Raw genomic sequence first — 56,013 nt, forward strand, 5'->3', positions numbered from 1 at the left:
CGCCGGACCTCGCCCGGCGACACGACTCCGACGAGGGCGGACAGCACCGCGGTGAGGACGTGGCTGATGCGCGCGTACGTGGTCACGGACCCGGCTTACCCGCCCGCGCCGGACGCCGATCGCCGGACCGGGGCGGACCACCCGCCCGGCGGGGCGCATCACCCGGGCAGGTGAGAGGAGCCCCGGCGGGCGGGACGGGCCAGGCAAAACGGGTTCTGACAGGCGGGACGAGCCCGACGCGCCGCCGTGGGCGGGCACCGGACCGGTGGGGAGGGGAGGGCGCCGGCGGACGCCGGACAGGGGGTCAGCGTCCGAGGGCGGCGACGAGCCGGACCGCTTCGTCGTAGGTGCCCGGCAACCGCTCCAGCCACACCTTCGCCGGGCCGGTGGGGGCGACGTGCGGGTCCACGGCCAACCTGTCCGCGGTGAGCAGGCGCAGGTTGGCCACGGTTCTCGCCAGCCGACCACCGCGCCGGACCAGCACGCACGCGGTGGACGGGCCGACCGACGCCAGCGTCTCGCCGGAGTCGAACACCTCCTTCAGCGCGTCCGCCAGCAGCGTCATCGCCACCACCCGCGACCAGCCCGCCACCCGGTTCAGGTCGATCGACACGAGCACCAGCACGTGCTCCTGGCACCCCGCCACGCGCGCCTCGGCGTACACCTCGCGCAGCCGCGTGCGCAGGTAGGCCGAGGTGGCGAGGCCGGTGAGCGGGTTGTCCGCGGCGCAGTCCCCGGCCCGCTTGCTCATCACGTCGCCCCAGCCCAGCGCGGTGACGCGCAGCATCCTGGCCGGGATGGCGTCCACGTTCGGCGAGACGATCCCGGTCGAGCCGGGCGGTTCGGCGAGCACCGCGTGCAGCGCCGCGAGGTCCAGCAGCGTCTCGGCCAGGCCCGCGCCCGCCTCCGCCCGCGCGGCGCCCAGCCGGTACAGCTCGCCGTCGGGGTCGTCCCGGCCGAGCACGGCCCGGCAGACGTCGTCGACCTCGTCCAGCGGCCAGTCGGCCGGGAACGCCCAGCCCGCGGCCATCGTGGCCGTGCGCCACCTCGACCGCAGCGCGCGTGAACCGTCAGCACCGGAACGCCGTGCCACCGCTTCCCGAACACCCACCCGGATGCCTCCTCGCCGTCGTCGTTACGGCCACGAGACGTCGCCGGCGTTCGTCCATGACGGCAGAACCAGGACACAGTTGGGTAGTCGTGCGTGACGTCGCACTTCCCGGTGCGTCAGACTGGCGCCGCGCGAGGAGGGGAATCACAGGTGGCGGCAGTTCCTGCGGACGTCCACGGACCGAGTGACGCGGAGCTGATCGACTCCGTCCGGGGCGGGGCGATCGACGCCTACGGGCAGCTCTACGAACGGCACGTGGGCGCCGCGTACAACCTGGCCCGCCAGCTCGCCAGGTCCTCGGCCGAGGCCGACGACCTGGTGTCCGACGCGTTCGCGAAGGTGCTGGACACCCTGCGCGCGGGCCGCGGGCCGGACACGGCGTTCCGCGCCTACCTGCTCACCGCGCTGCGGCACACCGCCTACGACAAGACTCGCCGGGACCGCAAGGTCGAGCTGTCCGACGACGTGGCCGAGGCCGCGCCCGAGGCCACCAGCGTGCCGTTCAAGGACACCGCCGTCGCCGGCCTGGAGCGGTCGCTGGCCGCGAAGGCGTTCGCCCGGCTGCCCGAGCGCTGGCAGACCGTGCTGTGGCACACCGAGATCGAGGGCCAGTCGCCCGCCGAGGTCGCCCCGCTGCTGGGCTTGACCGCGAACGGCGTGTCGGCGCTGGCCTACCGGGCCCGCGAGGGCCTCAAGCAGGCCTATTTGCAGGTGCACCTGGCCGAGACGCAGGCCGAGCGGTGCCGCGCGACCGTGGACAAGCTCGGCGCGTGGACCCGGGGCGGGCTGTCGAAGCGGGAGACCACGCAGGTCGAGGCGCACCTGGACGAGTGCGTGGACTGCCGGGCGCTGGCCGCCGAGCTGGCCGACGTCAACGGCGCGCTGCGCGGGATCATCGCGCCCCTGGTGCTGGGCGTCGGCGCGACCGGCTACCTCGCGGCGGCCGGCGCGGGCACGGCGAAGGCGGCCACCGCGGCGGCGGCCGGTGCGGCGGCGGGCGCTGCGGCCGGCACGAGCGGCGGCGGCACGGGCAACGCGCTCGGCTCGGTGCCCCGCCAGCTCCTCGGCACGGCGGCCTCGATCGCCGCGCTCGTGGTGGCGGTGGCGATCGGCCTGGCCTCCGGCGGCGAGCAGCAAGAGGTGCCCGCCGCGCAGACCTCCCCCGTGCCGACCGCGCCCACGCGCACCGCGCCGCAGGTCCCGCCGGCCACGCAGGCGCCGACCGGCACGTCGTCGACCACGACCACCACCGCGCCCACGACCACCGAACCCACGACGACGGCGCCCACGACCACCGCGCCGTCCACGGAGCCGGTCGTGCCCGCGCCGCCCGCGCCCGCCCCCGAACCGGCACCCGAACCCCAGCCCGAACCCGAACCGGAGCCCGAGCCCGAGCCCGAGCCCGAACCGGAGCCGACGCCGCCGAACCTGGTGCCGATGGTGCCCAGCGGTTTCACGCTCACGCCCGGCGCGGAACCGGTGGCGATGCCGGTCGTCGTGCGCAACACCGGCGAGACGACCTCGCAGCCGGCGAGCGCGGCCCTCACCCTGCCGCCCGGCGTGCGGTCGGTGGGCGGGCCGGCGTCGTTCGCGGGCCGGCGGCTGGTGCAGCTGAACGGGCTGCCCGAGCAGACCGTCGACTGCCCGGCGGCGGTGGGCGCGGTCACGTGCGCCACCACCCAGGGCATCGCACCGGGCGGCACGGCGACGTTCGTCTTCCGCCTCCAGGCCGACTGGGAGGCGGTGAACAGCCGCATCACCGGCACCGTCACCGCGGGCACGTCGCTGAGCGTGGCCATCGAGGTCGACGTGGCGGTCACCCCGGTCGAGGACGCCCTCGACCTGGACGTCGACGTCACCAAGTGGCACCACGAGCACTGGAGCTCGCGCGTGGACGTGGCGGTCACCAACACCGGTGGCCGGGCGGGCGACCTGGTGCTCGCGGTGTCGTCCGAGGACGTCTTCCTGGTCAGCCTGGCGCCGGGCTGCACGAAGTCGGACCGGCGGATCACCTGCGAGGTGCCGCTCGGGCGGGGCGAGGCGTACCGGCTGTCGGTGTGGGCGCTGCGCGGGTCCTGGCACGACGACCACGACGAGCGCGGGAAGTCCCGCGAGGTGACGGTCACCGCGACCCTCGGCACCGCCGCGGCGAGCGAGACGGTGACCGTTTTCACCCGTCCGGGTGATCATCCCGGGCACCCGCCGACGGGCGACCCGACCCCGACGACCACGCCGACGACCACGGGCACCACCGCGCCGACGACGACCACCACGACACCCCGCCCGACCTCGTCGTCGCCGACCGGGCAGCCGCCCGCGACCGCACCGACGAAGACCGGCGCGGAGCCCCCGCCGGTGGTCACCACACCCCCGGGCGTGCCCGCGGCGGAGCCCCCGGTCGTGCCCCCCGTCGTGCCGCCGAACGGGCCGCCGTCGAGCGGGCCGACCCCCACTGACCGGCTCGAACCGTGCGAACCGGTCATACCGCTGTGGCCCCCGCTGCTGGGGGACCTGCTGCCCGGGCTGTGCCGCACCCCTTCGTGATCGACCCGTCACGGGGTCGGTAGCCTGCCCCGGTGCTGCCACTAGTGCGCAGGGTGCTGGGACGCCTCCCGGAACCGCTCCGCTTCCTGATCGTCAAGCACCGCGAGCTGATCCGCTTCGCCGCCGTGGGCGGCACGACGTTCGTGATCGACAACGGTGTCTGGTACGCGCTGAAGCTGACGTTCCTGCAGGACAAGGTCGTCACCGCGAAGGCCATCGCCGTGCTGGTGGCGGTCATCTCGTCCTACGTGCTGAGCCGCGAGTGGTCCTTCGACACCCGCGGCGGGCGTGAGCGCCACCACGAGGCCGCGTTGTTCTTCCTGGTCAGCGGCATCGGCATCGGCGTGAACCTGCTGCCGCTGTACGTGTCGCGGCACGTGTTCGACCTGCACTCGGAGGTCGCCGACTTCATCACCGGGTCGGTGATCGGCATGCTGCTCGCGACCGGGTTCAAGTTCTGGGCGATGAGGAAGTTCGTGTTCCCCCAGGCCGACGCGCGGCCGTCGGTGCGGCCGCTGCACGTCGTCGCGGAGCAGCGCGAAGTAGCCTGACCGGGTGTCCGTAGTCGAGAACGTGGTCCTCCGCCTGCCCGAACCGCTGCGCTCGCTCGCCCTGAAGCACAGAGAGCTGCTCAAGTTCGCCGTGGTCGGCGGCACGTGCTTCGTGATCGACACGGCCATCTTCTTCGGCCTGAAGTCGATCGTCCTGACCGACCACCCGGTGACGGCGAAGATCGTCGCCACCCTGGTCGCCACGATCGTGTCGTACATCCTGAACCGCGAGTGGTCGTTCAAGACCCGCGGCGGGCGTGAGCGGCGGCACGAGGCGGCGTTGTTCTTCCTCGTCAACGGCATCGGCATCGTGCTCAACTCGGCGCCGCTGTGGGTGTCGCGCTACCTGCTGGACCTCCAGGAGCCGAACATCAGCCGGGTCGGCGAGGAGGTCGCCGACTTCGTCAGCGCCCAGGTCATCGGCACCCTGATCGGCATGGCGTTCCGCTGGTACGGCTACAAGAAGTGGGTGTTCCCCGACCCCGACGCCCGCCCGCGCCGCGTGACCAGGGCCTACGACCTCCCCGAAGAGGACGAACAAGCCCTGGGCCACTCCTGACCCACCCGAGAGTCCAACCTCCAGGCCCCGAGAGTCCAACGCCCGGGTCCCGAGAGTCCAACGTCCAGGACCCCTGAGTTCTCCGTTCCGCATACCGACCGGTCGGCTCGAACGCAGAACTCAGGGGTCGCGAGCGTTGGACTCACGAGACCTGAGCGTTGGACTCTCGGGGCCTGAGCGTTGGACTCTCGGGGGTGGTCAGGCGGGGGTGGCGAGGATGGCGAGGGCGGCGGCGTGGAGGTGGCCGTTGCTGGACAGGACGTTGCCGCCGTCGAAGCGCTCGACGCCGTCCAGGTCGCTGAACCGGCCACCGGCCTCGCGGACCAGCACCTGGAACGGCGCGACGTCCCACGGGTTCACGATCGGCTCGGCGGCCACGTCGATCGCGCCCTCGGCGACCAGGCAGTGCTGCCAGAAGTCGCCGAACGCCCGGTTCTCCCAGCACGCGTCGACCAGCGCCAGGTACGCCTCCCGCGAGTGGTGCTCGGTCCACGTGCCCAGGTGCGTGGTCGACAGGTAGGCGTCGGTGAGGTCCCGCACGCCGGACACGGTGATCGGCCGGGTGCCGGTGGCGTCCGACGTGAACGCGCCCCCACCTGCCGAGGCCCACCAGCGACGCCCCAGGGCGGGGGCCGAGACGACGCCCACCACGGGCGTGCCGTCGACGACGAGGGCGATCAGCGTGGCCCACACCGGCACGCCGCGCAGGAAGTTCTTCGTCCCGTCGATCGGGTCCACGACCCACGCGCGCCCCGCGCCCGCCGTGCCGCCCCGCTCCTCGCCCGCCACCTGGTCGCCCGGCGCGTCGACCGCGAGCACGGCGCGGATGGCGTCCTCCACGGCCACGTCCGCGTCCGTCACCGGCGTCCGGTCGGGCTTGCGCTCCACGACGAGGTCGCGGGCGCGGAACCGGGACGTGGTGATCGCGTCGGCCTCGTCGGCCAACCGGAGGGCCAGGGACAGGTCTGCACGAAGGTCTGACACGCACGGGATGGTGCCACGCCTACGCTGGGTGCCGTGAGCGTGGTCTTGTTGGCCGAGGACGACCCGGCGATCGCCGATCCCCTCTCCCGGGCACTCCAGCGGGAGGGGTACCAGGTGCAGGTCGTGGGTGACGGTCCGGGCGCGCTGGACGTCGCCGCGCACGGCGGCATCGACCTGCTCGTCCTCGACCTGGGCCTGCCCGGCATGGACGGCCTGGAGGTGTGCCGCCGGCTGCGCGCGGGCGGGCGCGGCATCCCCGTGCTGATGCTCACCGCGCGGTCCGACGAGGTGGACTTCGTGGTGGGGCTGGACGCCGGCGCGGACGACTACGTGGCCAAGCCGTTCCGGCTCGCGGAGCTGATGGCCCGCATCCGGGCCCTGCTGCGCAGGCGCGCGCCCGGCACGCTGGAGGTCAACGGCGTGCGCCTGGACCTGGCGGCCCGCCGCGTCACGGTGGACGGCCAGGAGGTGCAGCTGGCGAACAAGGAGTTCGAGCTGCTGCGCGTGCTGATCCAGCGCGCGGGCCAGGTCGTGCACCGCGACGAGATCCTCTCGGAGGTGTGGAACGACCCGGAGCTGAAGTCCAGCAAGACCCTCGACATGCACATGTCGTGGCTGCGCCGGAAGCTCGGTGACACCCGCACGGTGGAGCGCCGCATCGCGACCGTGCGCGGGGTCGGCTTCCGCTTCAACACCGCCGACTGATGCGCAGCCGCATCCTGCGGGCGATCCTGCTGGCCGTCGCGGTCACCGGGTTCGCCCTGGGCATCCCCCTGGGCTACACGGCCCTGCGGCTGGTCGACGACGGCGCGCGCGGCGACCTGGCGTCCCGAGCGCGGCAGATCGCCGCCCTCATCGACGACCAGATCGCGGACGGCCGCCCCATCGACCTGGGGCCCGTGCAGGTCGGCGTGCCCGAGGGCGGGCACCTGGTGGTCACGTCCTCGTCCGGCGTGCGGGAGTTCGGCACGACGCCGGGCCGGGACGCGCTGTCGGTGGAGCTGCCGATCGCGCAGCAGGGCACCGTGCGGCTGGAGGTGTCGTCGGCGCCCATGCACACCGCGCAGTACCAGGTGGCGGCGCTGGTGGTGCTGCTGGTCGTGCTGTCGGTGGGCACCGGCACGGTCGTCGCCACGGTCACCGCCCGCAAGCTCGCCAGGCCCCTGCGGCACGTCGCGTCGCGCGCGGCGCGGCTCGGCGCGGGCGACTTCCGGCGCGACGACCGGCGGCACAACGTGCCCGAGCTGGACCTGGTGGCCGACGCGCTGGACAAGTCGGCGGGCGCGCTGGCGCAGCTCGTGCAGCGGGAGCGGGAGCTGGTCGGCGACGTGTCGCACCAGCTGCGCAGCAGGCTCACCGCGTTGCAGCTGCGGCTGGAGGCGCTGTCGCTGCACACCGAGCCGGACGCGGCGACCGAGGCGAGGGCCGCGCTGGAGCAGGCCGAGCGGCTCGGCGAGGTGCTGAACGAGATGCTGGCCGCCGCCCGCGCCGCCCGCGCGGTCGGCGCGGAACCCCTGGACCTGGGCGCGGAGCTGTCGGCCATCGCCGAGGAGTGGCGCGAACCGCTGCGCGGCGTCGGCCGGGCGCTGCGGGTGCGGGTGCCGGAGGGGCTGCTGGCCCGCGCCACGCCCGCCCGGCTGCGCGAGGCGATCGGCGTGCTGCTGGACAACGCCCTGCGGCACGGCGAGGGCCTGGTCACGGTGTCCGCGCGCAGCGACGACGGCACCGTGGTCGTCGAGGTCGCCGACTCGGGCGCGGGCGTGCCCGACGAGCTGTCGCACCACATCTTCGAGCGCGGCGTGTCCGGCGGCGGCTCCACGGGGGTCGGCCTGGCGCTCGCGCGGGCCCTGGTCGACGCCGACGGCGGCCGGTTGGAGCTGTCCACCGCCCGGCCCGCGACGTTCGCCGTGTTCCTGCCCGTGCCGAAGGCCGAGGACGTGGTGGGCGTGCCCTGGCGGACCGACCTCACGCCTCGTTAGCGGCCGGCAGCACCCCCACCGCGCCGCGCACGACCTGCGCCCACACCAACCGGCCGAACAGGTAGTGGCAGGCGACGTCCTCGCTGGTGAACGCCGCCCAGTCGTACCGGTTGCCCTGCTCGCGCCAGAACACCTCGAAGCCGTCGTCGGTCGGCAGCAGGCACCACGCGTTGTCGGCCTCGGCCCCGATCGACACGACCTCGGCGGGCACACCGACCGCGAGCAGCCAGCCCAGGACCGACTCGACGTTCACCTGATCTCCTCCAGGTAGCCCAGGGCGAGCAGGTCCGCCACCGGGTAGGTCGTCCGGTAGCGGACGCCGCCACCGGGCTGGCCGAACCACTCGGCGGACAGCGTGAACCACACCGGCAGCACCCGGGTCGTCCGGTAGCGGTGGTAGCCGGCCGAGGCGAGCGCGGGCGGCAGGGACCTCGCCGCGAACGACGTGCCCAGCTCGGACAGCACCCGCCCCTCGGGGCCGCCGAAGCGGTCCAGCTCCACGCCGGCCGCGAGCACGCCGGGCTGGCCGGCCTCGTACCCGCCCTCGGGGAACAGCTCGCCGGGCGGCCACGCGTACTCGGGCGGGTCGGCCCGCACCAGGTAGCGGCGGTCCCAGTCGCGTTCGTGCGCGCCGGCCTGCGGGTCGTGGCCGGCCATCAGGTCGGGGTCGGGCTCGCCGCCGGGCGCGAGGACCAGGCGGGGGCGCAGGCACGCGGGCACCGGGTCGACCTGCGGCGCGTCGGTCGGGTCGCCGGACAGCCGGGACCGGAGCCGGTCGCCGTGCGTGAGGTCGACGCCGAACCGGGCGGACGCGTCGACCACGTGCCCGTCGGGGTGGTTCTGCGGCTCGAAGCGCAGGCCGGCCGCGAACGCCGCCTCACCGGACGGCGGGGGCAGCTGCCGGGCGGGCGCGGTGCGCGGCCGGGGCAGCGTCCCGCCGGGGAACACGTGCGCCAGGAACAGCGCGGCGGCCTCGGTGGTGGGGCGCGCGGTGGACGCGGCCGGCACCGGTGGCGCGTCGTCCTCCTCGACCTCCGGCTCGACCGCCCGCCGGGGGCCGGGCAGCAGCGGCGACCGGTCGAGCACCGGGCCGCGACCGACCGGGATGGGCACGACGGCGAACGCGAGGCCGCCGTCGGCCGCGACGCCGGCGACCGCGTCGCCCGCGTTCGCCACGGCGGCGCGCAGGTCGTCCAGGTCGAGGTCCCGGTCGAGGTCGCGATCGGAGTCGCGGTCGGGGTCGCGGTCGTCGCGGACGGCGGTGGTGTCGCCCTGGGCGAGGCCGGTGGCGCCGGCGGCTGCCGCCTTGGGGTCGGCCTTCACGGTGGCGTCGGCCTTGGCGGTGCTGTTGGCATCGGCCTTGGCGGTGGCGTCGGACCTGGCCTGGCCCTCGCCCCTGGGCGCGGCCTCACCGGACCGGCCACCCGACTGGCCCTGGCCCTGGCCTGGGCCCTGTGCCGGGCCCTGCCCTTGCGCCTGCGCCTGTCCTTGCGCCGGGCCCTGACCGGGCTGGACCGCCTGCGCGGCGCGGGCCTCCGCCTTGGGCGCGGCCTGGCCGGGCTGGGCCTGGGTCGACTGGCCGGGAGCCGCCGCGGCGGCGTTCGCCGCCGGGGACTGGCCGACCGCGGCCGCGCCGGCCACCGGGGCCGCCGCGGCGGGCGCACCGCCCGAGGGGCCGCCGAACGACGGGCCCTGCGACACGGCCTGGTTCGCGGCCGGGGCCGCGGGCTGCTGCGGGGCGGGGGCGTGCGGGGTGTCGACGTGCGCCACGGGCCGGTCCAGCACCGCGGCCGACGACTGGCTGACCGTGCCCTCGGCACGGGTCACGACCTCCGCGACCGCGCCGGTGGTGCCGCCGACGACCTGGTTCACCGCGTCGCCGAGCCGACCCACCAGGCCGGGCGCACCGCCCTGGCCCGGACCGCCGTGGTCGGGGGCGCCTCGACCGGGGCCGTTGTCGCCGGGACCGCCGTGACCAGGTCCGCCATGACCGGGGCCCTGCTGGCCGGGGCCGTGCTGGCCGGGACCGTTGTCGGGTCCGGGCGCCACGGCACCCACGGTGCGGTCGACGCCGTCGCCGACCCCCCGCACCAGGTCACCGGTCTTGTCGAGCACCGGCTCCACCACGGCCGCGACCGGCGGGGCGACCGCGCCCACGGCCCCCACGACCGGCTTCGCGACGGCGTCGACCGTGTCGGCCACGCCGTCCACGATCCCGCCGACGAGGCCGGGCGAGTTCCCGCCGGGCAGCAGGCCGCCCAGCAGGCCGCCGTTCTGGTTCCCGCCCTGGTTGCCGGGGCCGGCCGCCGGCGGGGCGCCCGCACCGGGCACCTGGCCCTGCTGGCCCTGACCCTGCTGGCCCTGCCCCTGCTGGCCCTGACCCTGCTGGCCCTGCCCCTGCTGGCCCTGGCCGTCCGGCGCGGGGCCGCCGCCGAGGAGGTCGCCCAGCAGGCCCCCGCCGCCGAGCAGCCCGCCCTGGCCCGGGCCCTGCGTGCCGGGCACCTGGCCGCCGGTTCCCTGCGAACCCGGACCCTGCGAACCGGGCCCCTGTGAGCCGGGGCCGTGCGAGCCGGGGCCGTTCTCGGACGGGCCGTGCACGCCGGGGTTGGCGTCGACCGGGAGCGGGTGGCCGCCGATCGTCACGCCGCTGTCCAGCCGCACCGCGCTGGTCAACGTGTCGGTCAGGTGGGCGATGTTGGCCGCCGCGCCGCGCACCGCCGTGTCCAGCCCGAGCAGCGCCGACGGGTTGCCCGCACCGGCGGCCTGCTGCGCGGCGGCGTCGTTCTTGGCCAGGTTCACCAGCTCGCGCACCAGCTCGACCTTGGCCGCGCCGATCTGCTCGGCCGCGTGGTCCAGCCGGTCGGCCGCCGCGGTGCAGCCGCGCAGCACGGTGTTCAGCGTGCCGTCGGGCGCGGTGAACGCGTTCCAGTGCCCGCGCGCCGCGTCGCCGGTCGAGCCGGACATCGCGCCGAGCGCCTTGCCCGCCGACCCGTCGGACTCGCCGGCGAGCGTCGTCAGCCGGTCGCCCGCCTCCCGCCACGCGGCGGCGGACGAGCGCAGCGCGTCCTCGTCCGCCTGCGGCCACACCACACCGGCCTTCGCCGCGACCTCGGCCAGTTCGGCCGGCAGCTCGATCCCCATCACGGCCCCCTGAGTCAGATCGCGCCGAGCGCGGTGCTGTTGTCGCCCTCGACCTCGCGGTAGGTGCGGGCCGTCCCGGCGAAGCGCTCCGCGACGCCGCCGAACCCGCCGCCCAGCGCGGTCAGCCCGGTGAGCACGTCGCCGGAGGGCCGCACGTGGCCGGCGGCGAAGCTCTGCCCGATCGCGTCGTCGCCCCAGCAGGCGCCCAGCGAGTCGAGGGTCGCGCCGAGGTCGTTCGCGATCTTGTCGGCGCGCTCCGCGAACGCGCCGAAGTCCTGCGCGCCCTCGGCGAGGCGGGCGAGGTCGGTCCGGAAGCCGTTCATCTCGTTCTCCTCGGAGTGGCGCTCGGGGTGGCGGCGCGGGGCGCGGTCGCGCCGAGCACCGGGGTGGGCGCGGCCTCGACGTCGAGCCAGTCGCGCTGCTCGAAGTCCTCGTCGTCGACGACGGGCCGGCGGGCGGGCTCGGGCGGCCGGATCTTCTCGGGGCGCAGGTCGGCGGTGCCGCGCACGAGCGCCGCCGGGTCGGTGCCGGCGGGCAGGACCGGGCTCAGCGCCTGGTAGGTGCGTTCCGCGGCCCTGACCCCGGCCTCCTGCACGGTGCGCAGGACGAGCCGGGCGAGCTGCGCGGGACGCATCCGGTAGGCGTCGTCGGTCAGCTCCAGGTCGGTGAGCGCGCCCTGGGCGCCGACCACCGCGGTCACCGAACCGTCCGGGCTGGTCGCGACCCCCGACACCGCGGCCAGGTCCCGCTGGACGGACGCCAGCTGGTCGCGGCTGCGCCGGTAGTCGGCCAGCAGTTCGTCGACCTGCGCGCGGTGATCGGTCACGGCCACCTCCGGTTCCAACCGTCGCCGGGCATGGTCGTCGGTCGCGCGTTGGACGTTACGACCCCCACCCCGGTTCCGGGGCGCGCGGGGGAAAATCGTGCGGGGACCCGCGCTACCCGCGCAGCGCCCGCACCACCCGCGACGGGCTGGGCCGGCCGAGCCGCTCCGCCATCCACGCGCTGGTGTCGGCGAGCTTGTCCAGGTCGAGGCCGTGCGCCACGCCCAGGCCGTCGAGCATCCACACGAGGTCCTCGGTGGCGAGGTTGCCGGTGGCCGACTCGGCGTACGGGCAGCCGCCGAGGCCGCCCGCCGAGGAGTCGACCGTGGTGACGCCCGCCTGGAGCGCGGCCAGCGTGTTCGCCAGCGCCTGCCCGTAGGTGTCGTGGAAGTGCACGGCCAGCGGTTCGACGCTGTCGAACGCGGCCAGCAGCGCCGTCACCTGGCCGGGGGTGGCCACGCCGATCGTGTCGCCGAGGGAGAGCTGGTCGCAGCCCATGTCCAGCAGCCGGCGGCCGACGCCGACGACCTGGTCGCGGGCCACCGCGCCCTCCCACGGGTCGCCGAAGCACATCGACACGTACCCGCGCACCCTGAGCCCCTCGGCCCTGGCGCGCGCGACGACCGGGTCGAACATGGCGAACTGCTCGTCCAGGGACCGGTTGAGGTTGCGGCGCGCGAACGCCTCGGTGGCGCTGGCGAAGATCGCGACGTGCTCGACGCCCGCCTTCAGCGCGCGTTCCAGGCCACGTTCGTTGGGCACCAGCACGGGGTAGTCGACGCCGTCGCGCCGGACGAGGCCGTCCAGCAGCTCCTCGGCGTCGGCCAGCTGCGGCACCCACTTCGGGTGCACGAAGCTCGTCGCCTCCAGCACCGCGCCGCCCGCGTCGGCCAGCCGGTCCAGGAACTCCAGCTTGGTGGCGACGGGCACGACCCCGGACTCGTTCTGGAGGCCGTCGCGCGGACCCACCTCCCAGATCGTCACCCGCTCCGGGAGCCCGCTCCCGCCGACCACGTCGGGCAGCCCGACCTCACGCGCGCCCATCGCTGACCCTGTCCTCCGGCTGGTGGTCGTCGTCCGGGTTGTCGTTGATCTCCCGTTGCAGCAGCGAGTTCACCGCTTCCACGTCCGGGATGTCGTCGAGTTCGAGCGGGGTGTCGGACGCGGAGTCGATGACCAGCGTGCCGCACCCCAGCAGCCGGTCCGTCACCCCCTGCTCGAACCGCACGCTGTCGATGCGCCGCAGCGGCAGGTCCAGGCTGACGCGCCGCACCACGCCCATCCGCCACATCACCCGCTCGGTGGTGACGACCAGGTGGGTGGTGCGCCAGCGCAGCACCGGCGCGAGCACCAGCCAGGCGAGGAGCGCGACGGAGACCGCGGCCAGCACGAGCCACGCGGTGGACGCCCACGTCAGGTCGGCGGCCAGCACCGCGAGCCAGGTGCCCCCGACGAGCACGACCAGCAGCACGACCACCGGGACCAGCAGCGCCTTCCAGTGCGGGTGCTTGTGGGTCACGACGTGCTCGCTCGGGCTGAGCAGGTCGTCCGGGTAGGCCACGGCGATCCCCTTCGGTGGGTGGTGCTGGCCTCACCGTACTCGCAGGTGCACGACGTCCCCGGCGGAAACGGCGTGGTCCGCGCCTCGTTCGTCGCGCACCACCAGGGTGCCGTCGGGCTCCAGGCGGTGCGCCGTGCCGAGCAGCAGCCCGTCGCGGGCCAGCTCCACCCGCACGGGGCTGCCGAGCGTCGCGCAGTGCCGCTCGTACTCGGCGCGCAGACCGGGGTCGTCGCCGCCCGCGACGCGCCACCGCCGCTCCAGGTCGGCCAGCTCGGTGAGCAGCGCGACCGCGACGTCCGTGCGGTCGAGCGGGCCCGCGTGGGACTCCAGGCCGGTGGGCCGCAGCCCGCCCGCGCCGGGCTCCACGTCGTCGGGCAGCTCGGCGACGTTCAGCCCGATGCCGACGACCACGGCCGGTCCCGGCGTGGTCTCGGCCAGCACCCCGGCGGCCTTGGCGCCGTCGACCAGCAGGTCGTTCGGCCACTTCAGGGTCGCCTCGACGCCCACCGAGCGCGCCGTGCGGACCAGGGCGAGGCCGGCGAGCAGCGTCACCCACGGCAGCCGGGCCGGCGGCACGCCGTCCGGGCGGAGCAGCACGCTCAGGTAGAGGCCGCCGGTGGGCGACACCCAGGACCGGCCGCGCCTGCCCAGGCCGGCGGTCTGCCGCCCGGCGACGAGGACGGTGCGGTCGGGCGCGCCGCGCGACGCGGCGGCGCGCAGGTCGGCGTTGGTGGAGCCGGTGTGCTCCACGACGTCGACCGCGGCGTAGCGGCCGAGCAGCTCACGGCGGAGGACGGCGGCGTCTACGGCGGCATCTGGAGCGGCACCCGAGGTCACCCGGGAAGGGTAGGAGCGGCCCGTCCCGCCCGCTGCGTCGGAGCGGTGTGGATGGCGGGACGGGCCGTGCGACCAGCCTGCAACCTCCAGCGCGGTGGAGGTCAACCACGATGACCGTGACGTGGACAACTGCCTCCGCCCCGCCCTCGGCCGGCCTGGCTAAGCTGCCCGGTCATGAGCAGTGCGACCGCCCCCATCGGCGAGGAGCCGGACGTCCACACCACGGCCGGCAAGCTGGCCGACCTGTACCGGCGCAACGAGGAGGCCGTGCACGCCGGTTCGGCGCGCGCGGTCGAGAAGCAGCACGCCAAGGGCAAGAAGACGGCCCGCGAACGCATCGAACTGCTGCTCGACCCGGGTTCGTTCGTGGAGCTGGACGAACTGGCCCGGCACCGCTCCACGAACTTCGGCCAGGACCGGAACCGCCCCTACGGCGACGGCGTGGTGACCGGCTACGGCACCGTCGACGGCCGCCCGGTGTGCGTGTTCAGCCAGGACGTCACCGTGTTCGGCGGCTCGCTCGGCGAGGTGTACGGCGAGAAGATCGTCAAGGTCATGGACCTGGCGATCAAGACCGGCCGGCCGATCATCGGCATCAACGAGGGCGGCGGCGCGCGCATCCAGGAGGGCGTCGTCTCGCTCGGCCTGTACGGCGAGATCTTCCGCCGCAACGTGGCCGCGTCCGGCGTCGTCCCGCAGATCTCGCTGATCATGGGCGCGAACGCGGGCGGGCACGTGTACTCCCCCGCGCTCACCGACTTCGTGGTGATGGTCGACCAGACCTCGCACATGTTCATCACCGGCCCCGACGTCATCAAGACCGTCACCGGCGAGGACGTGGGCTTCGAGGACCTGGGCGGCGGTCGCACGCACAACACCAAGTCCGGCAACGCGCACTACCTCGGCAGCGACGAGGAGGACGCCATCTCCTACGTCAAGGAGCTGCTGTCCTACCTGCCGGCCAACAACATGTCCGAGCCGCCCGTGTTCGACGCGCCGGACGACCTCGTGCACGGCTCGATCGCGGACTCGGTCACCGACTCCGACCGCGAGCTGGACACGCTGATCCCGGACTCCGCGAACCAGCCGTACGACATGCACGAGGTCATCACCCGCGTGCTGGACGAGGGCGAGTTCCTGGAGGTCCAGCCGCTGTTCGCGCCGAACATCCTGGTCGGCTTCGGCCGGGTCGACGGCCACTCGGTCGGCGTCGTGGCCAACCAGCCCACCCAGTTCGCGGGCTGCCTCGACATCGACGCCTCGGAGAAGGCCGCCCGGTTCGTGCGGACCTGCGACGCGTTCAACATCCCGGTGCTGACCTTCGTCGACGTGCCCGGCTTCCTGCCCGGCACCGACCAGGAGTGGAACGGCATCATCCGGCGCGGCGCGAAGCTGATCTACGCCTACGCCGAGGCCACCGTGCCGCTGGTCACCGTGATCACCCGCAAGGCGTACGGCGGCGCGTACGACGTGATGGGGTCCAAGCACCTGGGCGCGGACGTCAACCTGGCGTGGCCGACCGCGCAGATCGCGGTCATGGGCGCGCAGGGCGCGGCGAACATCGTGCACCGCAAGACGCTCGCGGCGGCCGTCGGCAACGGCGAGGACGTGGACGCGCTGCGGGCCCGGTTGCAGCAGGAGTACGAGGACGCCCTGTGCAACCCGTACGTGGCGGCCGAGCGCGGCTACGTCGACGCGGTCATCCCGCCGGCGTACACGCGGGCGCACGTCGCGCGGGCACTGACGGTGCTGCGCGACAAGCGAGAGGTGCTGCCGCCCAAGAAGCACGGGAACATCCCCCTGTGAGCGCCGTGCCGCACCTCCGGGTGGTGCGGGGGAACCCGGACGACGTGGAACTGGCCGTCGTGACCGCCGTGGTGGCGGGTCTGGCGGCCTCGGGCGGGGCGGTCGAGGACCGCCCCCGCCGTTCGGCCTGGGCGGACCGCTCCCGCCTGGTCCGCACCGCCCTGCCGCACGGCCCGGGCGCCTGGCGCGCCTCCGGCCTGCCGGGCTGACCACACCGACCGGTCATCGGTCATCGGCCGCCGGGTCCGCTGCGCGTCAGCAGTCGACCCGGCGGCTGTTGACCTGCACGCCGGTGTCGCCGAGCACGGACACCTCGCGGCAGCGCACGCCGTCCGGCACGCGCAGGCGCACCCGCATCCACACCGCGCCCGCGCCGACCTGCGCGTCGAGCACCTCGACCCCCTCCTCGGCGACCGCGCCGGGCACCGCGTCCAACCGCGTGAGCGCGCGGGCGGTCGCCGCGACCTGGTCCATCACCCCGCGCTCGACCCGGTCGCTGCCGTTCGCGAAGGGCCAGAACGGCACCCCGTACCCGACCGGGTCACTGGACACGACCCGAACCGCCACGCCGACCACGAGGACGGCGGGCACCAGCAGGAACAGCCACCGGTACCTCCTCCTCCCCGACTCGGTCCGGCGCACCACCAGAGCCCAACGCTGCACGTGATCGAGGGTGGCCGACGCCGGGGCGGCACGCATCGGTAGTTCTACGCAGCGCGCGGCGGGCTGGGCGCGGTGGGCGCGGCGGGCGCGAAGCGGCCGGGTTGTCGGTGGTCGCCGGCAAGATGGAAGACAGGGGACCCCCTGGGCGGGGACCTCTGCGAAGCAATCGCGAGACGCGCCGCAGGTGGGAATTCCGAAGTGATTTCGAGGCGCGCCACCCGCAGGCGACCCCGGAGCCGTCGCGCAGCCAGCCGGTCCCGGCACCCCGCCCTGGCCGAGCGGCCCCCGTTCGCCGCGCCCTAGGCTGAACGCCGTGCGCCTCGTCCTCGCCTCCCAGTCCCCCGCCCGCCTCGCCGTCCTCCGCGCCGCCGGGGTGGAGCCCGTCGTCCGGGTGTCCGGGGTCGACGAGGACGCGCTCGCCGCCTCGCTCACCGACCCCACCCCCGAGGACCTCGTCACCGCGCTCGCCGTGGCCAAGGCGGAGGCCATCGCGGGCGGGTCGACCGGGGACGAGGTCGTGGTCGGCTGCGACTCGATGCTCCTCACCGCCGACGGCGAGGTGCACGGCAAGCCGGGCACGGTCGACGTGGCGCGCGAGCGCTGGAAGCGGATGGCGGGCACCACCGGCACCCTGCTGACCGGCCACGCCGTGCTCCGCGTGCGCGACGGCGCGGAGGTCGACCGGGCGGTCGGCCACGAGGCGACGCTGGTCCGGTTCGGCCGGCCCACCGAGGACGAGCTGGAGGCGTACCTGGCCACCGGCGAGCCGCTGCACGTGGCGGGCGCGTTCACGCTCGACGGGCTGGGCGGCTGGTTCGTGGACGGCATCGACGGCGACCCGTCCAGCGTGATCGGCATCAGCCTCCCGCTGACCAGGCGGCTGCTGCGCCAGGTCGGCGTCGCGGTGTCCGACATCTGGTAGCCGTTGTCACATTTCCCCCGGTCAGGGAAGCTCCACAGCAGGAGCGGCGTTGGGGGGATCGATGAACGAACTGCTGACGCGCCGTCGTCACATCGACTACGGGCGCAGGACGACGGCGAGCTGTCGGGGCTGACGCCCCGCGTCCAGCCAACCCCTGCGCACCCACCCGGAGCAGTCGTGTCGTTCGTCCGCACCTACACCAAGCCGAAGGTCTTCGGCATCACCGTGCTCGCCGCGCTCGTGCTCGGCGCGCTCGCGGGCTTCCTGGCCAAGAACGCCGGCCTGACGTGGCTCACCACCACGCTCGGCCACATCGGCGACGTCTTCACCAGCCTCCTCCAGTTCACCGTCATCCCCCTGGTCTTCACCGCGATCGTCGTCGGCATCACGAGCCTGCGCCGCCTCGGCTCGAACCGCGCGGCCCGCCTCGGCGGCAAGACGCTGCTGTGGTTCGCGATCACGTCGCTGATCGCCGTGCTCATCGGCCTGGCCATCGGGTTGATCTTCAAGCCGGGCGCCGGCGTCACCGTGGAGCCCTCGCAGGCCGCCGTCGAGCGGCTCGCCGCCCGCGACCCCGGCTCGTGGAGCACGCTGCTGGAGACGCTGATCCCGTCCAACCTGTTCGCCGCCTTCACCGAGGGCGAGGTGCTCCAGGTCGTGTTCATCTCGGTCCTGGTCGGCTTCGCCGCGTACGCGCTGGGCGAGAAGGCCGCGCCGTTCGTGAACCTCACCCGGTCGGTGTTCGACCTGATCCAGAAGATCGTCGGCTGGATCGTGCTGCTCGCCCCGATCGGCGTGTTCGGCCTGATCGGCACGGCGTTCGCCACCTACGGCAACTCGTTCGTCCGCCCGCTGTTCTCGCTGATCGCGGCCGTGTACGGCGGGTCGCTGCTGGTGCTGTTCGTGGTCTACCCGGTGCTGCTGCGGTTCGTCGGGCACGTGTCGCCGGTGACGTTCTTCGCCAAGGCGTGGACCGCGATCCAGTTCGCCTTCGTGTCCCGCTCGTCGGGCGCGACGCTGCCGCTGAGCCGCCAGACCACCGCCAACCTGGGCGTGGACCCCGACTACGCGTCGTTCGCCGTGCCGCTGGGCACCACCACCAAGATGGACGGCTGCGCCGCCGTGTACCCGGCCATCGCGACGGTGTTCATCGCGAACCTGTTCGGCGTGCAGCTCGGTGTGTGGCAGTACGTGGCAATCATCGCGGTGGCCGTGTTCGGCGCCCTGGCCACCGCCGGCACCACCGGCTGGTTCACCATGCTGACCCTGACCCTGGGCGCGGTGAACATGCCGCCGGAGGTCATCGCCACCGGTGTCGCCGTGGTCTACGCGATCGACCCGATCCTCGACATGGTGCGCACCGCGACCAACGTGACGGGCCAGATCACCGTCCCGGTCCTGGTCGCCCGCGGCGAGGGCCTGATCGACGACGAGGTGCTGAACGCGCCGAGCGAGCCGCCGCTGCTCAGCGGCCCGCGTGAGGACGACCGGCGCGCGACCGGCGACCGCGAGGTCGTCCCGGCCTGAGCCCGACCGCACCACCACCCGGAGGGGGTCGCCGAACGGCGGCCCCCTCCGCCGTCCCCGCCTCCCCGCACCCGGTCACGCCTGCCCCGCCCAGGTCACGCCTGCCCCGCACCCGGTCACGCTCCCCCGCACCGCACCAGGGTCGCGGGGTCCGGCACGGCCTCCGGCCCGCCCGGCAGCTCCTCGGGCGAGCCCACGACCGGCGTGCAGCCGACCTCGCCACCACCGGCCTCGCCGGTGCCGACCACGGAGAAGACCTGCACGAAGCGCCGGCCGCAGTCGGCTCCCCCGGCTCCCCCGGGGCAGGCGCGCTGGACCGCGACGACGTCGGCGACCGCGTCCCGGTCCACGTCGGCCAGCGCCAGGTGGCCCCCCGACGCCGCGTACGGCGCCTGCGCCCGCGTCCACGCCCCCGACCGGCGCACGATCACCTCGCCGCGCACCTCGGCGCCCGCCGTGCCGCGGACCAGGCACACGGCGACCTCGGCGTCCGCGCACCGGAGCGACCGGTCGGTGATCTCGGCCCCCGAGGCGGCGATGGTCAGCTCGAAGATGTTCGACCCCGAAGCCCCGCTGGTGCGGATGCGCCCCTCGCCCGAACCCACGAGCAGCTCGACCGAGTCGGCCCCGACCCCCTGTTGGACGACGGGGCGGCACGCCGTGGTGCCGCAGCGCAACTGGTCCTGGGTCGGCGCGGCGCCCGGGTCCGCCTGATCGGGTGGGCGCAGTGACCAGGCGGTTACCAGGCCCGTGACGGTGACCAGGACTGCGGCGCAGGCGACCACCAGCGCGGGTTTGGGCGGTGGGGGCACGATTACCGATTGTTGCACCCAAGCGTGACCTGTCTCTCCGCCGCGGGATACCGGGGGGTCATTAAACTTCCCGACCATTGCCGCTCCAGTACCAGCGTTGCCAGGAGGTAGGACGTCGTGTCGCTGCGCAAGGTCCTCGTCGCCAACCGCGGTGAGATCGCCGTCAGGGTCATCCGCGCCTGTCGTGACGCAGGTCTCACGAGTGTCGCGGTGTACGCGGACCCGGACCGCGACGCCCCGTTCGTCCGGCTCGCGGACGAGGCGTTCGCCCTGGGCGGCACCACGCCGGGCGAGAGCTACCTGTCGGTGGACAAGCTGCTGGACGTCGCCAAGCGCGCCGGCGCGGACTCGGTGCACCCCGGCTACGGCTTCCTGTCCGAGAACGCCGACTTCGCGCAGGCGGTGCTGGACGCGGGCCTGACCTGGATCGGGCCGACCCCGCAGGCCATCCGCGACCTGGGCGACAAGGTGACCGCGCGGCACATCGCGATGCGCGCGGGCGCGCCGCTGGTGCCCGGCACCAAGGACCCGGTGTCCGGCCCGGACGAGATCGTGGCGTTCGCCGAGGAGCACGGGCTGCCGGTCGCGATCAAGGCGGCGTTCGGCGGCGGCGGACGCGGCCTGAAGGTCGCCCGCACGCTGGAGGAGATCCCCGAGCTGTTCGACAGCGCGGTGCGCGAGGCGGTCACCGCGTTCGGCCGCGGCGAGTGCTTCGTCGAGCGCTACCTGGACAAGCCGCGGCACGTCGAGGCGCAGGTGCTGGCCGACCAGCACGGCAACGTCGTCGTCGTCGGCACGCGCGACTGCTCGTTGCAGCGCCGCCACCAGAAGCTGGTGGAGGAAGCGCCCGCGCCGTTCCTCACCGACGAGCAGCGCGCCGAGATCCACCGGTCCGCGCGGGCCATCTGCAAGGAGGCCGGCTACCACGGCGCGGGCACCGTCGAGTACCTGGTCGCGGTGGACGGCACGATCTCGTTCCTGGAGGTCAACACGCGCCTCCAGGTGGAGCACCCGGTCAGCGAGGAGACCGCGGGCATCGACCTGGTGCGCGAGCAGTTCCGCATCGCCGCCGGCGAGCCGCTGCGGTTCACCGAGGACCCGACCCCGCGCGGTCACTCGATCGAGTTCCGCATCAACGGCGAGGACGCGGGCCGCAACTTCCTGCCCGCCCCCGGCACCGTGACCACGTTCACCGCGCCGTCCGGCCCGGGCGTCCGGGTGGACGCGGGCGTGGAGAGCGGCACGGTCATCGGCGGCCAGTTCGACTCGCTGCTGGCGAAGCTGATCGTCACCGGCGAGGACCGCACCCAGGCCCTCGAACGGGCGCGGCGCGCGCTGGACGAGATGGTCGTGGAGGGCATGGCCACCGTGCTGCCGTTCCACCGCGCGATCGTGCGCGACCCGGCGTACGTGGGCACCGACGAGGGCTTCACCGTGCACACGCGGTGGATCGAGACCGAGTTCGACAACACCATCGAGCCGTTCACCGGCGGCGCGGAGGCGGCCGAGGACGAGCCGCGCCAGACCCTCGTGGTCGAGGTCGGCGGCCGTCGCCTGGAGGTGTCGCTGCCCGGTGACCTGGCCCTCGGCGGCGGTGCCGGCGGCGGCGCGGCGAAGGCGGCCGCGAAGGCCAAGCCGCGCAAGCGCGCCGGCGGCAAGGCGGGCGCGGCCGTGTCCGGCGACGCGGTGGCCGCGCCCATGCAGGGCACGATCGTCAAGGTGGCCGTCGAGGACGGGCAGCAGGTCCAGGCGGGCGAGCTGGTCGTCGTGCTGGAGGCCATGAAGATGGAGAACCCGGTGACCGCCCACAAGTCGGGCACGATCACGGGCCTGGCGGCCGAGCCGGGCGCGGCGGTCACCCAGGGCACGGTGCTCTGCGAGATCAAGGAATAGGCTCGCACGTGTGAGCGAGCGGGACATCCGGATCGGCGACGCGGAGCGCGAGCACGCGCTCGAACTGCTCGGCGACCACCTCGGCCAGGGGCGGTTGACCGTGGACGAGTTCGGCGAGCGCTCCGCCCGCGTCGCCACCGCCCGCACGCGGGGCGACCTGCTCCGGCTGTTCGCCGACCTGCCCGACCCGCGACCGCGGTTCCGGCAGGTCACGCCGTCGCCGCCGGCGGAACGGCCCGTGCGGCGGTCGTTCGCGCTGGAGCCGCGCCTGTCCGGCGTGGTGCTGCCGGCCGTGCTGCTCGGGTGCCTGGTGCTGTTCTTCCTGGTCAAGAACCCGTTCGTGTTCCTGCTGGTCCTGCCCGTGATGCTGCTGCTCGGCCGGATGCGCGACCGGTGAGCGCGCCGACGCTGCTGCTGCTCGACCTCGACGGCGTGCTGCGCCGGTTCGGGCCGGACGCGCCGATCGAGGACCGGTTCGGCCTGCCGCGCGGGACGCTGGCGCGGGTGTCGTTCGCGCTGTCCGTGCCCGCCGTGACCGGCCGCGTCACCGACGCGGAGTGGCGTGCGGCGGTCCGCGACCAGCTGGTCCGCGAGGGCGTGCCCGAGGACCGGGCGGCGGCGGCCGTGGCGGCGTGGACGCGCACCGGCGAGGTGGTCCCCGAGGCGCTGGAGCTGGTGCGGCGGGTGCGCGGGAGGTGCCGGGTCGCGCTGCTGTCCAACGCCACCGACCGCCTGCCGGGCGACCTCTCCGCCCTGGGCCTGAACCGCGAGGTGGACGCCGTCGTGACCTCCGCGCGGCTCGGCGTGGCCAAGCCGTCGCCCGAGGCGTTCCGGCGGGCGTTGCGGGTGCTTCAGCACTCAGCGTCCTCGACCCTGTTCTGCGACGACAACGAGCAGAACGCGGCGGCGGCCCGGACCATCGGCCTCGACGCCGTGCACACGCCGGACCACGCCGCCCTGCACGAGGCCCTCCGCTCCCGCGGCCTGCTCGGCGGCGGGGACGGCGCGGGCGCGCCGCCGGCCGACGGCCCGCTGCTGCTGGTCCTGCACGACCGGGACGACGCCGAGGACGCCGCGGCGGAACTGGCCGAGGCGGGCTGGCGGCCGTGCGCCGTGCACAAGGACCTGCTGGCCGGCGAGGACGACGCCGAGGACGCCGACTGGGTCGTGGAGCTGTCCGCCGGGCCGGACGGCCAGGCCGCCTCGGCGCACCGCGGCCTCCTCGAAGCGCTGGCCGCCCGGTACGACGGGTTCGTCACCGACTAGTCTGCGCGCCCATGGAGGCCGTAGAGATCAACGCGGGTGAGTTCTACCTGCGCCGACTGCGGCACGACGACCGCATCGACGACCGCGTGGCGCTCGTCGAGGGGGGTTTGCTCCCCGACCTGGACGCCGCGGCGGCCCACGTCGCGGAACGCCTGCGCCAGTGGCACGCGGACGAGGTGTGCTCCTGGGCGGTGTGCGACCAGCTCACCGGCGCCGCCGTCGGCGAGGTCGCGTTGACCGCGCGCGGCGAGCTGACCTGCTGGACCACGCCCGCCCGCCGCCGCCGGGGCGTCGCGGCCCACGCCGCGGACGCGGTGGCGCGGTTCGGGTTCGGCTTCCTCGACCTCCCCCTGCTCACCGCCAGACCCCCGGACGAGGCCGCCCGGCGGCTCGCCGAACGCACCGGCTTCACAGCCGGGGGTCCACTCGGCGTGTGGACCCGACTACGGTAGGTGCTCATGAGGGCTGCTCGCGTGATCATCGCCACGTTGTGCGCGTTGGCGCTGCCGGCCTGCACGCCCTCACCGGAGAACACCGCCGACGGCCGGTCCGACGAACCGGTCATCGCGAGCGCCACCAGCGTGCCGCCCATGCCGCCGCGCCCCGGCGAGCTGAGGTTGGACGACGTCGACCCGTGCTCGGTGCTGTCGGACGACCAGCGGGTCGCGCTCAGCCTGGACAACCCGCCGAGCGCGTACGTCGAGTCGAGCTTCGGCAACGCGAAGGCGTGCACCATGCGCAGCAACATCAGCGGGAACGTGGTGCGCCTCGCGCTCGTCACAGTCGAGGGCATCGGCGTGTGGCTCGACGAGAACGCGCAGGTCGACGCACGTCAGACGACGGTGAACGGGTTTCCCGGGCTCACCGTCAGGACACCCGGGATGGACAACGTGTGCAACGTCGAGGTGGACGTCGCGGAAGGGCAGTTCCTCGACGTGATGTTCCGCGACGGCGGTAACGAGAACAAGGCCAAGCAGGACACACTGTGCCAGGGAGCGCAGCGCGCGGCGGAAGCGGCGGTGGTCGGTTTGCTGCGACGGCGCTGACCCACGCGGGGGATGTGCGCACGTGCGCACTCCCCGTTGTCGGACCCTGTGACTAGAGTGACCATGCGCGACGGAAGTCGGGAAGACGGGGAGGTCGTCCATGCCGTCGGAAGACCGCGGACTCAGTGGCGACGCGGGCTCACCACCGCCCTTGTCGCACACCCTGAACGTGGACCCCAGTGCCATCCCCAGTCTCCGCAGCGCCTTCTCGGGCGCGCTGACGAGGCTGGACCAGCAGATCGAGCTCGCCATCACCGAGGTCAGGGTGCGTCCCTGGGCCGGTGACCCGGTGAGCCAGGACGCGGCGGAGAAGTTCAACGACCGGTCGCTGGAGTCCGGCGACTCGGCGCTGACCGCGTTGCAGAACTACCAGCAGCAGCTGAAGTCGGCGATGGACGCGCTCACCCTCGTCGAACGGCAGTACAGGTCCATCGAAGAGGACAACACCGGCTTGATGGGACAGCAGGGCGGCCGCTAGGCGCCCCGCGCAGGCAAGGGGACATCTTCTATGCCCGATGGACACCGCTGGAGCGGGTACAGCCACGAAGAGCTGTACCAGGCGATCAACTCCGGGCCGGGACCGCAGGCTTCGCACGCCTCCACGGAGCGCTGGGCAGGCGTCTCGGCGGCGTTGGCCGAGATCAACTCGGAGCTGCACGCCGGCGTGCTGCGCTCCGGGGCCTCGTGGGAGGGCGCCGCGGCCGACAAGGCCCGGATGGGCATCAACCCGCTGGCCTCGTGGGCGGACGACGCGCGCGCCGGTTCCGAGGTGATGCGGATCTCCGCCGAGCTCCAGGCCGACTACATCTCCAAGGCGCGCTCCGACATGCCGCCGCCGGTGCCGGTCACCGCGGAGAAGCCGAACCTGCTCGTCAGCGCGATCACCACGCTGGTCGGCGCGCAGACCGACTACGAGGTGCAGGAGAAGGCGGCCAACGCCGCCGAGCAGCGCGCCCGCGAGGTGATGACCACCTACGCGTCCTCGACGACGTCGAACACCAACACGCTGGGGCAGTTCCACCAGCCGCCGCAGCTGGTGATCAGCGCCGGCGACTCGGTGCGCAACGACGCGCCCGGCGTGTCCGGTCCCGGGTGGGGCTACGGCGGGCCGCGCGGCGGTCGCGGCTGGGGCGGCGGTCGCGGCTGGCGCGGCGGCGGCCGGGGCGGCGGTCGCGGTCCCGTGCCGGCGCAGCGGCCCCCGATGCCGACCGGCGGTTCCACGGGCACGTCCTCGGCGGGCTCGGCGCCCGCCGCGAACACCCGTCCCTCGACGCACGCCCTGCCCGCCGGTCCCAGCACCGGCTCCTACGGGCCGTACGGACCGCACGGGTCGGGCGGGGTGATCGGCGGCGGTCGCCGTGACGACGACAAGCGCCGCGCCGACACGACGAACACCGAGCAGCACGCGGCCGGCGGGGCCGGTGGCGGTGGCGCCGGTGGTCCCGGCGGCGCCCCGGGCGCGGGCCAGCACCTCCTGCCGCTCCCGCCCGGCACCCCGCTGCCCATCGGCACGACGTCGGCCAGCTCGGCGGACTTCGGCGCGTTCGCCACGGCCGGCGCGCAGCACGCGGCCACCACCGGCACCGGCGTCCCCGGCGCCGGCCTGCCCGGCGCGGGCCAGCCGGGCGGCGGCGACACCGTGCACAAGCGCACCGTGGCCGCGGCGCCGGCGCAGCCCGCGTTCGACCCGTTCGGCGGGCTGGGCGGTCCGCGGTCGGCGGAGGACGAGGAGGACGCGACGCACGACGCGGCCGACTACCTGCGCGAGACGGACGACATCTACGGGGTGGGCGGGTTCTCGCCGCCCGTCATCGGGGAGAGCACCAGCTCCTGATGACGACGTTCGGCGTTGACCTGGGTACCAGCGACCTGCGCGAACCGGTGACGGTGTCGGCGCTCGAGTTCGACGTGCTGTGGGAGCACCTGCGGTTGGAGACCATGCCGCTGGTGCTCAAGGTGCCGTCGCCGGGCAAGACGCAGTCCGAGCGGGCGGAGCTGGAGCAGCGGGCGTGGGCGGACCTGGAGCGGCGCGGCCTCGGCCGCCCGGTCTCGCTCGACCCGGTGCTGGAGGACCTGCTGCACCTGCTCAACCGGCCGCAGCGGGAGGTCGACGGGCGGCTGTGGCTGGGCCGCAGCGTCCGCGTGCTGGCGGCGGCCAAGGGGCAGTCCGGTGTGCTGGCCGTGCTGGACGAGGACCGGTTGACCCTGCGCGCGGCGTCCGCGGAGAGCCTGGCGCGCGAAGCGCTCAGCACCCTCCCCCCGGCCCCCGCCGGGCCCGGCCACTCGGTGACCCTGCCCAGCGCCGACCTGGACGCGGCGGCGGCCGGCGCGAACACCCCCGACGACCTGGAACGCGCCCTCGCCGCACGGGGCGTCCGGCAGCAGGACGCGCACACCCTGGCGGAGATGTTCCGCGATGCCGGCAACCGCGGCCAGTTCGGCGCCGCGTTCCGCGACAAGTACGGCAAGCGCGTCCGCCCGGACCGCGTGGTCGCGTTCTTCGACAACCCCGGGGGCCGCTACATCCAGCTGCGCCGGGCCACCCCCAACCAACAACCCTGGAGCACCGTCTCCCCGGTGGACACCCGCCGCCTACTCCACCACCTGGAAGACCTAACCACCCCCACCTAACCCGCGAGAGTCCAACGCCCAGGCCCCGAGAGTCCAACGCTCCGGTCCCGAGAGTCCAACGTCCAGGGCCCGTGAGTTCTACGCTCAGGCCGCGTTGTGCCACCTTCGGGTGAACCGTGTACGGAAACGCGGCAGTGCTGCTCGGTTCAGCATGATCGAACTACCCGACGGACTCCACGGAGCCCACCGACGCACCGAACTGCACGCGCACCTCGGCCACAAGCAGCTGAAACGCGTGATCGCCGAGGGCAGGCTCGTCAGCTACTGCCGCACGGTCGTCATCCAGCGCGAACGCATGGCGGACCTGCGCACCCGCGCCGCAGCCGCACTGCTCATGGCAGGCCCGGACGCCGTGCTGTCGAACCACACGGCGGCCTGGCTCCACGGCTGCACGGCGGCGTCGACCCACCGCGTGCACCTGACCATCGACTACGGCCGCAAGCTGCGCCTGCGCTCCGGCCTCGACGTGCACCACCAGTCCTTCCACCCGGACGACGTCGTCGAGGTCGACGGCCTGCGCTGCCTCACGCTTGCGCACGCCGTCACCGAACTGCTGTGCCGGGCGCCCCGCGGCACGGCGCTCGCGTGCGCCGACCAGGCGTTGGCCCAGGTCACCGCCGACGAACGCGCCGGGTTCAAGGCGGACCTCGCCGAACGGATCACCACCCGTGCCGACCACCGGGGACGACGGCAGGGCATGTCCCTGCTCGACCTGGCGACGGGCCTGCCCGAGTCACCGCCGGAGAGCGCGCTGCTCCTGCTGATCGCCGACGCCGGGTTCCCGCTGCCCGAGCCGCAGCACTCCGTGCGCGACCTGGAGGGCCGCGAGGTGTGGCGCCTGGACTTCGCCTGGCCGCACGCCCGGCTCGGTCTCGAGTACGACGGCCACGCCGCCCACGCCGACCGGCGCGAGCGTGACGCGGCTCGTGACGACGACCTGCGGCGACGCGGGTGGCGCGTGCTGCGTGCCGACGCCTCCGACCTGCGCAACCCGATCACCCTGTTCAACCACCTGCACGCAGCGCTCGGTGGTCCGCAGCGCAGGTCCCGGGGGTTCTGGGTGTAGAACTCACCGGGCCTGGGCGTTGGACTCTCGGGGCCCCGAGGTTGGACTCTCGGGGCCTGAGCGTTGGACTCTCGGGAGTGGGTTAGGGGCCTATGCCTTGGCAGGGGCGGGTTCGGAGGTCGGCCACGTAGTCGTCCGGGGCGCCCGCGGCTTCGGCGGCGTCGGCCACGACGCCGATGTAGCGGGCCGAGGGCAGGCCGCCCTCGTAGGCGTCCAGGACGTACAGCCAGGCCGTGACCGAGCCCTCCAGGGTCTGCACCCGGAGCCTGATCTTCTTGTAGAGGCCGAGGGCCCCTTCCCAGCGGTCGAGGCGGGACTCGTCACGCGGGCTCACGTCGTAGAGGACGCAGAAGACCTGCGAGTCCGGGTCCTCGACGATCGTGGCGAGCGCGCCCTCCCAGCCCAGGTCCTCGCCACCGAACGACAGACGCCAACCGGCGAGCCACCCGGTCCCCGCGATCGGGGAGTACGGGGCTCGCTCCATCATCTGGTTCGGGTCCATGTTGGACCCGTACGCGGCATAGAGCGGCACGACGACAGCCTAGCGACCTCGCGATCACCGCGAGGCACGAGAAGACCGGACGACACGCCCCCGCACCCGACCGCGTACCGTTGTCCCTGGTCGCAAATGGCGCAACCAGCGCCGACGAACCCCGAGGAGGACGTGTCGTGACCCGCATCGTCATCATGGGCGGTGGCCCCGCAGGTTACGAGGCGGCACTGGTCGCGGCCCAGCACGGGGCCGACGTGACCATCGTCGAGAACGAGGGCCCCGGTGGGGCCTGTGTCCTCTACGACTGCGTGCCGTCCAAGACGTTCATCGCCTCCGCGGGCGGTCGCAGCGCCTTCCGCAACGCCGGTGAGCTGGGCATCCGCACCAACAACGCCGCCGCCGAGGTGGAGCTGCCGGTGGTCCACGGCCGGGTGAAGGGCCTCGCGCTCGCCCAGTCCGCGGACGTCCGCGCCCGCCTCCAGCGCGAGGGCGTGCGGATCGTCAACGGCACCGCGAAGTTCTGCGACGGCGCCAAGGGCCTCGCCCAGCACGAGGTGGTGGCGCTGGCGGAGGACGGCACCAAGGAGGTGCTGCCGGCCGATGTGGTGCTCATCGCAACGGGCGCGACCCCGCGCGTGTTGCCGGGCGCCGAGCCGGACGGCAAGCGCGTCCTCACCTGGCGGCAGATCTACGACCTGCCCGAGCTCCCGGAGCACCTGGCCGTCATCGGTTCGGGTGTCACCGGTGTGGAGTTCGCCTCCGCCTACACCGAACTGGGCGTGAAGGTGACCATGGTCTCGTCCCGCGACCGGGTGCTCCCGCACGAGGACGCCGACGCGGCGGTCGTGCTGGAGGACGTGTTCGCCGAACGCGGCACGGCGGTGGTGAAGCACGCCCGCGCGGACCGGGTGGAGAACACCGGTGAGGGTGTCGTGATTCACCTGGAGGACGGTCGCACGATCGAGGCGAGCCACGCGCTCATGACGGTCGGCTCGGTCCCGAACACGGCCGACCTGGGTCTCGACAAGATCGGCATCGAGCTGGGCCGCGGCGGTTACATCCCGGTCGACCGGGTGTCGCGCACGAACGTCTCGGGCGTCTACGCGGCGGGCGACTGCACGGGCGTGCTGCTGCTCGCGTCGGTGGCCGCCATGCAGGGCCGCATCGCCATGTGGCACGCGCTGGGCGAGGGCGTGAGCCCGATCAAGCTCAAGACGGTCGCGGCGAACGTGTTCACCAACCCGGAGATCGCGAGCGTCGGCATCAGCCAGCAGGCGATCGACTCGGGCACGGTGCCCGCCCGCACGGTCATGCTGCCGCTGGCCACGAACCCGCGCGCCAAGATGGAGGGCCTGCGGCGGGGCTTCGTGAAGCTGTTCTGCCGCCCGGCGACCGGCGTGGTCATCGGCGGTGTCGTGGTCGCGCCGAACGCCAGCGAGCTGATCCTGCCGATCGCGCTGGCCGTGCAGAACCAGCTGACCGTGGAGGACCTGGCCACCACGTTCTCGGTGTACCCGTCGCTGACGGGGTCGATCACCGAGGCGGGCCGCCAGCTCATGCGCCACGACGACCTGGACTGACCCCGGGAGGGGTGCCCGGGAACGGGCACCCCTCCCGGCGAGGGCTACTCGACCCAGTCGAACGTCCTGGTCACGGCCTTCTTCCACAGGGCGTACTGCGTCTCGCGGGTCTCGTCGTCCATGTCCGGGTCCCACTGCTTGTCCTGCGCCCAGTTCCGCCGGATGTCGTCCTCCGACTCCCAGAACCCGACGGCGAGCCCGGCGGCGTAGGCGGCGCCCAGGGCGGTGGTCTCGCTGACCACCGGGCGGATCACCGGCACGCCGAGGATGTCCGCCTGGAACTGCATGAGCAGCTCGTTGACGACCATGCCGCCGTCGACCTTCAACGAGGTCAGCGCCACGCCCGAGTCGGCGTTCATGGCGTCGATCACCTCGCGGGTCTGGAACGCGGTGGCCTCCAGCACCGCGCGGGCCAGGTGGCCCCTGTTGACGAACCGGGTGAGGCCGACGATCGCGCCGCGCGCGTCGGAGCGCCAGTACGGCGCGAACAGGCCGGAGAACGCGGGCACGAAGTACGCGCCGCCGTTGTCCTCCACGGTGCGGGCGTGCTCCTCGACCTCGGCCGCGCTCGTGATCATGCCGAGGTTGTCGCGCAGCCACTGCACGAGCGACCCGGTGACCGCGATCGAGCCCTCCAGCGCGTACACCGGGTCGGCCGAGCCGATCTTGTAGCAGACGGTCGTGAGCAGGCCGTTCTCGCTCATCACCTTGTCGGTGCCGGTGTTGAGCAGCACGAAGTTGCCGGTGCCGTAGGTGTTCTTGGCCTCGCCCGGCGACAGGCACGCCTGGCCGAACGTGGCGGCCTGCTGGTCGCCGAGGATGCCCGCGATGGGCACGCCGGCCAGCGCGCCGCGCTCGCGCACCCTGCCGTACTCCTCGGACGACGACCGGATCTCCGGCAGCATCGACAGCGGGATGCCCATGTCGGCGGCGATGCCCTCGTCCCAGCTCAGCGTGTCGAGGTCCATCAGCAGCGTGCGGGAGGCGTTGGTGGGGTCGGTGACGTGCACGCCGCCGTCCACGCCGCCCGTCATGTTCCACAGCACCCAGGTGTCCATGTTGCCGAACAGCAGGTCGCCCGCCTCGGCCCTCTCCCGGGCGCCCTCGACGTTGTCGAGGACCCAGCGCACCTTCGGGCCGGAGAAGTAGGTGGCCAGCGGCAGGCCGGTGGTGGCCCGGTACCGCTCCTGGCCGCCGCCCAGCGCGGCCAGCTCCTGGCAGGTCTTGTCGGTGCGGGTGTCCTGCCAGACGATCGCGTTGTAGACCGGCTGCCCGGTGGTGCGGTCCCACACGACGGCGGTCTCGCGCTGGTTGGTGATGCCGACCGCGGCGATGTCGCCCGCGTTCAGGTCGGCCTTGGCCAGCGCGCCCGCCGCGACCTGCCGGGTGTTCGCCCACACCTCGACCGGGTCGTGCTCGACCCACCCGGCCCTGGGGAAGATCTGCTCGTGCTCCTTCTGGTCGACCGACACCACCCGTCCCGAGTGGTCGAAGATCATGCACCGGGTCGACGTGGTGCCCTGGTCGATCGCGGCGACGTACTGCGTCATGGGGGTGAGTCCTTTCAGACCGGGAGGACCAGGTAGAGGAGGCCGGCGAGCGCGGCGCCGAGGAGCGGGCCGACGATCGGCACCCAGGCGTAGCCCCACTCGGCGGCGCCCTTGCCGCGGATCGGCAGGACGGCGTAGGCGATGCGGGGACCGAGGTCGCGGGCCGGGTTGATGGCGTACCCGGTGGGGCCGCCGAGGGAGTTGCCGATGCCGATCACGACGAACGCGACGCCCGCGTAGCCCAGCGCCGAGTTGCCGAGCTGCGGCACGCCGTCCACGGTCCCCTTCGCGCCGGGGCTGAGGAGGACCCAGGTGATCAGCACGAACGTGCCGATGACCTCGGTGACGAGGTTCCACGGCGCGCTGGGCACGGTCGGGCCGGTGCAGAAGATGCCGCGCGTGCCGGCCGGGTCGTCGTGCGTGTCGAACTGCTTCTTGTAGGTGAGCCACGCGAGCACCGCGCCGAGGAACGCCCCGAGCAGCTGCGCGGCGAAGTAGACGGGCACCTGGCCCCACGGCAGCTTGTCGGCCACCGCCAGGCCCAGGGTCACCGCCGGGTTGAGGTGAGCGCCGCTGGGAGCGGCGATGCTGGCGCCCGCGAAGACCGCGAAACCCCAGCCGATGGTGATGACGAGCCACCCGCCCGAGTTGCCGAGCGCGTCCTTCAGGGTGACGTTCGCGACGACGCCCGCGCCCAGCAGGATCAGCACCGCGGTACCGAGCAACTCCCACACGAAGATCGAGCCACTGCCCATCCGCCGACCTCCTCGCCTTGGCAGGAGGCAGCACTGTCCGGGTCCGGCGGCGCTGCCCACCCCACAACGCGGCTGACGCTAGTTCCGGGCCGAACGGTTGTCCACGGGTGGCGTACCGACGGGTAACGTGGTCGAGTCAGTCCTGTCGGGCTCGTCCACCCACGCCGGCAGCAGGGAGGCGTCCACCGTGGCCACCACCGATCGACCGGGCCGGCTCGGACCCGACGAGCGCGCCCGGACGTGGGAGCGGCTGGGCTCGGAGACCTTCGACCTGGTGATCATCGGCGGTGGCGTGGTCGGCGTCGGCGCGGCCCTGGACGCCGCGACCCGGGGGCTGCGCGTCGCCCTCGTCGAGGCCAGGGACCTGGCGTCCGGCACGTCGAGCCGCTCGTCCAAGCTGTTCCACGGCGGGCTGCGCTACCTGGAGCAGCTGGAGTTCGGCCTGGTCCGCGAGGCGCTGCGGGAACGCGAACTCATGCTCACCCGCCTCGCGCCGCACCTGGTCAAACCGGTGCCCTTCCTGTACCCGCTGACGCGCCGCGGCTGGGAGCGCCCGTACACGGCGGCCGGCCTGCTCATGTACGACACGATGGGCGGCGCGCGGTCCGTGCCCGGCCAGAAGCACCTGAGCCGGGCGGGCGCGCTGCGCCTGGTGCCCGCGCTGAAGCCGGACGCGCTGATCGGCGGCATCCGCTACTACGACGCGCAGGCCGACGACGCCCGCCACACGATGATGGTGGGCCGCACGGCCGCCCACTACGGCGCCGTCGTGCGCACCTCGACCCAGGTGATCGGCTTCCTGAAGGAGGCGGACCGCGTGTCGGGCGTGCGGGTGCGCGACGTGGAGGACGGCCGGGAGACCGACGTGCGGGCGCACGCCGTGATCAACGCGACCGGCGTGTGGACCGACGAGCTGCAACGCCTGTCGGGCTCGCGCGGGCGGTTCCGGGTCCGGGCGTCCAAGGGCGTGCACATCGTCGTCCCGCGCGACCGGATCGTGTCCGAGTCGGGGCTGATCCTGCGCACCGAGAAGTCGGTGCTGTTCGTCATCCCGTGGCGCAACCACTGGATCGTCGGCACCACGGACACCGACTGGAACCTCGACCTGGCCCACCCGGCGGCCACCCGCAAGGACATCGACTACGTCCTCGACCACGTCAACTCGGTCCTGGCGACCCCGCTCACGCACGACGACATCGAGGGCGTCTACGCGGGCCTGCGGCCGCTGCTGGCCGGGGAGAGCGAGTCCACGTCGAAGCTGTCGCGCGAGCACGCCGTGGCCCGCGTCGCGCCCGGCCTGGTAGCCATCGCGGGCGGCAAGTACACGACGTACCGGGTGATGGGCGCGGACGCCGTGGACGCCGCCGGCGTGGACCTGCCGGGCCGCATCCAGCCGTCCATCACGGACAAGGTGCCGCTGCTGGGCGCCGACGGCTACCACGCGCTGGTGAACCAGGCGGACCAGCTCGCCACCCGCTACGGCCTGCACCCGTACCGGGTGCGCCACCTGCTCAACCGCTACGGCTCCCTCGTGCACGAGGTCCTCGGCGGGGCCGACCCGGACCTGCTCAAGCCCGTGCCCGCCGCGCCGGACTACCTGCGGGTGGAGGTCGTCTACGCCGCGTCCCACGAGGGTGCGCTGCACCTGGAGGACGTGCTGACCCGCCGCACCCGCATCTCGATCGAGTACCCGCACCGCGGCGTCGAGTGCGCCGAACCGGTGGCGCGGCTCATGGCGGGCGTGCTCGGGTGGGACGAGGAGCGCGTCGCCCACGAGGTGTCCGGCTACACGACGCGCGTGGACGCCGAACGCGCCTCGCAGGCGGAGCCGGACGACGAGGCCGCCGACGCCGTCCGCGCGGCGGCGCCCGAGGCCCGGCCGCAGCTCACCGAACCCCTGACCTGACCCCCGCCACGCGCGGGGGGCGGTAACGTCGGACGGGTGATGGGGTCGAGGGGTTTCGAAGAGCCGGTGTCCACTCCCGCGGTGGTCGAGCGGCGGTTGGAGGCGGTGGCGGCGGACGGGACGCGCTCACCGGTGGTGGTCGTGCTCGGCGCGCCGCGACCGGACCCGCTGAGCTCGAACGGCGACTGGTGCTGCCCGCACCGGATCACCGGTCTGGGCGACGAGGTGGTCGGCAGGGCGTTCGGGGTCGACTCGCTGCAGGCGATGCTGCTGAGCGTCTACAAGCTGCGCCTGGAACTGGCCGCGCGCGCCGAGGCGGCGGGGGTGGAGCTGAACTGGATGGGGATGCCCGACCTGGGGCTGTCCGTCGTGCCGGCCCAGCTCCGCTGACGCCGGACGGGGAACAGGGGTCCCCGGGCGGGGACCCCTGCGCAAGCGTCCGCTCCCCGGGAGCGCTTCCCCGGTCAGGCCAGCGCGGCCAGGGCGGTGTGCACCATCACGCGCACGCCGACCATCAGCGCCCGCTCGTCCAGGTCGAACCCGGGCTGGTGCAGGTCGCGCTGCGGGCTCACGCCGTCCCAGACGCCCAGGCGGGCGAACGAGCCGGGCACGTGCTCCAGGTACCAGCCGAAGTCCTCGCCGCCCGACGACTGCTGCGTGCCGGCCAGCGCGTCCTCGCCGAGCGCCGCCTCGATGCCGGCCCTCAGCAGCATGGTGCTCTCGCGGTCGTTGACGACCGGCGGCACGCCGCGGCGGTGGTGCAGGTCGAAGCCCACCCCGGTGGGGGCCAGCAGGGCGCTCACCAGGTCCTTGATCAGCGGTTCCAGCTCGGCCCAGATGTCCCGGTCGCCGGTGCGCAGCGTGCCGCGCAGCACGCCGTCCTGCGGCACCGCGTTGGGCGCCTCGCCCGCGTGCACCGCGCCCCACACGAGGACGGTGCCCGAACGGGGGTCCACGCGCCGCGACAGCAGGCCGGGCAGGCCGGTGATGACGGTGCCCAGCGCGTGCACGAGGTCCGCGGTCAGGTGCGGCCGGGAGGTGTGGCCGCCGGGCGAGGTGAGGCGCAGCTCCAGCATGTCCGACGCGGACGTGATGGCGCCGATCCTCGTGCCGATGCGGCCGACCTCCAGCCTCGGGTCGCAGTGCAGGCCGAAGATGCGCTCCACGCCGTCCAGGCCGCCCGCGGCGAGCACGTCGAGCGCGCCGCCCGGCATGACCTCCTCGGCGGGCTGGAACACCAGGCGCACCCGGCCGGGCAGCTCGGTCGCCGAGGCCAGCGCCAGGGCCGCGCCGAGCAGCACGGTGGTGTGCGCGTCGTGACCGCACGCGTGCATGACGCCGGCCGCGGTGGAGGCGTGCGGCGAGTCGACGGCCTCCTGGATCGGCAGCGCGTCGATGTCGGCGCGCAGGGCCACGCAGCGCGGGCCGGAGCCGACGTCGCAGACCAGGCCGGTGCCGCCGGGCAGGACGCGGGGCTTGAGGCCCACCGAGCGGAGCACCCGGGCGATCAGCTCGGTGGTGGCGTACTCCTTGCGCGACAGCTCGGGGTGCGCGTGGATGTGCCGGCGCCAGGCGACGACCTCGGAGGCGTTCGACGCCAGCCAGTCGTCCAGCCACGAGGGCCCTCGGCCCTCCCCGGGATCGTCCACGGGGGCAATGCTGACCCCGCGATCGGTCAACAGCACCTCGGCACCCTCCTCCGGCAGACGAGCGTCACGTGCGTCCACGACCGTCATGCCACACCGCCCAGGAGACGGGCGCGCTGTTCTTCGTCCAGGGCGGCGGACATGGTCGTCCAGGCGAGGGCGAGCGCCCCGTCGAGCACAGCTCGGTCGGCCGAAGCCGAGGCACAGGCGTTCGCGAACTCGATTTGGTGGTTCACCGCGTCTCCGCAGTCGATGGCGATGGTCGGGTGGATGGCCGGCAGCGCACGGGTGATGTTGCCCATGTCGGTGCTGCCGATCTTCTCCTTGAGCTCTTCCTCAGGGCTCATGGGGTGCCGCCCCAGTTCCGTGGCCGCGCGCCGGTAGGCGTCCGCGAGCCACGGGTCGGGGGTCAGCTCGGCGTACACGGGCGAGACCTTGACGACCTCGTGCGTGCACCCGGTGGCCAGGGCGCCGGCCTCGAAGCAGCGGCCGATCCGCTCCTCCAGCCGGCGCAGGGAGTCCAGGTCGTCGGCCCGCAGGTCGAACATCGCCGAGGTCGCGGCGGGCACCACGTTGGGCACGGTGCCCCCGCGCGTGACGATGCCGCTGACCATCTGGCCGGGTTCGAGGTGCTGGCGGGCCAGGCCGATGGCGACCTGGGCGATCGTGATCGCGTCCGCCGCGTTGACGCCCAGGTGGGGCGCGGCGGCGGCGTGCGAGGGCTTGCCGGTGTAGTGGACCTCGACGTCGGTGATGGCGAGCGACCGCGCGGCCACGGCCTCGTACGGGGCCGGGTGCACCATCATGGAGAACGCCACGTCGTCGAATACCCCGCGTTCGAGCATCAGCACCTTGCCGCCGCCGACCTCCTCGGCGGGCGTGCCGATCACCCGGACGGTGAGGCCGAGGTCGTCGGCCAGGTCGCGCAGGGCGAGGGCGGCGCCGGTCGAGGCGGCCGCGATGACGTTGTGCCCGCACGCGTGGCCGACCTCGGGCAGCGCGTCGTACTCGGCGCACAGGCCGACGACCAGCTCGCCGGACCCGAAGGACGCGGTGAACGCGGTCTCCAGGTCGGCGACGCCCCGTTCGACCTCGAATCCCTCGGCGGCGAGCAGGTCGGCGACCTTGGCGGCGCTGCGGTGCTCGGCGAACGCCTGCTCGGGTTCCGCGTGGATGCTGCGGGACAGGTCCACCAGCGCGGTCGAGTACCGCTCGATGGCCGAGCGCGTGCTCATCTTGAAGTCGGTACTCATTTCACATCCATCCTGCATCAGGCCCGTGGGCCACGAGGCGCCTCGCGGAGGTCAACCGGCAACCGGTCGCGGGGGTGCGCCAAGCGGTGCTCGAGTATCGGTAGTACCGATCAACTCTGCGCAGGCTCTAAGTACAGGAGGACCATATACCGACTGGCCCGTCCCACTGGGTGGAACGCTAGCCCTTCTTGCCCGCCCGCCACTTCGACCACCGCTTCTTGTTACGCCAGTACACGAGGGCGAACAGCAGCAGTGCGATACCACCGAGCCACAACTTTTTACGGGTTTCGGTGGACGACGACGGGGCCGGCTCCTGCGGCGCGTCCACCGCCGGCCCGGGGCCGACCGTGGTGCCGGGCTGGAGCGTCTCGTTCCCCGGCGCCGGCGTGTCCGTGGGCTGCACGGCGTGGTTGACCTGCAACGACGGGGCTGCCGACGCTGTGGCCGGCCCGGCGAGGGCACCGACCAGCACCATCAAGCACACCGCGAACGCAGATCGCCACATGGTCACCAAGCCTAGTCACCGCACAGTCCGGTTACCACTGTCGGTGGTCGATCAAACCGGTGACGCTTCACGGCGGGTGCGCACTTGTGCGCACAAAGTGCACACTTTCGGGCCTTATACGTCCCGGAATGCGTCCAGAATTCTTTCCGCGGCGAGGGTGGCGGTCAGTTCACCGTCCCTCACCTGCCGCTCGACCTCCGGCACCAGCGCCCGCACGGCCGGTGCCGACCGCAGCCGGGCGAGCAGCCGGTCGTGCACCGTGGCCCACGTCCACTCGACCTGTTGGCGGCGGCGCCGCTCGGCCAGTTCCCCGGCACCCTCCAGGGCCGATCGGTGGGCGCCGATCCGCCGCCACACCTCCTCCAGCCCGGAGCCGTCCAGGCCGCTGCACGTCAGCACGGGCGGGTGCCACACCGCGTCCGGCGGGCGCAGCAGCCGCAGCGCGCCGGCCAGCTCCCGGGCCGCCCGGCGGGCCTCGACCTCGTGCGGGCCGTCGGCCTTGTTCACCGCGATCACGTCGGCCAGCTCCAGGACGCCCTTCTTGATGCCCTGGAGCTGGTCGCCGGTGCGCGCCAGCGCGAGGAAGAGGGAGCAGTCGGTCATGTTGGCCACCGCGACCTCGGACTGCCCGACGCCGACGGTCTCCACCAGCACCACGTCGTACCCGGCGGCCTCGACCAGCACGATCGACTCGCGGGTCGCCTTGGCGACGCCGCCGAGGGTGCCGGAGGTCGGCGACGGCCGGATGAACGCCGCCGGGTCGACCGCGAGCCGCGCCATCCGCGTCTTGTCGCCCAGGATGGACCCGCCGGTGCGGGTGGACGACGGGTCGACGGCCAGCACCGCCACCCGGTGCCCGGCGGCGGTCAGCATCGTGCCGAACGCGTCGATGAACGTCGACTTGCCGACCCCGGGCACGCCGGTGACGCCGACCCGGTGCGCGCCGCCGGAGTGCGGCAGCAGTTCGACCAGCAGCTCCTGGGCCGCCGCGCGGTGGTCGGGCCTGGTCGACTCGACCAGCGTGATCGCCCGCGCGAGGGTGCCGCGGTCGCCGGCGAGCACGCCCTTCGCGTACCCGCCGACGTCGACCGGCCTAGGCATCCGCGGGCTGCTCCCGCTGCTCGTGGCCCAGCTGCGCGGCGAGCTTGCGCAGCAGGTCGCCCGCCGCGTCCGCGATCACCGTGCCGGGAGGGAAGATCGCCGCCGCGCCCGCCTCGCGCAGCGCGTCGAAGTCCTGCGGCGGGATCACGCCGCCGACCACGATCATGATGTCCTCGCGCCCCAGCCCCGCCAGCGCCTCCCGCAGCGCGGGCACCAGCGTGAGGTGGCCCGCGGCCAGCGACGAGACGCCGACGATGTGCACGTCGGCCTCGACCGCCTGGCGGGCGACCTCGTCCGGGGTCTGGAACAGCGGGCCGACGTCCACGTCGAAGCCGAGGTCGGCGAACGCGGTCGCGATGACCTTCTGGCCGCGGTCGTGGCCGTCCTGGCCCATCTTGGCGACCAGGATGCGCGGCCGGCGGCCCTCCTCCTCGGCGAAGCGCCCGACCACCTCGCGGGTGGCGTCCAGGTTCGACACGGAACCCGCCTCCTGCCGGTAGACGCCGGTGATGGTGCGGATCTGCGCGGAGTGCCGGCCCCACACCCTGCCCAGGGCGTCGGAGATCTCCCCGACGGTGGCCTTCGCGCGGGCGGCCTCGACGGCCAGCTCCAGCAGGTTGCCGTCCGCGCCGGCGGCGTTGGTCAGGGCGTTCAGCGCGCCGTCCACGGCCGCCTGGTCGCGCTCGGACCTCAGCCGCTCCAGCTTCGCGAGCTGCTGGGCGCGCACCCCGGCGTTGTCGACCTTGAGCACCTCGATCTGCTCGTCGGTCTCCACCCGGTACTTGTTCACGCCGATCACCGGCTGCCGGCCGGAGTCGATGCGGGCCTGGGTGCGGGCCGCCGCCTCCTCGATGCGCAGCTTGGGGATGCCCGCGTCGATGGCCTGCGCCATGCCGCCCGCCGACTCGACCTCGGAGATGTGCGCCCACGCCCGGCGCGCCAGGTCGTGCGTCAGGCGCTCGACGAACGCGCTGCCGCCCCACGGGTCGATCACGCGGGTGGTGCCGGACTCCTGCTGGAGCAGCAGCTGGGTGTTGCGGGCGATGCGGGCGGAGAAGTCGGTGGGCAGCGCCAGCGCCTCGTCCAGCGCGTTGGTGTGCAGCGATTGGGTGTGGCCCTGGGTCGCGGCCATCGCCTCGACGCACGTGCGGGCCACGTTGTTGTAGACGTCCTGCGCGGTCAGCGACCAGCCGGACGTCTGGCAGTGCGTGCGCAGGGACAACGACTTGGGGTTCTCCGGGCCGAAGCCCTTGACCAGCTTGGCCCACAGCAGGCGCGCGGCGCGCAGCTTGGCGACCTCCATGAAGAAGTTCATGCCGATCGCCCAGAAGAACGACAGCCGCGGCGCGAACGCGTCCACGTCGAGGCCCGCGTCCCGGCCCGCGCGCAGGTACTCCACGCCGTCCGCCAGCGTGTAGGCCAGCTCCAGGTCGGCCGTCGCGCCGGCCTCCTGCATGTGGTAGCCGGAGATCGAGATGGAGTTGAACTTCGGCATCCGCCGCGAGGTGTACGCGAAGATGTCGGAGATGATCCGCATCGACGGCTTCGGCGGGTAGATGTAGGTGTTGCGGACCATGAACTCCTTGAGGATGTCGTTCTGGATGGTCCCCGCGAGGAGCTCCGGCGCCACCCCCTGCTCCTCGGCCGCGACGACGTAGAGCGCGAGCACCGGCAGCACGGCGCCGTTCATGGTCATCGACACGCTCATCCGGTCGAGGGGGATGCCCTCGAACAGCCGGCGCATGTCGTAGATCGAGTCGATGGCCACGCCCGCCATGCCCACGTCGCCGGCCACGCGCGGGTGGTCGGAGTCGTAGCCGCGGTGCGTGGCCAGGTCGAACGCCACGGACAGGCCCTTCTGGCCGGCCGCGAGGTTGCGGCGGTAGAAGGCGTTCGACTCCTCGGCGGTGGAGAAGCCGGCGTACTGCCGGATGGTCCACGGCTGGTTGACGTACATCGTCGGGTACGGGCCGCGCAGGAACGGCGCGATGCCCGGGTAGCCGCCCAGGAAGTCCAGGCCCTCGGTGTCGGCGGGGCCGTAGAGGGGCTTGACGCCGATGCCCTCGGGCGTCTCCCGGGTGAGCGCGTCGGGGCCCTTGCCGGTGGCCTCCTGCAGCGCCCGCTGCCACTCGGCGGCGGTCGACGGCGTCGGCTCCCCGAGGTCGACGTCGGCGAAGTTCGGGATCATCGCTGCACTCCCAGGAGGTCGAAGGTGCGCTCCAGGACGTCGAGCGCCTTGCACCCGGTGAACACGTGCTCGTCGACCCTCGCGTCCGTGCCCTTGCCCGCCAGCAGGACGCGTTCGGCGCCGGCCTCGCGCAGCGCGTCGGCGACGGGCGCGGCCAGCTCGGCGTAGACCTTCTCGCTGCCGCACAGGCAGGCGACGCGGGCGCCGCTCGCGCGGAACGCGGCGACGACGTCCTCGACGGTCGCCGTCGGGCCCGCGTCCGGCGTCTCGAACCCGCCCGCCTGGAACAGGTTGGCCGCGAACGTGGCCCGCGCGGTGTGCGCGGCGACCGGGCCGAGCGTGGCCAGGAAGACCTTCGGCCGCTCGGGTGCGGCGTCGGCGGCGTCGCGCAGCGCCTCGTACGCCTGGGCGTACCGGACGCGCGGCAGGCCGCCGGACGGCGCCACGGGCGCGGCGGGCCGCACCACGGGTCGCTCGGTCGGGTTCGGGAACTCGCTGACGCCGGTGATGGCGTCGCCGCGGTCGGCCAGCCTCTCCCGCCGCTTCGCCCACGTCTCCGCGATCTCGCCCGCGACCAGGTCGAACGCCTTCGGCAGGCCGCCCGCAGCCTCGATGCGCCGGAACCAGTCCCACGCGGCGCGCGCCAGGTCGTCGGTCAGCTTCTCCACGTACCAGGAGCCGCCCGCCGGGTCGATCACGCCCGCCAGCCCGGACTCCTCCAGCAGCAGCGACTGCGTGTTGCGCGCGACGCGGCGGGAGAACTCGTCGGGCAGGCCGAGGGCGTCGTCGAACGGCAGCACGGTCACCGCGTCCGCGCCGCCGAGCCCCGCGCCGAAGCACGCCACGGTGGTGCGCAGCATGTTCACCCACGGGTCGCGGCGGGTCATCATCGCGGGCGAGGTCACCGCGTGCTGGAGCTGCGCGGCGGGCGCGCCGGAGACCTCGGTGACCCGCGCCCACAGCCGCCGGGCGGCGCGGAACTTCGCGATGGTGAGGAACTGGTCGGCGGTCGCCGCGTACCGGAACTCCAGCAGCCGCACGGCCTCGGCGGTGGTCAGGCCCGCGCCGGTGAGGTGGCGCAGGTACGCCACGCCGGCGGCGAGGGACGCGCCCAGCTCCTGGGCGTCCGAGCCGCCGGCCTCGTGGAACGGCAGGCCGTCCACGACGACCACGCGCAGCCCGGGGAACCGCCGGGCCGCGCCGAGCAGGTCGGTGAGGGCCGCCAGGTCGGCCGGCTGCCCGGTCCGGGCCTGCACGCCCAGGGGGTCGGCGCCGACGTTGCCGCGCACCTCGCTCGCCAGGACGGGCCGCTGGTCCCAGACCCGCAGCACGGCGCGGCCGGCGGCGAGGAAGTCCGCGCCGCCGTCCACGACGACGGGCGCCAGGTCCAGGTAGACGTCGGCGAGCACCTCGTCGTAGGAGGCGGGGTCGAGCCCTTTGAGCCACAGCGACGTGACGCCGTTCTCCAGGTCGGCCGCGACCGCGTCCCGGTCGGCGACCCGGTGCTGCTGGCGGACGTCCCAGCCGTCGACCGAGCCCTGCGGCCTGCCGCCCCGGGTGAACGGGGGCAGACCGGGGAAGCCGGCGGGGGGCGCCGCGTCGGCCGCGGTGTAGAGCGGCTGGACCTCGATGCCGTCGTAGGTGGTGGTGACCAGCGACCCGAGGTCCGCGCCCGACTTGCGGAGCACGCCGTGCACGAGGTCGAGCCACGTCTCTCGGTCGGGGGTCGGGAACTCGGCGGCCAGCGCCAACTCGCCTGACGGCTCCATCATGCTCCGCAGTGTTACTCACCAGTAGTACGACGGCTATGTGAGGTTCACCGCCGTGAACGATGCAGACGCCAGTCTTCCACGATGGGGAATGATGGCCCAGTGGAGGAAGACCACGTGGTGACCATCGGTGACCCCCCTGAGGACGGCCGCCTGATCGCCGGCCGCTACCGGCTCCGGCACGTCCTGGGCCGCGGGTCGATGGGCACGGTGTGGGCGGCGCACGACGAGGTGCTGCGCCGCGACGTGGCCGTCAAGGAGATCCTCCGACCGTCGGGGACGTCCGACGGCGAGGCGTCGCTGCTGCGCGAGCGCACGCTGCGCGAGGCCCGGTCGGCCGCCGCGCTGGCGCACCCGAACCTGGTCACCCTCTACGACGTCGCGCAGGTCGACGGCGACCCGTACGTGGTGATGGAGCTGGTCGTCTCGTCGTCCCTGGCCGAGGTCGTGCGGCAGCGCGGACCGCTCACCGACGAGCAGGGCGCGGTCGTCGCGGACGCCGTCGCCGCGGGCCTGGAGGCCGCGCACCGGGCGGGCATCACGCACCGGGACGTGAAGCCGGGCAACGTGCTGATCGCCGACGACGGCCGGGTGAAGCTGACCGACTTCGGGATCGCGCGCAACGTCGCCGAGGCGACCCTGACGAGCCGGGGCATCACGCTCGGCACGCCCGCCTACATCGCGCCCGAGGTCGCGGCGGGCGAGGCGGTGTCGCCGGTGGCCGACCAGTGGTCGCTCGGCGCCACCCTGTTCCACGCGATGACCGGGCAGCAGCCGTACGAGGGCGCGAACGTGCTCCAGACGATCAACCAGGTCGTGGAGGGCGAGGTGCCGTCCGCGGCGGCGTGCGGCGCGCTGGCCCCGGTCGTGGCCGGCCTGATGACGAAGGACCCGGCGGGGCGCATGTCGCTCGCCGAGGTGCGCCGCGCGGTCCGGCCGCTGCTGCCCGAGCCCGGCGCGGACGTGTTCCCGGCCGGCGCCGGGACCCGCCCCCTCGTGCCGGTCGTGCGCCCGCCGCTGGTCAAGCCGCGGATCGCCCCGGACACGCCGCTGGCCGCCGACCCCGGTCCCCTGCCGTTCCCGGTGTCCCCGTCCCCTCCCCCGGCCCGGCCGCTGGCGAGGACGCTGGTCGCGCTGGCCGCGCTGGTGCTGTTCGCGATCGGCGGCGCCTCGGGCTTCGCGCTGACCAGGACCGTCGCCGGCGCGCCCCTGCTGCCGCCGCCCGCGGTCACCCGCACGCCGTCCCTGCCCGCGATCAGCGAGACCCCGTCGCTGGGCCCGACCACCGCCTCGGCCACCACGGCCAAGGGCGAGCGGGGCGCCGGGTTCACCGTCGACGTCGGCCCCGACTGGACGAGCTTCCTGGAGCAGCGCGCCAACGAGGGCCTCTCGCCCGGCGCCGTCGTGCACCTGGTCGCCCCGGGCGGCGCCTACGAGGTGTCGGTGCAGCGCTTCCCCGACTACTACCCCGAGCACACCGTGAAGGACTACGTCGCCTTCGTCCGCGCCCGCTGGGGCCAGGACTACTTCAACCCGACGACGGAACCCCTCGACGCGCCGGGCGGCCGGGAGCCGGGCATCGCCCACGGCTACCGGACGGCGGAGCGCGCCACGACCCAGGCGCACGCCGGCGCGGCACCGGCGCCGGACCTGCGGCGCACCCACTACTCCCGCGTCCTGCCGCGGGGCGCCGACCTGTGGGTGGTGGAGATCGTGGTGCCGACGGAGCAGGAGGAGACGGGGCGCGACCTGTTCGCGACGATCGCGCCGACCTTCACCGTGCTCGACTGACCGGCTCCACGGGTTCGGCCGGCCGGCGCGCGGGCAGCGGGTGGGAGCTGCGGTTAGGCTGCCGTGCCGTGACCGCCATCAGTGAGAGCACCACACCGGAAGCCCTGGCCACGGAGGCCGCGCGGGCGCTGGCCGAGCGGACCGGCGTGGACAGGCACGACATCGCCGTGGTCCTCGGGTCGGGCTGGCGCCCGGCCGCGGACCTGATCGGGGAGCCCGCCGCCGAGGTGCCGATGGCCGAGCTGCCCGGGTTCGCGGCCCCCACCGCCGTCGGGCACGGCGGCACGCTGCGGTCGGTGCCGGTCGGCGGCAGGAACGTGCTGGTCATGCTCGGTCGCACGCACGGGTACGAGGGCAAGGGCGTGGACCGGGTCGTGCACGGCGTGCGCACCGCCGCCGCGGCCGGCGTCGGCACGGTCGTGCTGACCAACGCGGCGGGCGGGCTGCGGCAGGGCATGTCGGTCGGGCAGCCCGTGCTGATCAGCGACCACCTGAACCTCACCGCGTCGTCGCCGCTGGTCGGGGCGCGGTTCGTGGACCTGACCGACCTGTACTCGCCGCGGCTGCGCGACCTCGCCCGGGAGATCGACCCGTCGCTGGAGGAGGGCGTCTACGCGGGCCTGCCCGGTCCGCACTTCGAGACGCCCGCCGAGATCCGGATGCTGCGCACGATGGGCGCCGACCTGGTCGGCATGTCCACCGTGCTGGAGGCCATCGCGGCCCGCGCCGAGGGCGTCGAGGTGTTCGGGCTGTCCCTGGTCACGAACCTCGCGGCGGGCATCACCGGCGAACCCCTCAACCACGAGGAGGTGCTGGAGGCCGGCAAGGCGGCGGCGAGCCGGATGGGCGCGCTGCTGCGCGAACTGGTGACCAGGGCCGAGCCGGCGGCCCGCGCATGAGCCTGACGCCCGCGCTGCGCGACGCCGCGTTCCGCTGGATCGCCGACGACCCCGACCCGGACGCCCGCGCCGAGCTCCAGGGCGTGCTGGCGCGGGCCCTGGGCGGCGACCCGGCGGCGGCCGACGAGCTGGCCGACCGGATGGCCGGGCCGCTCGCGTTCGGCACGGCCGGGCTGCGCGGCCCCGTGCGGGCCGGCCCCAACGGCATGAACCGGGCCGTCGTCGTGCGCACCACGGCCGGGCTGGCCGCGTGGCTCAAGGCCAACGGGCGCGTCGGCACGGTGTTCGTCGGCCGCGACGCCCGGCACGGCTCGGAGGACTTCGCCGCCGCGGCGGCCGGGGTGCTGGCCGCCGAGGGCTTCGACGTGCGCGCCCTGCCCCGGCCGCTGCCGACGCCGGTCCTCGCGTTCCTGGTCAAGCGGCACGGCGCGGTGGCGGGCGTGCAGGTCACCGCCTCGCACAACCCGCCCGCCGACAACGGCTACAAGCTGTACCTGGCGGGCGGCGGGCAGATCGTGCCGCCGGAGGACCGGCAGATCGAGGCCGCGATCCGCGCGGTGCCGGCCGCGGTGTCCGTGCCGCTGGCCGACTCGTGGGCGACGGTGACCGACGCCGAGGTCGACGAGTACCTGGAACGGGTCGCGTCGCTGCCCCGCGGCACGGCGCGCGACCTGCGGGTGGCGTTGACGCCGATGCACGGCGTGGGCGGCGCGACGGCCGTGGAGGCGCTGCGGCGGGCCGGGTTCACCGACGTGCGGGTGGTGCGGGAGCAGGCCGTGCCGGACCCGGACTTCCCGACCGTGGCGTTCCCCAACCCGGAGGAGCCGGGCGCGGCGGACCGGCTGCTGGCGCTCGCCGCGGAGGTCGACGCGGACCTGGCCGTCGCGCTCGACCCGGACGCCGACCGGTGCGCGCTGGGCGTGCGGGGGCGCGACGGGACGTGGCGGATGCTGCGCGGCGACGAGACCGGCGTGCTGCTCGGCTCCCTGGTGCTGTCCACCGCGGACACCCCGGACCCGCTGGTGGCCACCACGATCGTGTCGTCGTCGCTGCTGGGGTCCATCGCGGCGGCGCGCGGCGCCCGGTACGCGGAGACGCTCACCGGGTTCAAGTGGCTGGTCCGCGCGGGCGAGGGGCTGGTGTTCGCCTACGAGGAGGCGCTGGGCACCTGCGTAGACCCGGCGCACGTCAACGACAAGGACGGCATCTCGGCGGCGGTCGTCGCGTGCGACCTGGCGGCGGGGCTGAAGGCGTCCGGCCGCGACCTGCTCGACGCGCTGGACCAGCTGGCCGTCGACCACGGCCTGCACCTGACCGACCAGGTGTCGCTGCGGTTCACCGACCTGTCCCGGATCGGGGCGCTGATGGCGCGGCTGCGCGCCGAGCCGCCGGCCGGCTTCGCGTTCGAGGACCTGCTGCCGGGGGCCGACGTGGTGCGGCTGACGGCCGAGGGCGTGCGGGTCGTCGTGCGGCCGTCCGGCACGGAACCGAAGCTGAAGGCGTACCTGGAGGTCGTCGAACCCGTGTCCGACGACCTGCCGGCCGCCCGGGAGCGCGCGACGGCCCGGTTGGCCGACCTGCGCGCCCGCGTGGAGGGGCTGCTCGCCCCGTAGGGGACCGAGCCCCGGAGGGGACCGGGCCCCGTAGGGGACCGGGCCCCGGAGGGTCGGGTCCCCGGAGGATCAGGACATGATCGCGATGACCAGGCACAGCACCGCGATCGCCAGCGCACCGCCCGCCACCAGGTACGGCCGCTTGGTCGGCGGGCTCACGCGGTTCGGCCGGTTCTCGGTGAGCGCGGCGACCGCGATGCGCCCGGCGACGTAGCCGGCGGCGCAGAGCGCGACGCCGACCGCCAGGATCATCGTGTTGACGGCCCACGGGCTGTGGTCGACCCCCGGCCACAGCGCGATGAAGACCAGCGGCAGGCCGATCAGCGTCAGCGAGACGCCGACCCCGCCTCCCCAGGTGATCCTGCGGTTGCGCTCCATCGTGGCGATGCTGCGAGTGTCCATGACTCCCTCCCGGTCACCTACTAAGACGTGCGGGGGCCACACTGGTTCCATGGCCCGGTTGTTGATCATCCACCACACGCCGTCGCCCGCGACGCACGAGCTGTTCGAGGCCGTCGTCGCCGGGGCCAACGACCCGGAGGTGGCCGGGGTCGAGGTGGTGCGGGTGCCGGCGCTGGGCGCGACCGCGTCCGACGTCCTCGCCGCCGACGGCTACCTGCTCGGCACGCCCGTCAACATCGGGTACATCAGCGGCGCGCTCAAGCACTTCTTCGACACCGTCTACTACCCCTGCCTGGACGCCACGCGCGGCCGGCCGTTCGGGGCGTACGTGCACGGCAACCAGGGCACCGAGGGCGCGGTGCGGGCGATCCGGGACATCACGACGGGGCTCGGGTGGACGCCGGTCGGCGACACCGTGACCCTCACCGGCGCACCGGACCGGGCCGCGCGCGAGCGGTGCTACGAGCTGGGCGCGACGGTCGCCGCCACGATCATGTGAGCCTTCATGGTCAGCGCCCCAGGGTGTCCATGACCTGCGCCGGGTAGCGGGTGCCGGCCACGGCGTCCGCGGGCACGGCCGACTCGACGCGCGCCAGCTGGGGGCCGGTGAGCCGGATCGACGCGGCGGCGGCGTTCTCCTCCAGGTACCGCACCCGCTTGGTGCCCGGGATCGGCACGGCGCCCCGGTGGTGCACCCACGCCAGGGCGATCTGCGCGGGCGTCACGCCGTGCTCGCGCGCCACCTCCCGCAGCGACTCCACCAGCGCCAGGTTGCGGGCGAAGTTCGCGTCGTCGGCGAACCTCGGCTGGTGGGTGAGCCGCACGTCGCCGGGCGCGAAGTCGTCCTTCGACGTGTACCGGCCGGTGAGGAAGCCCCGGCCCAGCGGCGAGTACGCCACCACGCCGACGCCCAGCTCGCGGCACGCGGGCACGACCTCGTCCTCGATGTCGCGCGACCACAGCGACCACTCGCTCTGGACCGCGGCGATCGGGTGCACGGCGTGCGCCCGGCGCAGCGTCGCCGCGCCCACCTCGGACAGCCCGAGGTGCCGCACCTTGCCCTCGGCGACCAGCTCGGCCATCGCGCCCACGGTCTCCTCCACCGGCACGCCGGGGTCCAACCGGTGCTGGTAGTAGAGGTCGACGTGGTCGACGCCGAGCCGGCGCAGCGACGCCTCGGCCGCCTGCCGCACGTACGCGGGGTCGCCGCGCACGCCCCAGTCGGCGCCCGGCTCGCGGACCACCGCGAACTTGGTGGCCAGCACGACCTCGTCCCGGCGGCCCCGGATCGCCCGGCCGACCAGCTCCTCGTTCGTGAACGGCCCGTACATGTCGGCCGTGTCGAGGAACGTGACGCCCAGGTCGAGCGCGCGGCGGATGGTGGCGGTCGACTCGACGTCGTCGCCGGGCCCGTAGAACTCGCTCATCCCCATGCAGCCCAGCCCCTGCGCGCTCACCTCCAGCGCACCCAGACGGCGGTTCTCCATGGCGCTCCCCCTCCGGAGTCCGGCAACGGTCCGGTTCCCACTGTGCTCGGCCCGGTCCGGGGCGGCCAACCACCCCGGACCGACTCCGTGCACTAGCGGTTGGAGAGCTTGAGCATCTCGGGCGTGTACCGCTCGCCGACGACGGCCGACGTGGCGGCCTCGACCACCCGCAGCTCCTCCGGCGTCAGCACCAGGTCGGCGGCGGCGACGTTCTCCTCCAGGTACTCCACCCGCTTGGTGCCGGGGATCGGCACGACGTCGGGCCCCTGGTGGTGCACCCAGGCCAGGGCGAGCTGACCGGCGGTGACGCCGCGTTCGGCGGCCAGCTCCTGGAGGGCCCGCACGATCGCGGTGTTGCGGGCGAAGTTCTCGCCGGCGAACCGGGGCAGGCCGCGGCGCACGTCGTCCTCGTCGAGGTCGTCGACGGACGTCACGCGGCCGGTCAGGAAACCCCGCCCGAGCGGGGAGAACGGCACCAGGCCGATGCCCAGCTCTCGGCACGTCGGCACGACCTCCGCCTCGACGTCGCGCGACCACAGCGACCACTCGCTCTGGAGCGCGGCGATCGGGTGCACGGCGTGGGCGCGGCGGATCGTGGCCGCGGACGCCTCGGACAGCCCGAGGTGCCGGACCTTGCCCTCGGCGACCAGTTCGGCCATCGCGCCCACGGTCTCCTCCACCGGCACGGTCGGGTCGACGCGGTGCTGGTAGTACAGGTCGACGTGGTCGACGCCGAGCCGGCGCAGCGACGCCTCGGCCGCCTGCCGCACGTACGGCGCGTCGCCGCGCGGGCGGCGCCCGGGGTCGGCGAGGGAGAACTTGGTGGCGAGGACGACGCGGTCGCGGCGGTCCGCGATCGCCCGCCCCACCAGCTCCTCGTTGGCGCCCGCGCCGTAGACGTCGGCGGTGTCGAGGAGCACGACGCCGAGGTCGAGGGCGCGGTGGACCGTGGCGATCGACCCGCGCTCGTCACCCGCGCCGTACGACTGGCTCATGCCCATGCAGCCCAGGCCCTGCCGGCCCGCTTCCAGCCCGCCCAGCAGCGTCACGCCGTGATCCCTTCCACGAAGGTGTGCTCGATCTGCTCGTAGTGCGTGATCTTGTAGTCCAGCACGTCCAGGCAGGACTGCAGCTCGGCGATGCGCGCGCGCACCGAGGCGCGGTGCTCGTGGAGCATCTGCTTGCGCCGGCCCGCGGTCAGCCCACCACCGTGCCTGAGCTGCGCGTACTCCCGCATCATGCGGATCGGCATGCCGGTCGTGCGCAGCCTGGTGAGGAAGTGGAGCCAGCCCAGGTCGTCGTCGCTGTAGGTCCGCCGGCCGCCCGCGTCCCGCGCGGGCGGGTCCACCAGGCCGATGCGTTCGTAGTAGCGCAGCGTGTCGATCGACAACCCGCTGCGCTGCGCCGCCTGAGCGATCGAGTAAGTCACGCAGACGACCGTAGGAGCTGGAGTGCACTCCAGGTCAACCCGTTTCGGCCACCGGACGCCCCCGGTGGGGGCCGGACGCCGGCTCAGCCCTCCTTCGCCAGGCCCCACGCCTCCAGGTGGGCGGCCATGCCGGCCACGTCGATCTGCTCCCTGCCGAGCGCGCGGACGAGGTCGAGCGCCTCGTCCTCCTCGGCGTCCACCACCCAGCCGTTGATGTCGCACAGCGTCACGGCCGCGACCCACCCGAGGCGCCAGTTGCCCTCGGCCAGTGGACGCGTGCGGACGATCGAGTCGAGCAGCGCGGCGGCTTTCAGCCAGAGCGTGTCGTACGCCTCGACCCCCAGCACTGATGCCCTGGGGCGGTGGGCTGCGGAGTCGAGGAGACCTAAGTCGCGCACGACCAGGTCCCCGCCGGTGACGGCGGTCGCCAGCACGAGCAAGTCGCCGGCGTCGAGGTAGTTGACCACTGCTTGACGCGCTCCCTGTCCTGCGGGGCGGGGACTCCGGTGCGGCCAGGCCGCCGCCGGCATTCCGGCGCCACCACCCACCCCCTCAGGTCCGTATCGCCTCGCCGTCCGGACGACGTCGAGGATGGTGTCGGCCGCGCTGTGCGCCGGAGCGCGACCAGGACGCGGCCCGATCTTCAACGGCGCACCATACCGGTGCGCTCGACGGCGTCGTGGGCGTTCGCACGGGTGCGCACGCAGGCGGAGCGGTTGACAGTGGTTGAACTGCACGGATTCACCGTATCGAACATGTGTTCGAACGGCGAGGGGAATCCGGACCGTCACTCGAACGTGCGGGATCGACTACCGAGCGCTGCGGGAAGCCGAAAAAGCGGACGGGTCAGGCGGAGCCGAGCCGGTCGAGCAGCCCGCGGTACTTGGGGAGCACGCGCCCGAGCACCTCGGACAGCTGCTCCTCCTTCTGCAGCCTGGCCCAGCGCTCGGCCAGCGCCAACCGGACCACCTCTTGCTTGGAACGCCCCTCGGCCGCGGCGAGCTCGTCGAGCCGCCGGTTCTCCTCGTCACTCAGACGCAGGGTCATCGCCATGGGGAAGGACGGTACCAACTTGGTACCACAATGGCCAGACTAATTTGGTAACAGTGTTTTGATATATACTGCGCGGGTGCCGCGGCCCAAGACGCACGACGACGCTCTCCGCGCCCGCCTGCTGGTCCGGGCAGGTGAACTGCTGTCCGCCGAGGGCCCGGGCGCATTGAGCTTGCGCAGGCTGGCGGCCGATGTCAACACCTCCACCACCGCGGTCTACTCGCTGTTCGGCGGGAAGCCCGCGCTGCTCAACGCCCTCTACGAGGAGGCGTTCCGCCGTTTCGGTGAACGGCTCGCGGAGGTGCCGCGGACGGACGACCCGGTCGAGGACCTCGTGCAGCTGGGCCTCGCCTACCGGCGCAGCGCGTTGGCCGACCCGCAGTTCTACCTGGTGATGTACGCCAAGGTCGTGCCGGGCTTCGAGCCGTCCGCCGAGGTGTTCGAGGCGTCCTGCGCGGCCTTCGAACCGCTGCTGGCGCACGTGACGCGCGCCCTGGAGGCGGGGCTGTTCGCGCCGAACCCGAGCGCGCGGCTCGCCGTGGGCGTGTGGGGCACGGTGCACGGCCTGCTGACCCTGGAGCTGAACGGCAACGTGCCGCCCGAGCTGGGCCTCGACGCGATCTACGAGGGCGCGCTGCGCGCCCTGACCGACGGCTGGCGCGCCCGCCGCTGACGAAGAAGGTGGGGCCCGGGGGGCGGCCGCCGCGAAACCCCCCGGACCCCGTGAACTGCCCTTCTCAGGACAGTCCGCTGGTGAGCGCCTTGATCAGCTCGCCGTCGGCGGTGTCGCCGTCGAGCGACCAGATCATCGCGCCGCCGAGCCGCCGGTCCGCCACGTAGCGGCCCTTGCGCCTCATCTCGGTCGGGTCGTCCCAGGTCCAGAACGTGGTGCCGTCGAACAGCCAGGCGTGCCCGGCCTTCGCGTCGCGGTGCACGGTGAACCGGGGCAGCTGCGCCTTGAGGACGCGGTAGTCCTCGTAGCCCGCCTCGTACGTCGCCGGCGCGGGGCCGGTCGCGTTCTGGAACAGGCCGTTGTCCGCGTTGGTCACGCCGGTCCAGCCGCGGCTGTAGAAGGGCACGCCCAGGACGACCTTGTTCTTCGGCGCGCCGTTCTCCAGGTAGTGGTCGACCGCGACCTGCGAGCTGAACGGCAGCGGCGCGGGGTCGCCGGCGGGGGTGCGGATCGACGACTGCTGGTTCGTCCGCGGGTCCCAGGCGCCGTGGTAGTCGTAGCCCTGGACCGTGCCGAAGGTCAGCAGGCCGAAGACCCGTGCGACCTCGAAGCCCCGGTCGACCTGCCGCGGGTCGGCGGGCAGGAACGCGGTGAGGTCGTAGGACCTGCCGGTCCGCCAGGTCAGCTTGCCGAGCTGCTTGCGGTACTCGACGAGCAGCGCGGTGAAGTTCCGCTTGTCCTCGGGGCGCACGACGTTGCCGGGCGCGGCCTCGCTGGCCGGCCACTCCCAGTCGAGGTCGATGCCGTCGAACACGCCCGCCGCCGCGCCGGGCGCGAGGCCGGGCAGGTTGCCCTTGAGCCACATGTCGAGGCACGAGGCCACGTGGGCGGCGCGCGACTCGGGCGTGAGGGCGGCGTTGGAGAAGTACTTGGAGCCGGTCCAGCCGCCGAGGGAGATGTTGATCCGCAGCTTCGGGTGCTTCGCCTTGAGCTGCTTGAGCTGGTTGAGGTTGCCGGACAGCGCCTGGCCCGCCTCGTCCGCCTCGCCGCTGACGGACTGCTCGGCGGTGAACGGCCACTGGTAGTCGGCCCACGGGTCGGAGCTGACGCACGCGCCGCTCTCGTCGAGGAACCCGAACGCGTAGTTCAGGTGCGTCAGGCGCGGCGCGGTGCCGTTGGTGACGAGGTTCTTGACCAGGAAGTTCCGGTCGTAACCGCTCCACTGGGTGTAGTACCCGACGGTGCGGGTCTTCGTCCCGCCGGCGTGGTGGCCGCCGTGGCGGTCCTCGTCGTGGGCGGCGGCCTGCGGCGCCAGTGAGGCGACCAACGCGGTGGCCAGGAGGGCGGGGAGCACCCATCTCCTGCTCGACATGCTTCTCCTCGCGGGGCGGCGGCAGCATTCCGGTTGTGGTCTGGACCACGGTAGTGATGAGGTCTAGACCATTGCTACGGCCGAACGGCCGAATCCGGCAACACCGCCCGCCGTCGCCGGAGGTCGTGCCCACCGGGTTCGCCACGGCCTTTGCAAACTTTTGCATGTGCGGACACCCGACCGACCGCGCTAGCGTCGGTATTCAAATTTGAACACCGAGCCACTGGGGGAACACGTGACGATCCTGGTCACCGGGGCGACCGGCACCGTCGGCCGCGCCGTCGTCGAGCAGCTGCTGGCGGCGGGTGCGGCGGTGCGGGCGCTCACCCGCGACCCGGCGCGGGCCGGGCTGCCCGCCGGCGCGGAGGTCGTGGCGGGCGACCTGACCCGGCCCGCCGACCTGCCGCTGGAGGGCGTGACGGCCGCCTACCTGATCGCCGTCGTCGAGTCCGACGAGGCGCCCGCGCACGCCGAGGCGTTCCTGCGCGCCGCCCCCGACCTGCGGCGGGTGGCGTTCCTGTCCAGCAGCGCGGTCACCGCGCGACGGCCCGGCAGCTACGAGCTGCACCACGACGTGGAGCAGGTGGTCGAGGCGTCCGGGGTGGCGTGGACGCACGTGCGGCCGGGCGAGTTCATGGCGAACAAGCTGGTCTGGGCGCGCGGCATCCGGGAGGACGACGTGGTGCGCGCGCCGTTCCCGGACTCGGTGGGCGCGCCGGTGCACGAGGCCGACGTGGCCGAGGTCGTCGTGCACGCCCTGCTGTGCGACGGGCACGCGGGGCGGGCGTACACGCTCAGCGGCCCCGAGGCGTTGACGCACCGGCAGCAGGCGGAGGCGTTCGCGCGCGGCCTGGGCCGGCCGATCCGCTACGAGCGCCTCACGTACGGCCAGGCGCGGGCCGCCCTGATCCGCGACGAGGGCCTGCCCTACGACGTGGCCGAGTACCTGCTCGGCTACATGGCCCAGCACGCCGAGGAGCCGGCCGACGTGACCCCCGACCACGCGACCGTCACCGGCCGCCCGGGCCGGACCCTGGCCCAGTGGGCCGCCGACCACGCCACCACCCTCACCCCCGCCTGACCCGCGAGAGTCCAACACCCAGGCCCCGAGAGTCCAACACCCAGGTCGCGAGAGTCCAACGCCCAGGACCACCGAGTTCTACGTTCGGGACTCCCCGGTGAGCGCTCGCGCCGTCCTGGATGTAGAACTCAGGGGTCCTGAGCGTTGGACTCTCGGGGCTTGAGCGTTGGACTCTCGGGGTTAGACGGCGCCGTACTGGCGGTCGCCGGCGTCGCCGAGGCCCGGGACGATGAAGCCCGAGTCGTTCAGGCGCTCGTCGACGCTGGCGGTCACCAGGCGCACCGGCAGGTCGGAGTCGGCCAGGTGCTTGATGCCCTCGGGCGCGGCCAGGGCGCAGATAGCGGTCACGTCCGTCGCGCCCCGGTCGGTCAGCAGGCGGATCGTGTAGGCCATCGACCCGCCGGTGGCCAGCATCGGGTCCAGCACGAACACCGGTCGGCCGGCCAGGCTCTCCGGCAGCGACTCCATGTACGGCGTGGGCTGGAGCGTCTCCTCGTCGCGCGCCAGGCCGACGAACCCCATCTGCGCGTCGGGGATCAGCTTGTGCGCCTGGTCGGCCATGCCGAGGCCGGCCCGGAGGACGGGCACCAGCAGCGGCGGGTTCTCCAGCCGGTAACCGGTGGTCCGGGCGACCGGCGTGTGCACCCGCTCCTCGGCCACCGGCGCGTGCCGCGTGGCCTCGTAGACCAGCATCACGGTCAGCTCGTGCAGCGCGGCGCGGAACGCCGCGTTGTCGGTGCGGGCGTCGCGCATGGTGGTCAGCCGCGCCCGGGCCAGGGGGTGATCGACGACGAGGACGTCCATGGTCGAACAGTATGTGGCACCGTCCGGCGTCCGCTGACCGGACATCCGGCGGCTCGGGGTTGACGAGGTGCTCCCGGGGGTAGCGTCCTGACCATGACCGACCACGTGCGGATCGGGATCTTGGGTGCGGCGCGGATCGCGCCGGCGGCAGTGGTTCGACCGGCCCGGACCTCGGGGGTGGTCGAGGTGGCGGCGGTGGCGGCGCGGGACGTCGGGCGGGCCCGGCGGTTCGCCGACCGGCACCTGGTGGCCAAGGTGCACGACAGCTACGAGGCGCTGCTGGACGACCCCAACATCGACGCGGTCTATGTCCCGCTGCCCAACGCGCTGCACGGGAGGTGGACGCTGCGGGCGTTGGCGGCCGGGAAGCACGTGCTGTGCGAGAAGCCGTTCGCCGCCAACGCCGAGGAGGCCGCCGAGGTGGCCGAGGTGGCGAACGCGAGCGGGCTGGTGGTGATGGAGGCGTTCCACTACCGCTACCACCCGCTGGCCGCGCGGATGGCCGAGGTGGTCGGGGAGCTGGGGCCGCTGCGGCACGTCGACGCGCGGCTCGCGTTCCCGCTGCCGAGGTTCGGCGACATCCGGTACTCGCTGGAGCTGGCGGGCGGCGCGCTGATGGACGCCGGCTGCTACCCGGTGAACCTGGTGCGGCTGCTGGGCGGCGGCGAACCCGAGGTGCGCTCGGCGCGGGCGCTGCTCAAGGGCGAGGGCGTGGACCGGGCGATGCGGGCCGAGCTGCTGTTCCCCGCCGGGCACACGGGCACGGTGGTGGCGTCGATGTGGTCCCGCTCGGTGCTCAAGCTGTCGGCGAGGGTCATCGGGGAGAACGGCGAGATGCGGGTGCTCAACCCGTTCATGCCGCAGGCGGGCCACCGGCTCACCGTGAAGCTGGCGGGGCAGCGCCGGGTGGAGCGCTTCGACCGCCGCACGTCCTACGCCT

At 73.9% G+C, this 56,013-nt stretch carries 56 protein-coding genes (1 of these 56 only partly in view); 28 read left to right on the plus strand and 28 right to left on the minus strand.

The window, feature by feature from the left end:
- Window positions 1–304 precede the first annotated feature (304 nt).
- Complete coding sequence (locus tag ACR807_RS13600) at window positions 305–1,030, minus strand: GGDEF domain-containing protein (RefSeq protein WP_438921643.1); 726 nt, start codon at window positions 1,028–1,030, stop codon at window positions 305–307.
- 231 nt (window positions 1,031–1,261) lie between these two features.
- On the opposite strand from ACR807_RS13600, the gene ACR807_RS13605 reads away from it, so the two are divergent.
- From ACR807_RS13605 to ACR807_RS13615, 3 genes are read left to right on the plus strand one after another with little or no spacing between them, the layout of a single operon-like run.
- Window positions 1,262–3,655, plus strand: coding sequence for a sigma-70 family RNA polymerase sigma factor (locus ACR807_RS13605; protein WP_438921644.1), 2,394 nt, complete (start codon window positions 1,262–1,264; stop codon window positions 3,653–3,655).
- Window positions 3,656–3,690: 35 nt separating this feature from the next.
- Window positions 3,691–4,206, plus strand: coding sequence for a GtrA family protein (locus tag ACR807_RS13610; RefSeq protein ID WP_438921706.1), 516 nt, complete (start codon window positions 3,691–3,693; stop codon window positions 4,204–4,206).
- A 4-nt stretch (window positions 4,207–4,210) separates the two neighbouring features.
- Window positions 4,211–4,765 (plus strand): GtrA family protein, encoded by a 555-nt coding sequence (locus ACR807_RS13615; RefSeq protein ID WP_438921645.1) that lies wholly within the window; start codon window positions 4,211–4,213, stop codon window positions 4,763–4,765.
- Window positions 4,766–4,963: 198 nt separating this feature from the next.
- On the opposite strand, the gene hisN is transcribed toward ACR807_RS13615, so the two are convergent.
- A complete protein-coding gene (gene hisN / locus ACR807_RS13620) occupies window positions 4,964–5,749 on the minus strand; it encodes a histidinol-phosphatase (protein WP_438921646.1) in 786 nt (261 codons plus the stop codon).
- 33 nt (window positions 5,750–5,782) lie between these two features.
- Here hisN and ACR807_RS13625 point away from each other — a divergent pair, with 33 nt between their 5' ends.
- Both ACR807_RS13625 and ACR807_RS13630 read left to right on the plus strand, forming a co-directional pair.
- Window positions 5,783–6,454: a response regulator transcription factor gene (locus ACR807_RS13625; RefSeq protein WP_438921647.1), complete on the plus strand. Its 672-nt coding sequence runs from the start codon at window positions 5,783–5,785 to the stop codon at window positions 6,452–6,454.
- On the plus strand, window positions 6,454–7,728 hold the full coding sequence (locus ACR807_RS13630) for an ATP-binding protein (protein ID WP_438921648.1): 1,275 nt from the start codon (window positions 6,454–6,456) through the stop codon (window positions 7,726–7,728). Before ACR807_RS13625 ends, ACR807_RS13630 begins: the two co-directional genes overlap by 1 nt.
- On the opposite strand, the gene ACR807_RS13635 is transcribed toward ACR807_RS13630, so the two are convergent.
- From ACR807_RS13635 to ACR807_RS13665, 7 genes are all read right to left on the minus strand, one after another.
- The gene (locus tag ACR807_RS13635; protein WP_438921649.1) at window positions 7,715–7,981 is read right to left on the minus strand and encodes a hypothetical protein; all 267 of its coding nucleotides are present in this window, start codon (window positions 7,979–7,981) and stop codon (window positions 7,715–7,717) included. The genes ACR807_RS13630 and ACR807_RS13635 overlap by 14 nt on opposite strands.
- A complete protein-coding gene (locus ACR807_RS13640; RefSeq protein ID WP_438921650.1) occupies window positions 7,978–10,869 on the minus strand; it encodes a TNT domain-containing protein in 2,892 nt (963 codons plus the stop codon). Before ACR807_RS13640 ends, ACR807_RS13635 begins: the two co-directional genes overlap by 4 nt.
- A gap of 14 nt (window positions 10,870–10,883) precedes the next feature.
- Entirely contained in the window at window positions 10,884–11,192 is a 309-nt protein-coding gene (locus ACR807_RS13645) for a WXG100 family type VII secretion target (RefSeq protein ID WP_438921651.1), read from the minus strand.
- The gene (locus ACR807_RS13650; RefSeq protein ID WP_438921652.1) at window positions 11,189–11,695 is read right to left on the minus strand and encodes a YbaB/EbfC family nucleoid-associated protein; all 507 of its coding nucleotides are present in this window, start codon (window positions 11,693–11,695) and stop codon (window positions 11,189–11,191) included. Before ACR807_RS13650 ends, ACR807_RS13645 begins: the two co-directional genes overlap by 4 nt.
- A gap of 112 nt (window positions 11,696–11,807) precedes the next feature.
- The gene (locus ACR807_RS13655; RefSeq protein ID WP_438921653.1) at window positions 11,808–12,737 is read right to left on the minus strand and encodes a hydroxymethylglutaryl-CoA lyase; all 930 of its coding nucleotides are present in this window, start codon (window positions 12,735–12,737) and stop codon (window positions 11,808–11,810) included.
- Entirely contained in the window at window positions 12,724–13,254 is a 531-nt protein-coding gene (locus ACR807_RS13660; RefSeq protein WP_438921654.1) for a PH domain-containing protein, read from the minus strand. The genes ACR807_RS13655 and ACR807_RS13660 overlap by 14 nt, the downstream gene beginning before the upstream one ends.
- A gap of 30 nt (window positions 13,255–13,284) precedes the next feature.
- Window positions 13,285–14,091, minus strand: a complete 807-nt coding sequence (locus tag ACR807_RS13665; protein WP_438921655.1) for a biotin--[acetyl-CoA-carboxylase] ligase — start codon at window positions 14,089–14,091, stop codon at window positions 13,285–13,287.
- 174 nt (window positions 14,092–14,265) lie between these two features.
- Between ACR807_RS13665 and ACR807_RS13670 the strand changes: the two genes are divergently transcribed.
- Both ACR807_RS13670 and ACR807_RS13675 read left to right on the plus strand, forming a co-directional pair.
- The gene (locus ACR807_RS13670) at window positions 14,266–15,897 is read left to right on the plus strand and encodes an acyl-CoA carboxylase subunit beta (protein WP_438921656.1); all 1,632 of its coding nucleotides are present in this window, start codon (window positions 14,266–14,268) and stop codon (window positions 15,895–15,897) included.
- A complete protein-coding gene (locus ACR807_RS13675) occupies window positions 15,894–16,106 on the plus strand; it encodes an acyl-CoA carboxylase subunit epsilon (protein WP_438921657.1) in 213 nt (70 codons plus the stop codon). Before ACR807_RS13670 ends, ACR807_RS13675 begins: the two co-directional genes overlap by 4 nt.
- Window positions 16,107–16,152: 46 nt before the next feature.
- Here ACR807_RS13675 and ACR807_RS13680 read toward each other — a convergent pair whose 3' ends face one another.
- The gene (locus tag ACR807_RS13680; protein WP_438921658.1) at window positions 16,153–16,560 is read right to left on the minus strand and encodes a hypothetical protein; all 408 of its coding nucleotides are present in this window, start codon (window positions 16,558–16,560) and stop codon (window positions 16,153–16,155) included.
- A gap of 313 nt (window positions 16,561–16,873) precedes the next feature.
- Between ACR807_RS13680 and ACR807_RS13685 the strand changes: the two genes are divergently transcribed.
- Both ACR807_RS13685 and ACR807_RS13690 read left to right on the plus strand, forming a co-directional pair.
- Complete coding sequence (locus ACR807_RS13685; RefSeq protein WP_438921659.1) at window positions 16,874–17,482, plus strand: Maf family protein; 609 nt, start codon at window positions 16,874–16,876, stop codon at window positions 17,480–17,482.
- 177 nt (window positions 17,483–17,659) lie between these two features.
- A complete protein-coding gene (locus ACR807_RS13690; protein ID WP_438921660.1) occupies window positions 17,660–19,009 on the plus strand; it encodes a dicarboxylate/amino acid:cation symporter in 1,350 nt (449 codons plus the stop codon).
- A 116-nt stretch (window positions 19,010–19,125) separates the two neighbouring features.
- Here the strand turns inward: ACR807_RS13690 and ACR807_RS13695 are convergent, their stop codons facing one another.
- The gene (locus ACR807_RS13695) at window positions 19,126–19,821 is read right to left on the minus strand and encodes a hypothetical protein (protein WP_438921661.1); all 696 of its coding nucleotides are present in this window, start codon (window positions 19,819–19,821) and stop codon (window positions 19,126–19,128) included.
- Between the two features lie 117 nt (window positions 19,822–19,938).
- On the opposite strand from ACR807_RS13695, the gene ACR807_RS13700 reads away from it, so the two are divergent.
- From ACR807_RS13700 to ACR807_RS13740, 9 genes are all read left to right on the plus strand, one after another.
- Entirely contained in the window at window positions 19,939–21,714 is a 1,776-nt protein-coding gene (locus ACR807_RS13700; RefSeq protein ID WP_438921662.1) for an acetyl/propionyl/methylcrotonyl-CoA carboxylase subunit alpha, read from the plus strand.
- 10 nt (window positions 21,715–21,724) lie between these two features.
- Window positions 21,725–22,111, plus strand: coding sequence for a DUF1707 SHOCT-like domain-containing protein (locus ACR807_RS13705; protein ID WP_438921663.1), 387 nt, complete (start codon window positions 21,725–21,727; stop codon window positions 22,109–22,111).
- Window positions 22,108–22,980 (plus strand): HAD-IA family hydrolase, encoded by an 873-nt coding sequence (locus tag ACR807_RS13710; protein WP_438921664.1) that lies wholly within the window; start codon window positions 22,108–22,110, stop codon window positions 22,978–22,980. Before ACR807_RS13705 ends, ACR807_RS13710 begins: the two co-directional genes overlap by 4 nt.
- Before the next feature lie 11 nt (window positions 22,981–22,991).
- Window positions 22,992–23,432: a GNAT family N-acetyltransferase gene (locus tag ACR807_RS13715; protein WP_438921665.1), complete on the plus strand. Its 441-nt coding sequence runs from the start codon at window positions 22,992–22,994 to the stop codon at window positions 23,430–23,432.
- A gap of 6 nt (window positions 23,433–23,438) precedes the next feature.
- On the plus strand, window positions 23,439–24,026 hold the full coding sequence (locus ACR807_RS13720) for a DUF3558 domain-containing protein (protein ID WP_438921666.1): 588 nt from the start codon (window positions 23,439–23,441) through the stop codon (window positions 24,024–24,026).
- Window positions 24,027–24,195: 169 nt separating this feature from the next.
- Window positions 24,196–24,504, plus strand: coding sequence for a transcriptional regulator (locus tag ACR807_RS13725; RefSeq protein ID WP_438921667.1), 309 nt, complete (start codon window positions 24,196–24,198; stop codon window positions 24,502–24,504).
- 30 nt (window positions 24,505–24,534) lie between these two features.
- Window positions 24,535–25,860 carry a PPE domain-containing protein gene (locus ACR807_RS13730; RefSeq protein ID WP_438921668.1) on the plus strand — a complete coding sequence of 442 codons (1,326 nt, stop codon included), beginning with the start codon at window positions 24,535–24,537 and terminating at the stop codon, window positions 25,858–25,860.
- The gene (locus tag ACR807_RS13735) at window positions 25,860–26,657 is read left to right on the plus strand and encodes an ESX secretion-associated protein EspG (RefSeq protein ID WP_438921669.1); all 798 of its coding nucleotides are present in this window, start codon (window positions 25,860–25,862) and stop codon (window positions 26,655–26,657) included. The genes ACR807_RS13730 and ACR807_RS13735 overlap by 1 nt, the downstream gene beginning before the upstream one ends.
- Window positions 26,658–26,808: 151 nt before the next feature.
- Window positions 26,809–27,723: an endonuclease domain-containing protein gene (locus tag ACR807_RS13740; RefSeq protein WP_438921670.1), complete on the plus strand. Its 915-nt coding sequence runs from the start codon at window positions 26,809–26,811 to the stop codon at window positions 27,721–27,723.
- A gap of 82 nt (window positions 27,724–27,805) precedes the next feature.
- Here the strand turns inward: ACR807_RS13740 and ACR807_RS13745 are convergent, their stop codons facing one another.
- Complete coding sequence (locus tag ACR807_RS13745) at window positions 27,806–28,255, minus strand: gamma-glutamylcyclotransferase family protein (protein WP_438921671.1); 450 nt, start codon at window positions 28,253–28,255, stop codon at window positions 27,806–27,808.
- Between the two features lie 137 nt (window positions 28,256–28,392).
- Here ACR807_RS13745 and ACR807_RS13750 point away from each other — a divergent pair, with 137 nt between their 5' ends.
- On the plus strand, window positions 28,393–29,796 hold the full coding sequence (locus tag ACR807_RS13750) for an NAD(P)H-quinone dehydrogenase (protein ID WP_438921672.1): 1,404 nt from the start codon (window positions 28,393–28,395) through the stop codon (window positions 29,794–29,796).
- Window positions 29,797–29,840: 44 nt separating this feature from the next.
- Here the strand turns inward: ACR807_RS13750 and glpK are convergent, their stop codons facing one another.
- Window positions 29,841–31,346, minus strand: a complete 1,506-nt coding sequence (gene glpK, locus ACR807_RS13755) for a glycerol kinase GlpK (RefSeq protein WP_438921673.1) — start codon at window positions 31,344–31,346, stop codon at window positions 29,841–29,843.
- 14 nt (window positions 31,347–31,360) lie between these two features.
- Window positions 31,361–32,101, minus strand: a complete 741-nt coding sequence (locus tag ACR807_RS13760) for an MIP/aquaporin family protein (RefSeq protein ID WP_438921674.1) — start codon at window positions 32,099–32,101, stop codon at window positions 31,361–31,363.
- A 187-nt stretch (window positions 32,102–32,288) separates the two neighbouring features.
- Here ACR807_RS13760 and ACR807_RS13765 point away from each other — a divergent pair, with 187 nt between their 5' ends.
- Window positions 32,289–34,007, plus strand: a complete 1,719-nt coding sequence (locus tag ACR807_RS13765; RefSeq protein ID WP_438921707.1) for a glycerol-3-phosphate dehydrogenase/oxidase — start codon at window positions 32,289–32,291, stop codon at window positions 34,005–34,007.
- A 66-nt stretch (window positions 34,008–34,073) separates the two neighbouring features.
- Entirely contained in the window at window positions 34,074–34,397 is a 324-nt protein-coding gene (locus ACR807_RS13770; protein ID WP_438921675.1) for a DUF6968 family protein, read from the plus strand.
- Window positions 34,398–34,471: 74 nt separating this feature from the next.
- On the opposite strand, the gene ACR807_RS13775 is transcribed toward ACR807_RS13770, so the two are convergent.
- The 6 genes from ACR807_RS13775 to ACR807_RS13800 all read right to left on the minus strand — a co-directional run bounded on the left by ACR807_RS13775 (window position 34,472) and on the right by ACR807_RS13800 (window position 42,469).
- Window positions 34,472–35,743 (minus strand): amidohydrolase, encoded by a 1,272-nt coding sequence (locus ACR807_RS13775; protein WP_438921676.1) that lies wholly within the window; start codon window positions 35,741–35,743, stop codon window positions 34,472–34,474.
- Entirely contained in the window at window positions 35,740–36,906 is a 1,167-nt protein-coding gene (locus tag ACR807_RS13780) for a M20 family metallopeptidase (RefSeq protein ID WP_438921677.1), read from the minus strand. Before ACR807_RS13780 ends, ACR807_RS13775 begins: the two co-directional genes overlap by 4 nt.
- 178 nt (window positions 36,907–37,084) lie before the next feature.
- A complete protein-coding gene (locus tag ACR807_RS13785; protein ID WP_438921678.1) occupies window positions 37,085–37,381 on the minus strand; it encodes a hypothetical protein in 297 nt (98 codons plus the stop codon).
- Between the two features lie 144 nt (window positions 37,382–37,525).
- Window positions 37,526–38,512, minus strand: coding sequence for a methylmalonyl Co-A mutase-associated GTPase MeaB (meaB, locus tag ACR807_RS13790; RefSeq protein ID WP_438921679.1), 987 nt, complete (start codon window positions 38,510–38,512; stop codon window positions 37,526–37,528).
- Window positions 38,505–40,700: a methylmalonyl-CoA mutase gene (gene scpA, locus ACR807_RS13795; RefSeq protein ID WP_438921680.1), complete on the minus strand. Its 2,196-nt coding sequence runs from the start codon at window positions 40,698–40,700 to the stop codon at window positions 38,505–38,507. The genes meaB and scpA overlap by 8 nt, the downstream gene beginning before the upstream one ends.
- A complete protein-coding gene (locus ACR807_RS13800) occupies window positions 40,697–42,469 on the minus strand; it encodes a methylmalonyl-CoA mutase family protein (protein ID WP_438921708.1) in 1,773 nt (590 codons plus the stop codon). Before ACR807_RS13800 ends, scpA begins: the two co-directional genes overlap by 4 nt.
- A 117-nt stretch (window positions 42,470–42,586) precedes the next feature.
- On the opposite strand from ACR807_RS13800, the gene ACR807_RS13805 reads away from it, so the two are divergent.
- The 3 genes from ACR807_RS13805 (at window position 42,587) to ACR807_RS13815 (ending at window position 46,772) form a co-directional block, all read left to right on the plus strand.
- The gene (locus ACR807_RS13805) at window positions 42,587–44,260 is read left to right on the plus strand and encodes a serine/threonine-protein kinase (protein WP_438921681.1); all 1,674 of its coding nucleotides are present in this window, start codon (window positions 42,587–42,589) and stop codon (window positions 44,258–44,260) included.
- A gap of 68 nt (window positions 44,261–44,328) precedes the next feature.
- On the plus strand, window positions 44,329–45,159 hold the full coding sequence (locus tag ACR807_RS13810) for a purine-nucleoside phosphorylase (RefSeq protein WP_438921682.1): 831 nt from the start codon (window positions 44,329–44,331) through the stop codon (window positions 45,157–45,159).
- Window positions 45,156–46,772 (plus strand): phospho-sugar mutase, encoded by a 1,617-nt coding sequence (locus ACR807_RS13815; protein WP_438921683.1) that lies wholly within the window; start codon window positions 45,156–45,158, stop codon window positions 46,770–46,772. The genes ACR807_RS13810 and ACR807_RS13815 overlap by 4 nt, the downstream gene beginning before the upstream one ends.
- 69 nt (window positions 46,773–46,841) lie before the next feature.
- On the opposite strand, the gene ACR807_RS13820 is transcribed toward ACR807_RS13815, so the two are convergent.
- Window positions 46,842–47,174, minus strand: a complete 333-nt coding sequence (locus tag ACR807_RS13820) for a hypothetical protein (RefSeq protein WP_438921684.1) — start codon at window positions 47,172–47,174, stop codon at window positions 46,842–46,844.
- A 49-nt stretch (window positions 47,175–47,223) separates the two neighbouring features.
- On the opposite strand from ACR807_RS13820, the gene ACR807_RS13825 reads away from it, so the two are divergent.
- Window positions 47,224–47,673: a flavodoxin family protein gene (locus tag ACR807_RS13825; RefSeq protein ID WP_438921685.1), complete on the plus strand. Its 450-nt coding sequence runs from the start codon at window positions 47,224–47,226 to the stop codon at window positions 47,671–47,673.
- A 10-nt stretch (window positions 47,674–47,683) separates the two neighbouring features.
- Here ACR807_RS13825 and ACR807_RS13830 read toward each other — a convergent pair whose 3' ends face one another.
- The 5 genes from ACR807_RS13830 to ACR807_RS13850 all read right to left on the minus strand — a co-directional run bounded on the left by ACR807_RS13830 (window position 47,684) and on the right by ACR807_RS13850 (window position 51,137).
- Window positions 47,684–48,661, minus strand: a complete 978-nt coding sequence (locus tag ACR807_RS13830) for an aldo/keto reductase (RefSeq protein WP_438921686.1) — start codon at window positions 48,659–48,661, stop codon at window positions 47,684–47,686.
- A gap of 92 nt (window positions 48,662–48,753) precedes the next feature.
- The gene (locus ACR807_RS13835; RefSeq protein WP_438921709.1) at window positions 48,754–49,662 is read right to left on the minus strand and encodes an aldo/keto reductase; all 909 of its coding nucleotides are present in this window, start codon (window positions 49,660–49,662) and stop codon (window positions 48,754–48,756) included.
- A gap of 44 nt (window positions 49,663–49,706) precedes the next feature.
- Complete coding sequence (locus tag ACR807_RS13840) at window positions 49,707–50,090, minus strand: MerR family transcriptional regulator (protein ID WP_438921687.1); 384 nt, start codon at window positions 50,088–50,090, stop codon at window positions 49,707–49,709.
- A gap of 83 nt (window positions 50,091–50,173) precedes the next feature.
- Window positions 50,174–50,557 carry a type II toxin-antitoxin system death-on-curing family toxin gene (locus tag ACR807_RS13845; RefSeq protein ID WP_438921688.1) on the minus strand — a complete coding sequence of 128 codons (384 nt, stop codon included), beginning with the start codon at window positions 50,555–50,557 and terminating at the stop codon, window positions 50,174–50,176.
- Window positions 50,558–50,936: 379 nt separating this feature from the next.
- Window positions 50,937–51,137 carry a type II toxin-antitoxin system VapB family antitoxin gene (locus ACR807_RS13850; RefSeq protein WP_233824133.1) on the minus strand — a complete coding sequence of 67 codons (201 nt, stop codon included), beginning with the start codon at window positions 51,135–51,137 and terminating at the stop codon, window positions 50,937–50,939.
- Window positions 51,138–51,219: 82 nt separating this feature from the next.
- Between ACR807_RS13850 and ACR807_RS13855 the strand changes: the two genes are divergently transcribed.
- The gene (locus tag ACR807_RS13855) at window positions 51,220–51,816 is read left to right on the plus strand and encodes a TetR/AcrR family transcriptional regulator (RefSeq protein WP_438921689.1); all 597 of its coding nucleotides are present in this window, start codon (window positions 51,220–51,222) and stop codon (window positions 51,814–51,816) included.
- A 64-nt stretch (window positions 51,817–51,880) separates the two neighbouring features.
- Here the strand turns inward: ACR807_RS13855 and ACR807_RS13860 are convergent, their stop codons facing one another.
- Window positions 51,881–53,188 carry a glycoside hydrolase family 18 protein gene (locus ACR807_RS13860; RefSeq protein ID WP_438921690.1) on the minus strand — a complete coding sequence of 436 codons (1,308 nt, stop codon included), beginning with the start codon at window positions 53,186–53,188 and terminating at the stop codon, window positions 51,881–51,883.
- Between the two features lie 235 nt (window positions 53,189–53,423).
- Between ACR807_RS13860 and ACR807_RS13865 the strand changes: the two genes are divergently transcribed.
- Window positions 53,424–54,269 (plus strand): NmrA family NAD(P)-binding protein, encoded by an 846-nt coding sequence (locus ACR807_RS13865; RefSeq protein WP_438921691.1) that lies wholly within the window; start codon window positions 53,424–53,426, stop codon window positions 54,267–54,269.
- 180 nt (window positions 54,270–54,449) lie between these two features.
- Here the strand turns inward: ACR807_RS13865 and upp are convergent, their stop codons facing one another.
- On the minus strand, window positions 54,450–55,073 hold the full coding sequence (gene upp, locus ACR807_RS13870) for a uracil phosphoribosyltransferase (protein WP_438921692.1): 624 nt from the start codon (window positions 55,071–55,073) through the stop codon (window positions 54,450–54,452).
- Between the two features lie 93 nt (window positions 55,074–55,166).
- Here upp and ACR807_RS13875 point away from each other — a divergent pair, with 93 nt between their 5' ends.
- On the plus strand, window positions 55,167–56,013 hold the 5' portion of the coding sequence (locus tag ACR807_RS13875) for a Gfo/Idh/MocA family protein (protein WP_438921693.1). Its footprint extends 146 nt past the window's final position; only the first 847 of its 993 coding nucleotides appear in the window; it begins with the start codon at window positions 55,167–55,169; the stop codon falls past the right edge of the window.

The sequence above is a fragment of the Saccharothrix sabaoui genome (assembly GCF_051756985.1).
Taxonomy (GTDB): domain Bacteria; phylum Actinomycetota; class Actinomycetes; order Mycobacteriales; family Pseudonocardiaceae; genus Actinosynnema.

Bases quoted from the DNA above. Each gene is read 5' to 3' on its own strand.
- ACR807_RS13600 (WP_438921643.1), bottom strand. From the start codon at position 1,030: ATGGCCGCGGGCTGGGCGTTCCCGGCCGACTGGCCGCTGGACGAGGTC.
- ACR807_RS13630 (WP_438921648.1), top strand. From the start codon at position 6,454: ATGCGCAGCCGCATCCTGCGGGCGATCCTGCTGGCCGTCGCGGTCACC.
- ACR807_RS13640 (WP_438921650.1), bottom strand. From the start codon at position 10,869: ATGGGGATCGAGCTGCCGGCCGAACTGGCCGAGGTCGCGGCGAAGGCC.
- ACR807_RS13645 (WP_438921651.1), bottom strand. From the start codon at position 11,192: ATGAACGGCTTCCGGACCGACCTCGCCCGCCTCGCCGAGGGCGCGCAG.
- ACR807_RS13655 (WP_438921653.1), bottom strand. From the start codon at position 12,737: ATGGGCGCGCGTGAGGTCGGGCTGCCCGACGTGGTCGGCGGGAGCGGG.
- ACR807_RS13670 (WP_438921656.1), top strand. From the start codon at position 14,266: ATGAGCAGTGCGACCGCCCCCATCGGCGAGGAGCCGGACGTCCACACC.
- ACR807_RS13715 (WP_438921665.1), top strand. From the start codon at position 22,992: ATGGAGGCCGTAGAGATCAACGCGGGTGAGTTCTACCTGCGCCGACTG.
- ACR807_RS13720 (WP_438921666.1), top strand. From the start codon at position 23,439: ATGAGGGCTGCTCGCGTGATCATCGCCACGTTGTGCGCGTTGGCGCTG.
- ACR807_RS13730 (WP_438921668.1), top strand. From the start codon at position 24,535: ATGCCCGATGGACACCGCTGGAGCGGGTACAGCCACGAAGAGCTGTAC.
- ACR807_RS13735 (WP_438921669.1), top strand. From the start codon at position 25,860: ATGACGACGTTCGGCGTTGACCTGGGTACCAGCGACCTGCGCGAACCG.
- ACR807_RS13740 (WP_438921670.1), top strand. From the start codon at position 26,809: ATGATCGAACTACCCGACGGACTCCACGGAGCCCACCGACGCACCGAA.
- glpK (WP_438921673.1), bottom strand. From the start codon at position 31,346: ATGACGCAGTACGTCGCCGCGATCGACCAGGGCACCACGTCGACCCGG.
- ACR807_RS13760 (WP_438921674.1), bottom strand. From the start codon at position 32,101: ATGGGCAGTGGCTCGATCTTCGTGTGGGAGTTGCTCGGTACCGCGGTG.
- ACR807_RS13775 (WP_438921676.1), bottom strand. From the start codon at position 35,743: ATGACGGTCGTGGACGCACGTGACGCTCGTCTGCCGGAGGAGGGTGCC.
- ACR807_RS13780 (WP_438921677.1), bottom strand. From the start codon at position 36,906: ATGAGTACCGACTTCAAGATGAGCACGCGCTCGGCCATCGAGCGGTAC.
- ACR807_RS13785 (WP_438921678.1), bottom strand. From the start codon at position 37,381: ATGGTGCTGGTCGGTGCCCTCGCCGGGCCGGCCACAGCGTCGGCAGCC.
- meaB (WP_438921679.1), bottom strand. From the start codon at position 38,512: ATGCCTAGGCCGGTCGACGTCGGCGGGTACGCGAAGGGCGTGCTCGCC.
- scpA (WP_438921680.1), bottom strand. From the start codon at position 40,700: ATGATCCCGAACTTCGCCGACGTCGACCTCGGGGAGCCGACGCCGTCG.
- ACR807_RS13800 (WP_438921708.1), bottom strand. From the start codon at position 42,469: ATGGAGCCGTCAGGCGAGTTGGCGCTGGCCGCCGAGTTCCCGACCCCC.
- ACR807_RS13815 (WP_438921683.1), top strand. From the start codon at position 45,156: ATGAGCCTGACGCCCGCGCTGCGCGACGCCGCGTTCCGCTGGATCGCC.
- ACR807_RS13820 (WP_438921684.1), bottom strand. From the start codon at position 47,174: ATGGACACTCGCAGCATCGCCACGATGGAGCGCAACCGCAGGATCACC.
- ACR807_RS13825 (WP_438921685.1), top strand. From the start codon at position 47,224: ATGGCCCGGTTGTTGATCATCCACCACACGCCGTCGCCCGCGACGCAC.
- ACR807_RS13830 (WP_438921686.1), bottom strand. From the start codon at position 48,661: ATGGAGAACCGCCGTCTGGGTGCGCTGGAGGTGAGCGCGCAGGGGCTG.
- ACR807_RS13835 (WP_438921709.1), bottom strand. From the start codon at position 49,662: ATGGGCATGAGCCAGTCGTACGGCGCGGGTGACGAGCGCGGGTCGATC.
- ACR807_RS13850 (WP_233824133.1), bottom strand. From the start codon at position 51,137: ATGACCCTGCGTCTGAGTGACGAGGAGAACCGGCGGCTCGACGAGCTC.
- ACR807_RS13860 (WP_438921690.1), bottom strand. From the start codon at position 53,188: ATGTCGAGCAGGAGATGGGTGCTCCCCGCCCTCCTGGCCACCGCGTTG.
- upp (WP_438921692.1), bottom strand. From the start codon at position 55,073: ATGGACGTCCTCGTCGTCGATCACCCCCTGGCCCGGGCGCGGCTGACC.